Annotated in this window: 48 protein-coding genes (1 of these 48 running past the window's edge); 22 read left to right on the top strand and 26 right to left on the bottom strand. The window is 65.9% G+C overall.

The features are described 5' to 3' along the window. Positions 1–382 precede the first annotated feature (382 nt). The 9 genes from KHN96_RS19390 (at position 383) to KHN96_RS19350 (ending at position 12,216) form a co-directional block, all read left to right on the top strand. A complete protein-coding gene (locus tag KHN96_RS19390; RefSeq protein ID WP_045787024.1) occupies positions 383–1,060 on the top strand; it encodes a response regulator in 678 nt (225 codons plus the stop codon). Between the two features lie 157 nt (positions 1,061–1,217). Then, a complete protein-coding gene (locus KHN96_RS19385; RefSeq protein ID WP_062738466.1) occupies positions 1,218–4,673 on the top strand; it encodes a YadA-like family protein in 3,456 nt (1,151 codons plus the stop codon). Between the two features lie 62 nt (positions 4,674–4,735). After that, entirely contained in the window at positions 4,736–5,479 is a 744-nt protein-coding gene (locus KHN96_RS19380) for a response regulator (RefSeq protein ID WP_233902578.1), read from the top strand. Positions 5,480–5,616: 137 nt separating this feature from the next. After that, the gene (locus KHN96_RS19375; RefSeq protein WP_045787027.1) at positions 5,617–6,135 is read left to right on the top strand and encodes a fimbrial protein; all 519 of its coding nucleotides are present in this window, start codon (positions 5,617–5,619) and stop codon (positions 6,133–6,135) included. 94 nt (positions 6,136–6,229) lie between these two features. Next, complete coding sequence (locus tag KHN96_RS19370; RefSeq protein WP_062738464.1) at positions 6,230–8,713, top strand: fimbria/pilus outer membrane usher protein; 2,484 nt, start codon at positions 6,230–6,232, stop codon at positions 8,711–8,713. A 50-nt stretch (positions 8,714–8,763) separates the two neighbouring features. Beyond that, on the top strand, positions 8,764–9,447 hold the full coding sequence (locus KHN96_RS19365; protein WP_238587563.1) for a fimbrial biogenesis chaperone: 684 nt from the start codon (positions 8,764–8,766) through the stop codon (positions 9,445–9,447). Beyond that, entirely contained in the window at positions 9,444–10,460 is a 1,017-nt protein-coding gene (locus KHN96_RS19360) for a fimbrial protein (RefSeq protein ID WP_062738462.1), read from the top strand. The genes KHN96_RS19365 and KHN96_RS19360 overlap by 4 nt, the downstream gene beginning before the upstream one ends. 144 nt (positions 10,461–10,604) lie before the next feature. Next, entirely contained in the window at positions 10,605–11,390 is a 786-nt protein-coding gene (locus KHN96_RS19355) for a winged helix-turn-helix domain-containing protein (protein ID WP_052698608.1), read from the top strand. An 88-nt stretch (positions 11,391–11,478) separates the two neighbouring features. Further along, entirely contained in the window at positions 11,479–12,216 is a 738-nt protein-coding gene (locus KHN96_RS19350; protein WP_062738461.1) for a response regulator transcription factor, read from the top strand. 598 nt (positions 12,217–12,814) lie between these two features. On the opposite strand, the gene KHN96_RS19345 is transcribed toward KHN96_RS19350, so the two are convergent. From KHN96_RS19345 to KHN96_RS19325, 5 genes are all read right to left on the bottom strand, one after another. Beyond that, positions 12,815–13,540 carry an OmpW/AlkL family protein gene (locus KHN96_RS19345; RefSeq protein ID WP_062738460.1) on the bottom strand — a complete coding sequence of 242 codons (726 nt, stop codon included), beginning with the start codon at positions 13,538–13,540 and terminating at the stop codon, positions 12,815–12,817. Between the two features lie 160 nt (positions 13,541–13,700). Beyond that, a complete protein-coding gene (locus tag KHN96_RS19340) occupies positions 13,701–15,641 on the bottom strand; it encodes an acyl-CoA synthetase (protein ID WP_062738459.1) in 1,941 nt (646 codons plus the stop codon). Between the two features lie 5 nt (positions 15,642–15,646). After that, positions 15,647–16,600 (bottom strand): fumarylacetoacetate hydrolase family protein, encoded by a 954-nt coding sequence (locus tag KHN96_RS19335; protein WP_062738458.1) that lies wholly within the window; start codon positions 16,598–16,600, stop codon positions 15,647–15,649. 48 nt (positions 16,601–16,648) lie between these two features. Continuing rightward, on the bottom strand, positions 16,649–17,719 hold the full coding sequence (locus tag KHN96_RS19330; RefSeq protein ID WP_045787035.1) for a VOC family protein: 1,071 nt from the start codon (positions 17,717–17,719) through the stop codon (positions 16,649–16,651). A gap of 10 nt (positions 17,720–17,729) precedes the next feature. Continuing rightward, positions 17,730–19,361, bottom strand: a complete 1,632-nt coding sequence (locus KHN96_RS19325; protein WP_062738457.1) for a bifunctional 3-(3-hydroxy-phenyl)propionate/3-hydroxycinnamic acid hydroxylase — start codon at positions 19,359–19,361, stop codon at positions 17,730–17,732. Between the two features lie 218 nt (positions 19,362–19,579). Here KHN96_RS19325 and KHN96_RS19320 point away from each other — a divergent pair, with 218 nt between their 5' ends. Next, a complete protein-coding gene (locus KHN96_RS19320) occupies positions 19,580–20,335 on the top strand; it encodes a TetR/AcrR family transcriptional regulator (protein WP_045787037.1) in 756 nt (251 codons plus the stop codon). Between the two features lie 42 nt (positions 20,336–20,377). On the opposite strand, the gene KHN96_RS19315 is transcribed toward KHN96_RS19320, so the two are convergent. The 6 genes from KHN96_RS19315 to KHN96_RS19290 all read right to left on the bottom strand — a co-directional run bounded on the left by KHN96_RS19315 (position 20,378) and on the right by KHN96_RS19290 (position 29,919). Beyond that, entirely contained in the window at positions 20,378–21,049 is a 672-nt protein-coding gene (locus KHN96_RS19315; RefSeq protein WP_062738456.1) for a PqiC family protein, read from the bottom strand. Next, a complete protein-coding gene (locus tag KHN96_RS19310; protein ID WP_062738455.1) occupies positions 21,049–22,644 on the bottom strand; it encodes a PqiB family protein in 1,596 nt (531 codons plus the stop codon). Before KHN96_RS19310 ends, KHN96_RS19315 begins: the two co-directional genes overlap by 1 nt. A gap of 47 nt (positions 22,645–22,691) precedes the next feature. Beyond that, positions 22,692–24,023 carry a paraquat-inducible protein A gene (locus tag KHN96_RS19305; protein WP_062738454.1) on the bottom strand — a complete coding sequence of 444 codons (1,332 nt, stop codon included), beginning with the start codon at positions 24,021–24,023 and terminating at the stop codon, positions 22,692–22,694. A 99-nt stretch (positions 24,024–24,122) separates the two neighbouring features. Further along, positions 24,123–25,586, bottom strand: coding sequence for an efflux transporter outer membrane subunit (locus KHN96_RS19300; RefSeq protein WP_045787041.1), 1,464 nt, complete (start codon positions 25,584–25,586; stop codon positions 24,123–24,125). A gap of 2 nt (positions 25,587–25,588) precedes the next feature. Then, the gene (locus tag KHN96_RS19295; protein ID WP_062738453.1) at positions 25,589–28,756 is read right to left on the bottom strand and encodes an efflux RND transporter permease subunit; all 3,168 of its coding nucleotides are present in this window, start codon (positions 28,754–28,756) and stop codon (positions 25,589–25,591) included. Beyond that, a complete protein-coding gene (locus KHN96_RS19290; RefSeq protein WP_062738452.1) occupies positions 28,753–29,919 on the bottom strand; it encodes an efflux RND transporter periplasmic adaptor subunit in 1,167 nt (388 codons plus the stop codon). Before KHN96_RS19290 ends, KHN96_RS19295 begins: the two co-directional genes overlap by 4 nt. Before the next feature lie 362 nt (positions 29,920–30,281). Between KHN96_RS19290 and KHN96_RS19285 the strand changes: the two genes are divergently transcribed. Continuing rightward, positions 30,282–30,998, top strand: coding sequence for a TetR/AcrR family transcriptional regulator (locus KHN96_RS19285; protein ID WP_045787044.1), 717 nt, complete (start codon positions 30,282–30,284; stop codon positions 30,996–30,998). Positions 30,999–31,260: 262 nt separating this feature from the next. Here KHN96_RS19285 and KHN96_RS19280 read toward each other — a convergent pair whose 3' ends face one another. The 9 genes from KHN96_RS19280 to KHN96_RS19240 all read right to left on the bottom strand — a co-directional run bounded on the left by KHN96_RS19280 (position 31,261) and on the right by KHN96_RS19240 (position 42,814). Next, positions 31,261–32,730, bottom strand: coding sequence for an NAD-dependent succinate-semialdehyde dehydrogenase (locus KHN96_RS19280; protein WP_045787045.1), 1,470 nt, complete (start codon positions 32,728–32,730; stop codon positions 31,261–31,263). Positions 32,731–32,757: 27 nt separating this feature from the next. Then, positions 32,758–33,846, bottom strand: coding sequence for a tartrate dehydrogenase (locus tag KHN96_RS19275; protein WP_062738451.1), 1,089 nt, complete (start codon positions 33,844–33,846; stop codon positions 32,758–32,760). A gap of 17 nt (positions 33,847–33,863) precedes the next feature. After that, positions 33,864–35,501, bottom strand: coding sequence for an ABC transporter ATP-binding protein (locus tag KHN96_RS19270; protein WP_062738450.1), 1,638 nt, complete (start codon positions 35,499–35,501; stop codon positions 33,864–33,866). A 2-nt stretch (positions 35,502–35,503) separates the two neighbouring features. Next, complete coding sequence (locus KHN96_RS19265) at positions 35,504–36,409, bottom strand: ABC transporter permease (RefSeq protein WP_062738531.1); 906 nt, start codon at positions 36,407–36,409, stop codon at positions 35,504–35,506. A gap of 46 nt (positions 36,410–36,455) precedes the next feature. Next, positions 36,456–37,412, bottom strand: a complete 957-nt coding sequence (locus KHN96_RS19260; protein ID WP_062738449.1) for an ABC transporter permease — start codon at positions 37,410–37,412, stop codon at positions 36,456–36,458. 41 nt (positions 37,413–37,453) lie between these two features. Further along, positions 37,454–39,073: an ABC transporter substrate-binding protein gene (locus KHN96_RS19255; RefSeq protein ID WP_062738448.1), complete on the bottom strand. Its 1,620-nt coding sequence runs from the start codon at positions 39,071–39,073 to the stop codon at positions 37,454–37,456. A gap of 78 nt (positions 39,074–39,151) precedes the next feature. Continuing rightward, positions 39,152–40,441, bottom strand: coding sequence for an NAD(P)/FAD-dependent oxidoreductase (locus KHN96_RS19250; protein ID WP_045787050.1), 1,290 nt, complete (start codon positions 40,439–40,441; stop codon positions 39,152–39,154). A 31-nt stretch (positions 40,442–40,472) separates the two neighbouring features. After that, complete coding sequence (locus tag KHN96_RS19245; RefSeq protein WP_045787051.1) at positions 40,473–41,138, bottom strand: haloacid dehalogenase type II; 666 nt, start codon at positions 41,136–41,138, stop codon at positions 40,473–40,475. Positions 41,139–41,323: 185 nt separating this feature from the next. Next, positions 41,324–42,814 carry an aldehyde dehydrogenase family protein gene (locus tag KHN96_RS19240; RefSeq protein WP_045787052.1) on the bottom strand — a complete coding sequence of 497 codons (1,491 nt, stop codon included), beginning with the start codon at positions 42,812–42,814 and terminating at the stop codon, positions 41,324–41,326. A 236-nt stretch (positions 42,815–43,050) separates the two neighbouring features. On the opposite strand from KHN96_RS19240, the gene KHN96_RS19235 reads away from it, so the two are divergent. The 6 genes from KHN96_RS19235 (at position 43,051) to KHN96_RS19210 (ending at position 49,391) form a co-directional block, all read left to right on the top strand. Further along, positions 43,051–43,938 carry a GNAT family N-acetyltransferase gene (locus KHN96_RS19235; RefSeq protein WP_062738447.1) on the top strand — a complete coding sequence of 296 codons (888 nt, stop codon included), beginning with the start codon at positions 43,051–43,053 and terminating at the stop codon, positions 43,936–43,938. A gap of 26 nt (positions 43,939–43,964) precedes the next feature. Beyond that, entirely contained in the window at positions 43,965–44,897 is a 933-nt protein-coding gene (locus KHN96_RS19230) for a 2-hydroxyacid dehydrogenase (protein ID WP_062738446.1), read from the top strand. 155 nt (positions 44,898–45,052) lie between these two features. After that, on the top strand, positions 45,053–46,453 hold the full coding sequence (locus KHN96_RS19225) for an aspartate aminotransferase family protein (protein WP_062738445.1): 1,401 nt from the start codon (positions 45,053–45,055) through the stop codon (positions 46,451–46,453). A 70-nt stretch (positions 46,454–46,523) separates the two neighbouring features. Continuing rightward, positions 46,524–47,018 (top strand): Lrp/AsnC family transcriptional regulator, encoded by a 495-nt coding sequence (locus tag KHN96_RS19220; RefSeq protein WP_045787056.1) that lies wholly within the window; start codon positions 46,524–46,526, stop codon positions 47,016–47,018. Positions 47,019–47,325: 307 nt separating this feature from the next. Beyond that, positions 47,326–48,045: a cupin domain-containing protein gene (locus tag KHN96_RS19215; protein WP_062738444.1), complete on the top strand. Its 720-nt coding sequence runs from the start codon at positions 47,326–47,328 to the stop codon at positions 48,043–48,045. 20 nt (positions 48,046–48,065) lie between these two features. Next, positions 48,066–49,391 carry an NAD(P)/FAD-dependent oxidoreductase gene (locus KHN96_RS19210; protein ID WP_062738443.1) on the top strand — a complete coding sequence of 442 codons (1,326 nt, stop codon included), beginning with the start codon at positions 48,066–48,068 and terminating at the stop codon, positions 49,389–49,391. 38 nt (positions 49,392–49,429) lie between these two features. Here the strand turns inward: KHN96_RS19210 and KHN96_RS19205 are convergent, their stop codons facing one another. Then, positions 49,430–50,623 (bottom strand): amidohydrolase, encoded by a 1,194-nt coding sequence (locus KHN96_RS19205; protein ID WP_062738442.1) that lies wholly within the window; start codon positions 50,621–50,623, stop codon positions 49,430–49,432. After that, a complete protein-coding gene (locus KHN96_RS19200; protein ID WP_045787060.1) occupies positions 50,620–51,318 on the bottom strand; it encodes an HAD-IA family hydrolase in 699 nt (232 codons plus the stop codon). Before KHN96_RS19200 ends, KHN96_RS19205 begins: the two co-directional genes overlap by 4 nt. A 311-nt stretch (positions 51,319–51,629) precedes the next feature. On the opposite strand from KHN96_RS19200, the gene KHN96_RS19195 reads away from it, so the two are divergent. Next, the gene (locus KHN96_RS19195; RefSeq protein WP_062738441.1) at positions 51,630–52,046 is read left to right on the top strand and encodes a hypothetical protein; all 417 of its coding nucleotides are present in this window, start codon (positions 51,630–51,632) and stop codon (positions 52,044–52,046) included. Positions 52,047–52,050: 4 nt separating this feature from the next. Here the strand turns inward: KHN96_RS19195 and KHN96_RS19190 are convergent, their stop codons facing one another. Beyond that, positions 52,051–52,884, bottom strand: coding sequence for an aldo/keto reductase (locus KHN96_RS19190; RefSeq protein WP_062738440.1), 834 nt, complete (start codon positions 52,882–52,884; stop codon positions 52,051–52,053). Between the two features lie 109 nt (positions 52,885–52,993). Next, entirely contained in the window at positions 52,994–53,431 is a 438-nt protein-coding gene (locus KHN96_RS19185; RefSeq protein ID WP_045787063.1) for a CBS domain-containing protein, read from the bottom strand. 340 nt (positions 53,432–53,771) lie between these two features. Here KHN96_RS19185 and KHN96_RS19180 point away from each other — a divergent pair, with 340 nt between their 5' ends. Beyond that, positions 53,772–54,005, top strand: a complete 234-nt coding sequence (locus KHN96_RS19180; RefSeq protein WP_045787064.1) for a hypothetical protein — start codon at positions 53,772–53,774, stop codon at positions 54,003–54,005. Positions 54,006–54,056: 51 nt separating this feature from the next. Here the strand turns inward: KHN96_RS19180 and KHN96_RS19175 are convergent, their stop codons facing one another. Further along, positions 54,057–54,707: a LysE/ArgO family amino acid transporter gene (locus KHN96_RS19175; protein WP_062738439.1), complete on the bottom strand. Its 651-nt coding sequence runs from the start codon at positions 54,705–54,707 to the stop codon at positions 54,057–54,059. Between the two features lie 74 nt (positions 54,708–54,781). On the opposite strand from KHN96_RS19175, the gene KHN96_RS19170 reads away from it, so the two are divergent. Further along, on the top strand, positions 54,782–55,678 hold the full coding sequence (locus tag KHN96_RS19170; RefSeq protein WP_062738438.1) for a LysR family transcriptional regulator ArgP: 897 nt from the start codon (positions 54,782–54,784) through the stop codon (positions 55,676–55,678). Between the two features lie 3 nt (positions 55,679–55,681). Here the strand turns inward: KHN96_RS19170 and KHN96_RS19165 are convergent, their stop codons facing one another. Next, on the bottom strand, positions 55,682–56,542 hold the full coding sequence (locus tag KHN96_RS19165; protein WP_045787067.1) for an MBL fold metallo-hydrolase: 861 nt from the start codon (positions 56,540–56,542) through the stop codon (positions 55,682–55,684). Positions 56,543–56,633: 91 nt separating this feature from the next. On the opposite strand from KHN96_RS19165, the gene KHN96_RS19160 reads away from it, so the two are divergent. Both KHN96_RS19160 and KHN96_RS19155 read left to right on the top strand, forming a co-directional pair. Next, the gene (locus KHN96_RS19160; RefSeq protein ID WP_045787068.1) at positions 56,634–56,996 is read left to right on the top strand and encodes an ArsR/SmtB family transcription factor; all 363 of its coding nucleotides are present in this window, start codon (positions 56,634–56,636) and stop codon (positions 56,994–56,996) included. Between the two features lie 183 nt (positions 56,997–57,179). Then, a protein-coding gene (locus KHN96_RS19155) for a sulfite exporter TauE/SafE family protein (protein WP_045787069.1) crosses the window boundary here: on the top strand, positions 57,180–57,671 show its 5' portion. 330 nt of this gene lie beyond the right edge of the window; the window shows 492 of its 822 coding nt (coding positions 1–492); it begins with the start codon at positions 57,180–57,182; the stop codon falls past the right edge of the window.

Here is a 57,671-nt window from a genome sequence, read left to right as displayed (position 1 = left end):
CGTGCGCGCTGTGCGCATCCAAGCCCGAAAGTTCGTACTTGTCCTACGTGCCGAAGCGATTTCGACTATGTCCTATTAGCGGAGCGCAACAAGGCGCGGAGAATGAACGTTCCCGCAACGTTGGACCGCTCATCATGGATGCCAAACTGGCTGCGCCGACACAGTCTCTCGCACCCATCTCATCGCAATCCGCACAAGCACTGCTGGCGTTTGCGCAGTTGCCCTGCGAACAGCGACGGCGTTTTATACTGCATCTCAACGCCTTCCTGTATGCCTCTCCGCATGGAAGGCGCGCGCTCATCGCGCAATGGGATGCAAAGGCCGTAGAGCCGACTTAGGTGCCATATCCCAACGCAAAACCAACGCACCACCGGGGATTTCCATGAACGAGCGTATTCGGCTGCTGCTTGCTGACGATCATCCTGCGATCATTCTCGGGGTGAAAGTCGCCGTCGAAAACGCGCATGGCATCGAGATTGTCGGCACCTCGCGGAGCTCTACCGAGATGGTCGCCTTTCTCGATACGCACGCGTGCGATGTGCTCGTAACGGATTACTCCATGCCGGGCGGGGCATACGGCGACGGCATCCCCCTGCTCTCGTTCGTCATGCGCCGGTATCCGGCCATGAAAGTGATCGTGCTGACCATGATGGACAACCCCGCCATTCTGTCGGCCATTGCCGCGGCCGGCGTGCATGGCGTTCTGAGCAAGTCGGACGATCTCTCGCACATCATTCCTGCCGTCCATGCGGCGATGCAGGGCCAGCCGTATTTCTCGCCCACCACACGTGCAGCCCTGGACGCTGCGAAACGCGTACAAGGCGACGGCGACCAAGCGCTCACCCGCAGGGAAAGCGAAGTCCTTCGCTTGTATGTCTCCGGTCTGTCCGTGAACGAGATCGCACAGCGCCTGCACCGCAGCAAACAGACCGTCAGCACGCAGAAGTCGACGGCCATGCGCAAGCTCGGCATCGAGCGCGATGTCGACCTGTTCCGGTACGCAATCGAGACCGGCCTGGTATCGGCAGCGACGCCGCAATCCCCTGAAGAGCAGGCCTGAGCGGCACCCTCACCCCTCAGAGCCGCGGCAACTCGTACAAGTACGAAAAGCCTCGTCCCCGTTCAGGATGCGGGGCGTTTTAGTACTCGTCAGATAGTGTGCACTGCGTCAAAAAAATACAGTGAACCCGTCGGAACAACACACCTACGGAGTCACCATGAACAAGACGCATCGCACCATCTTCAACATCGCCACCGGCACGTGGGTGGCAGCATCCGAAACCGCAAAGAGCCGCACGAAGGCCGGCGGCCAACGCGCACTGGTCCGTCACGCAATCGCTCTCGCAGCCGTCACGCTGGGGCTGGGCGCGACGCAGGCATTCGCCTACGTTGCTGGCAACGGCGCGCAGCAAGGCAATGCCAACAACACGGTCATTGGCGATAACGCCGACGGCAGCGCCGCCGGTTGTAACAGCAGCTATCTGCCGGGCTCCGCATGCAGCACGATCATCGGCAACAGCGCATCCTCGACCGCTGGCGCGACAACGGCGATCGGTGACCATGCCAGTACGACTGGCGCAAACAGTGTCGCCATCGGTGCATATGCGACGGCAAGTAGCTGGTCGCAAGCCATCGGTGCCGGCGCCAAAGCAACCGGCGGCTGGGCAACTGCCATTGGCCAGAGCGCAGTAGCAAGCGCCACCAATGCGCTCTCGCTTGGCACCAACTCGTCTGCAACCGGCGACGCCAGCGTAGCGGTGGGCAGCGGCGCTAAGGCAACCGGTACCAATTCCTTCGCACTCGGTTACAGCGCCAACGCACAAGGCGTTGATTCGATGGCATTCGGCCGCAGCGTCACCGTTGCCGGTGACAAATCGGTTGCCCTGGGCTCGGCAGCCAAGACCACTGGTGACAACGCCATGGCGCTGGGTGCCAACACGTCGGCCGTTGCGGGCAGCGTGGCACTGGGCCAGGCGAGCATCGCCGATCGTGCCAACACGGTGTCCGTCGGCTCCAGCACGGCTCAGCGCCAGATCACCAACGTTGCCGCGGGTACGGCTGACACCGATGCCGTGAACGTGGCGCAGTTGAACGCCGTCAACGCAACGGTGACGCAGCACACGACGGCAATCCAAAACCTGACGGACCGCAGCCGCTTCATCTCCGCCTTCGAGAACACGGGCGCAGCCGCCGCCACGCCGGCAGGGCCGAACTCGCTCGCAGTGGGGCAAGCTGCTTACGCCAGCGGCAACTCCGCCAACGCGTTCGGTTCGAATGCCCGCGCGGCTGCCAACGGCGCCACGGCGGTCGGCAGTGGTTCAACGGCCGGCGGCAACAATGCGACCGCGATCGGCTACGCGTCCAACGCATCAGGTGGCAACTCGTTCGCCATGGGCGCGAACTCCAGCGCAGCCGCGCAGGGTGCAATTGCCATTGGCGGAGCCGCTAATGTCAATGCCAGCGCCGCAAACTCGAGCGCCATTGGCTACCGTGCCACTGTCGCCGCCAACGTAACCGACGCAGTCGCGCTGGGCTCGAACAGCACGAACACGCGCAGCAACACCATCTCGGTGGGCTCCGACACCAATCAGCGCCAGATCACGAATCTTGCTGCTGGCACGGCCGACACCGATGCAGTCAACGTCCGCCAACTGAACGACACTGCCACGCAGCTTGGCAACCAGATTACGAACGTCAGCAACAACGTGACGCAGCTGGGCGACCAGATCTCTTCCGGGCAGATCGGCCTCGTGCAACAAGCCACAGCCGGCGCAGACCTGACGGTGGGTGCCGCCACCGACGGCGTGCGCGTCAACTTTGCCGACAAGAACGGCAATACCCGCACGCTGGCCAACATCAGCAGCGGCGTGGCCGATACCGACGCGGTAAACGTGCAGCAACTGCGGACGGAAATTGCCAAGTCGAGCGCGACGGATACGGCCTATTTCCAGGCAGACGGCTGGAGCAACAAGGGCGACAAAGCCCAGGTCGCCGCCGGTTCCTATGGCGTGGCGATTGGCTCGAACGCGAGCGCCACCGGCGAAAACTCGGTAGCCCTGGGGGCCAACTCGGTGGCCGACCGCGACAACGTGGTCTCCGTCGGCTGGGGCATGGGCGGCAATGGCACGCGCCAGATCGTCAACGTGGCCAACGGTAACCAAGCGACCGACGCGGTCAACGTTCAACAGCTCACGCCCGTCATCGCGAGCCTGGGTGGCGGTGCAAAGATTGACGCCAACACCGGTGTGGTGTCGGGCCCGACCTACAACGTGCAGGGCGGAACGCAGCACGATGTCGGCACGGCACTCGACGCCATCGACGGCGGCCTGAAGACGGCACAGAGCAACATCGTGAACCTGGACGGTCGCGTCACCAACAACGAAACCAACATCCTCAACCTGCAGCAGCAGCTTGGGCAGGGTTCAATCGGCCTGGTGCAGCAGGATGCGGCCACGCGCAACATCACCGTGGCTGGCGGCACCGACGGCACCGTGGTCGACTTCACGGGCACCGCAGGCGCACGCCGTCTGACCGGCGTGGCCGAAGGCAGCGCGGATACCGATGCAGTGAACGTGAGCCAGCTCAAGAAGACGGGCCTGATCGACAACAACGGCAATACGCTTGCAGCGGTGACCTACGACGTGCATGCCGACGGTACGGCCAACTACAACAGCGTGACGCTCGGCGGCACGCAGGCAAGCGGCCCCGTGCAGTTGCACAACGTGGCCGACGGTGCGGCCGACACCGACGCCGTGAACCTGCGTCAGCTCAAGCAAGCCGGCCTGATCGACCAGAACGGCACCGCGTTGGACGCCGTCACGTACGACGCCGGCTCGAACCGCACCTCTGTGACGTTCGGCTCTGCCGGTACGCCAGTGCTGCTGTCCAATGTGCGCGCCGGCATGGCCGACACGGACGCTGCGAACGTGGGGCAACTGCGCGGCCTGGCAGGCTCGCTGGGCGGCGGTGCGGGCTTCGCACCGGACGGCTCGTTCGTCGCACCGACCTACACGCTCAACAACACGACGTACAACACCGTCGGCGACGCACTGAATGGGCTGGCGGTATCGATCGGCCAGACCGGCGATCGTGTGACGACCATCGAGAAGGTGATTTCCACCGGCGCGTCCAACGCGCACGTGGCGACGACGGGCGACCAAGCCAACACGGCAAGCGCCAGCGGCAACACCGCGGTCGCCATCGGCGCGGGCGCGGCTGCCAAGCACGACAACAGCGTGGCACTTGGCGCGGGTTCGACCACCGACCGCGACAACACGGTGTCGGTCGGCTCGGTCGGCAGCGAGCGTGTCGTGGCGAATGTGGCAGATGCCGTCATGAGTACCGATGCCGTGAACAAGCGCAGCATGGACGCGGCCGTGTCGGGCGCCAACAGCTACACCGACCAGAAGGTCGGCATGGTGCAGCAGGCGCTGGGCGATGTGTCGCGCAAGGCTTACTCCGGCATTGCAGGGGCCACGGCGCTCACGATGATTCCGGACGTGGACGCTGGCAAGACGGTTGCCGTGGGCGTGGGGGTGGCGACGTACGAGGGCTATACCGCATCGGCCATCGGCGTGAGCACCCGCCTGAGCGATCGCATCAAGGCCAAGTTCGGCGCCAGCATCAGCGGCTCGGGCAGCACCTACGGCGCTGGCGTCTCGTACCAGTGGTAAGCCAGGCTGCCGCGCTGCTCAGGCCAGCCTGAACAGCGATCTGTCTGCGCCACGAGGCGGCGGTGTTCTACCGCCGCCTTTTTTCCGCATTCCGCCGCAACATCCCCATTCCAATGAACGCACGAATCCGAGTTGTGCTCGCGGACGACCATCCTGTCGTTGTCGCGGGCGTCACCGCCATCATTGAAGAATCCGGCGACATGGAGATCGTCGGCACAGCGTGCAACTCCAGCGAAATGGTTGCGCTGCTGGACCGCTATCCGTGCGACGTCCTCCTGACCGACTACGCCATGCCGGGCGGCGACTACGGCGACGGCATTCCGTTGATGGGCTTTCTGCTGGGCCGCTATCCGCTGCTCCGCATCGTTGTGCTGACCATGCTCGACAACGGCGCCATCCTCCCGCGACTCGCGGCAACAGGCATCCACGGCCTCGTCAGCAAGGCCGACGAGCTGTCGCATATCCCGCTGGCCATACGCAGCGTCGAGCGCGGGCGGACCTACCTGTCACCGCTCATGCAGGCAACGCTTGATGGATCACGCGGTGTCGGCGGAAAGGCACGCCCAGCCCTCACTGTGCGTGAAGAACAGGTCATCCGTCTGTTCGTGTCGGGCCTATCCGTCGGCCAGATTGCGCAACGCCTGGAACGCGGCAAGCAGACCATCAGCGCACAGAAGGTCTCTGCCATGCGCAAGCTGGGTATCGACCGTGAGGCGGACCTTTATCGCTACGCCCTCGAACTCGGTTGGGAGACGACTGCGGAGTACCGCGTTGCCAATCGTCCAGTCATGCCAACAGACCACTGACCTGCCGGGTTGCTACGACGAGACATCGCGACGCATTTCGTACTGGACTGATGTTCCTGCCCGACTGCATTTCCAATAATCAACCTGCGTGCACATCCCGTGCAGGCCCTGACAAACATCAACAAGTCTCCACTCCTATGAAACAAGCATTTGCAGCCGCCGTTATCGCAGCACTCTCCGCCTCCGCATTTGCTGCTGGCAACGGCAACCCGGGCACCATCACCTTCAACGGCGAAATCGTCGCCGGCGCCTGCGGCATCAGCGGTGACACGCTCGACCAAACCGTCTCGCTGGGTCAAGTGCCGGCCAACCTGTTCAGCAAGCTCGGCGACCGCTCGCAGGCGACGCCCTTCAACATCCAGTTGACGGACTGCGACACCAGCACGGCCAAGAACGCGTACTTCACGTTCACGGGCACGGCCGACACCGTCACCCCGGGCCTGTTCGCAACCACGGGCAGCGCTGCCAACGTCGGCGTACGCCTGCAGACCGCCTCGGGTGAATACCTGGACAACGGCGCCGAGCAAAAGGCACCGGTCGTTCTGTCCAACGGCAACAACACGGTGCAGTTCGCGGCGATGTACGAGTCGACCGCAGCCACCGTCACCCCCGGCCTGGCCAACTCGGTCGCCAACTTCACGGTGCGCTACCAGTAAAGCGATCTTTTCAGCCTGAGCGGCAGAGGGGGCGCAAGCCCCCTTTTTCTTGCCCACTCCTTGCTCGCCGGAGAAACCGCCGGCCCATTCAGACGTGAACTTCAAGCAACGGATCCTCTGCGCCAGCATTGCGGCCATCTGGTTGGCTGCAGACGCCGGCGCCACTGAATTCAATACCTCGTTCCTCAGCATCGACGGCGCGAGCGATGTGGATCTGACGCAATTCGCGCGCGCCGATTACACGCCGCCCGGCGCCTATCTGCTCGACGTTGTCTTCAATGGGCAGTTGCTTTCCCGAGAGCAGATTGAATTCGTGGCGGCACCGGGCGACAACACGCGGGCATGCCTGCCATCAGGCCTGGTCGCCCAGTTCGACCTGAAGCCCGGGGTATCAAAGTCGCTGAACATCACCCAGGATGGCAAGTGTGTTGACCTCACCAGCATCGACGGCGCCGTCGTCCGGCATGACAAGGCATCGGGCCGCTTGCTGATTTCAGTCCCCCAGGCCGCACTCGAATATGCGGATGCGAATTACGTCCCGCCGCAACGCTGGAGCGATGGCATCCCCGGAGCGATGCTCGACTACCGGCTCATCGGCACCACCCAGCAGAGTCAGTCCGGACACACGACCACGCTACAAGGCTACGGCACGGTTGGCGCAAACGCCGGTGCATGGCGCGTTCGAGGCGACTACCAGGCTCAGCTGGCTTCCGGCGCGGCGTCCGATTTTGGTGGATCGTCCAATACATTCCAGTTCAATCGGCTGTATGCATATCGGGCGCTCCCCACGATCCGCTCGACGGTATCGCTCGGGCAGACCTACCTGAACTCCGACATCTTCGACACCTTTGCACTGACCGGCGCAGCCGTGCAGAGCGACGACCGCATGCTGCCGCCGGGCATGCGGGGCTACGCAGCACCCATTACCGGCGTTGCGCGCACCTATGCCACGGTAACGGTCTCGCAGCAGGGCCGCGTGCTGTATGCGACGCGGGTACCGCCCGGCGCGTTTTCGCTGCAGGATTTTTCGGCAAATGTGCAAGGCACGCTGGATGTGACCGTGCAGGAAGAAGATGGCACGGAGCAGCGCTTTACCGTCACCACCGCCGCAGTGCCCTTCCTCGCGCGCGAGGGTGAGCTGCGCTACAAATTCGCAACGGGCACGCCGCGGCTCTTTGGCGGCAACGGCATCACGCCGGTCTTCGGATTTGCCGAAGTGGCGTACGGGCTGCCGCATGAAGTGACCCTGTACGGCGGCGGCATCGGCGCGTCCGGATACGGCTCCATTGCTTTGGGCGCCGGCAAGAATCTCGGCAAACTGGGCGCCGTCTCTGCCGACGTAACCTACGCGCGCGCGCACCTGTGGTGGAGCGGCGAGACGCAGACCGGACGCTCCTATCGATTCAACTACGCCAAGCACTTCGACACCCTGGATTCGGATCTGCGCTTCTTCGGCTATCGATTCTCGGACCGTACCTACACGAGCTTTCCCCAGTTCTTCGGAGATCCGACGGTGGCCGGGTTGGCCGGCAGCCGTCAACGCGTTTCGGTTTCATCGGCCAAGCGCCTCGGCATGCTTTCGACCTTCCTGACATACGACCGGACCAGCTATTGGGATCGGACGCCGGACGACCGCATCGGATTGACGCTTGCCAGAACGGTCTCGCTGGGCAATCTCCACAACGTATCGCTGAATTTTTCTGCGTACCACACACGCGGTTTTGCGGGCGGGAGCAACCAGGTGTTCCTCGCGATGACGATCCCGCTTGGAAACCGGCAGGTGGCGTCGTCCAGCGTCACGACGTCCGGCGCCGGCGGCCTGAACTTCAGTACGGGCTACTCGGGCAGCGACGACCAGGGGCTCAGCTATGCCGCATACACCGGCACCACGAACGGGCGCGCATCGCTGGCCGCAAACCTGCGCAAGCAGACCAGCACCATGCAGGTCAACGCGCAGGCATCCGCCACGGGCGATACCTATCGCGCGGCATCGCTCGAACTCGATGGCTCGCTGGTCGCCACCCGGTATGGCGTCGCCGCGCATGCCATGGGGATGAACGGCGACACCCGTCTGCTCGTCTCCGCAGACGGCGTACCCGGCGTGGCCTTTGCCGGCACGCAGGCGCGGACAGACTCGCGCGGCTATGCCGTGATCGGCTCCGTCGCGCCATTCAACATCTACGACGCGCGCATCAACACGAAGCGCACGTCGCTGGAGACCACGGTGAACAATCCAGTCCAGCGCGTCGTCCTGACGGATGGCGCCATCGGCTTCCTGCGCTTCGACACCACGCACGGAAGCAACGTACTTGTCGCGCTCATCGACGCGGCGGGCAAGGCCGTTCCTTTCGGCGCTTCTGTCGTGGACGTGGGAACCGGCAAGGAGCTGGGCATCGTTGGCGAACATGGTGTCGTTTATCTGGCCGGCGTGCGCCCCGGCACCGTGCTGTCTGTCAGGCAGTCGGACAAGCGCCTGTGCGATGTGGCCAACGTGCCTGCCGCACTCACGCTCACCCCTGAACCCATTGCCCTGCCCTGCACGGCGGGCGCCGATATTTCTGAGAGGAAACCTTCATGATCCGATCCGCTTTCGCCCCCATCCCGTACTTCGCAGGCCTGAGCATCCTGATGCAGCTTTGCTCACCGGTGCACGCGGCGGTCGTTCCGGACCGCACACGCATCATCTACAACGCCGAGTCGCAATCGGAAAGCCTGACCGTCGCCAACAAGAGCGAGAAGTATCCCTACGTGGTCCAGTCGTGGATCGAGGACGCTGCAGGCAAGCGCATCACCTCGCCTTTCATGGTGCTGCCTCCGCTGCAGCGCATTGAACCGAACGAGCGCAACATCCTCCGCATCGTGAAGCTGCCCGGCGATATGCTGCCGACGGACCGGGAATCGGTCTTCTATCTGAACGTGAGGGAGATTCCGCCCAAGACGGACGCGCAGAATGCGATCCAGATCGCACTGCACTCGAAGATCAAACTGTTCTACCGGCCCAAGGGCGTGCAACCCAAGCCCGAAGACGATCCGTCTCTGCCGATGACGCTGCGGCTCGACGCATCACGCCATAAGTTGGTGCTCGACAACCCGACGCCTCTTCACATCACGGTGGTGGAGCTTGCTGCGGGTGAAGAGAAAAAGACGCTGAAGTTCGATGCGGTCATGGTCGCGCCCAAGGCCACCGCTGAAGCTGATTTCTCCGGCGCGCTGCCGGCCACGCTGTACGTCTCTCATATGAACGACTGGGGTGGACAGAACGCCGTCAAGTACACCTGCGACGGCGCAACGTGCCGGAGCGCGCAGCCATGACGACGTCTGCTCAACGGTTCGTGGCGAAGCTCGCTTTCCAAGCCATGCTTGCACTGGCTTGTGTGCTCGGATCGCAATCGGCGATGGCCATGCGCTGCGTCGCTTCCGGTGGTGCCGACAAGTTTGTCGAGCCGATCGGCTCCGTGCAAACGTATCCTGTCAACGCGCCAGACGGCTACATCATCTGGATATCGCCCACGCGCACGACGACCGGCTACTGCTACAAGGATCTGCGTGCCGGCGTGTCGTGGGAGGACCCCGTCTTCTTCTACGCCAATCCCGCCAACATGGACCCCGCTGCCTGGGGTCTGGAGATCGGTATCCGCTACAAGGGCGTCGACCACTTCGGAGCCAGCAACCAAGTGGGCACCGGCGTGCCGACGGGCGACATCGTGCCCGTGTGTACGACCGCGGATTTCGATGCAGGCCTGTGCCCCAAAGTGCCGGTCAGCATCACGTATCAAGTCGTCGTCAGGAAGCGCGGCACGTGGACGGGCGTGCCGCAGGACACCTATCCCGTGTTCCAGTTCGACGGCGCACGCGGTTTGAACTGCTGTAATACGAGCTTCCAATACATCCTGAGCGGGCTGGAGAACCTGAAGCCGACGCCGTGCATTGTCGATGTCACGGTCACACCGGAGCCCGGCATCGTCGACTTCGGACAGGTTCAAGCCACACCGACAGGCTTTTCGCCCACGGCCCCGACCCGGCCGTTCAGCCTCGCGCTGACCAAGCAGCAGTGCACAACCTCGGTCAAGATCAATGGCTATTTCCAGACGTCGAACCCGCTGCAAGATGGGCTCGTGCTGCCATCGGCTGACAGCCGCTTCGGCATCAGCATCCAGGACCGGACCGGCAAGATGCTTCCGATCGGCGAGCCGTTTTCGCTGGCCACGTTTTCGCCATCGGACACCTACATCGATGTGCCGATGACGGCAACGCTCAAGCCGCTGGGCGCCCCGAAGATCGGGCCGTTCACGGCCGTGGTCACCGTTCAGATTCTGTACGACTAGCGCGAGTCGACAAGCAGTGAAAACAACGCACCCCCACGTAGAACGCAGCCCGGCGGGCTACGCACGGGATCGTATCCGTCCAATTGCGATGCACAGAATGGCGCCGTCTTTCTGGTCGCGTCAGATCGTCATTCGAGGTCAAAGATGAATCAGGCATGGGCTGTTCGGACGCTCGTCGTCGGGACTGATCGCTGGTGGCTCGATCGCGTGATAGCGGCGCTGCGCGAAGGCGGCTACAGCACAACGCACGTCAATGACCCGACAGGCGCACACGCGGCCGTCATCACTGCGAAGGCCGACGTTGTCCTTTTGTCGCTCGGCGCAATCGATGAAGAAGCACTTCGCGACCTGCGTTCTCTGCGTTCCAATGCGCACACCGCCCGGCTGCCGGTGATCGCCGCAGTGCGCGACGCCACACCCGCAGCACGTATCTCAGCCTTCGATGCGGGTGCCGATGAGGTCTGGAGCGGACAGTGTCACGCGGGAGAGCTGCACGCCCGCATCCGTGCGCTTCTACGGCGCAGCGGCTGGGTTGCAACGGAGCTGGAAAGCCGAATGCACAGTCTCCAACTGCACGCGATGTCGCATTCCGTGACTGCACAAACCGAACTCGGCCCCCGAAGGATTGTGCTCAGCCCCATTGCCTTCCGGCTGCTGCGCTTTCTCGTAGCCAACCCGCGGCGCGTGCACTCACGAGAAGAACTGTTGGCGCAGGTCTGGGGCAACTGCCTCTGCATCGGAAAACGTACGGTGGATGTGCACATACGCAAGCTGCGCATGGCGCTCGAAGGCACCCACTCCGAGGGATGGGTGCAGACCGTGCGATCCGGCGGATATCGATTCTCTCCGGCTGAGGACCTCGAACCCACCGATGGCGCGACATTCGAATACACCGGCAGAGAAGGCGAGGCGCTGACTCTGGGTCGGTAACTCGGCATGCCGACATCGACACCGTCGACATCATCGCCAACGGCTAGCGGCTTCCGGATAGCACGCCCGATTCACATCAGGAATTTCTATGCACATCGCGCTCGTCCATTCCGCATCGAACGACGGAGATTGGGTGGAAAGCACCTTGAGGCACCTCGGCCACGAGGTTGTTCGCTTGACAACGCTGGAAGCGCTTGTCAGCACCCTTCATCAGGCTTCGTACGATCTTGTTGTCTTGCATGACAACGCAGATCATGCGGACATTCTTGAAGCGCTGACGTTCCTGCGCTCACGCGCTCTCCAGACTGTCCCGGCTCTGATCTACGGCAGCAAACCAGACCAGCTTGCCATCGCCCGCCTGCTTGACGGTGGGGCAGACGACTATGTGGAAATGCCAACCGGAGCACTGGCGTTCTCAGCCCGCGTCACGGCGCTATTGCGACGCGTGTATCCCGCCCGCATGCACCAGGCCAGCTTTACCGTGGGCGCGTTCGACGTCATGCCCTTGCGACGCATGGTTCGGGTGCACGGTATTCCTGCCGACCTGACCGACATAGAGACGCGCCTTGCGCTGCTGCTGTTTACCAACATCGATCGCACCCTGTCACGCAGCCAGATCTTTGCGTTGGCCTGGGGGCGCACTGCTCCACTGATGACGCGGACCATCGACACCCATGTATCGCGGCTGCGGACCAAACTCGGGCTGTATGAAGACAATGGCGTAGTCCTGCGCGGGGTCTACAACGTCGGCTATCGGCTTGAGCGCTATTTGGTCCAGAGCGGCGAGGAATTTGTACCGGCACTGCCTTACGCCCTCCGTGCGTAGCGTTTCTGGCGCTCCGGTGCGATTGCTTTGAAGCCTGTGTTGCGAAGCCGGGTCTAACCCCGCACACGAGCCTCTGACGCCGGAACATGGCCCTCCAACATCCGGCATCGACCTTCAGCCGGTGGAAGACGCACCTCAAACATTCGCCTTCCGCTCTTCAAGCTCGACATGTTCGACCTCCGACAGCCGCCTTCGAGCCCCAGACGGTGGCGCTTCAGCCTCAACAGGTCAACGTCAAGTCTTTGACGGCGAAGCTCGGCCCTCGAAGCTCCGATGGGTCGGATGTTTTTGGGCCGCGTTCGGGCCTCTGAGGGCCGCGCGCCACTGTTCGACGGTTGCGCGCCGATGTTGGACGGTCAACATCGGACGTTTGACATCGGCATACGCAATCAACACCGTGACACTCGGCGCTCTGCGAGAGGACGACGTGGGGCGACGGGGCCGGGTTGGCCGCTGCCGGTCCGGCGCATTCCCGCGTCGAGCCGGAATGCCAACCCGCAAGGTGGGCACCCGACGCATGCCTGCAATCCCGCTACCTCGGGTCAGCCGTGAAGGCGTATGGCTCCCGTGCCGCATGCCTTTTGCGCCTCCCCCCGTTTTAGAACCGATACCCCACCGACAGAAAGCTCGCCAACGGGTTGATCCTCACCTTCGTCGTCGTTGTCACGGTGCCCACCGGCGCTTGCGTCGTCAGCGTGGTCTTGGTGGACAGCCACATATACGACAGCGATGCGCCGATCGACCAATGTGCGTCGAGGTTGTACGTCAACCCGGCATTGACGAGGGGCGCGAACGACTTGCTCAGCGATGCCGTGGTCGGGCCGACCAGCATGGAGCCCGTGGTGGGCGAGGCGAGAATCCGCCCCGTTGCCAGCGGCCGGCTCAACTCGATATCCCGATACCACACATAGGCCAGCCCCGCGCCAAGATACGGCCTCAGGCGCGCATCCGGGTCACCAAAGTGGTATTGCAGTTGCACGGCCGGGCTCCACGCCCGTGCGGTGCCCATTTCGCCGACCGCCGCCAGCGATCCGGTGCCGCGCAGGTGCAGCTTGGGCGGAATGCCGAACACCGTTTCCAACGCTACATGGTCAGTGACGAAATACCGCGTGGTGAGCGCAAAGGTATTGGCGTTGGCCAGCGTGGACCCGCTGCCCGGCACCACGGCCGATTGCCCGAGCGCATTCACCGTCAGCGGTTGGCTGGAATCCTGAGGGGCGAGATGCACCCAGCCCGTGTTGACGACCCACTGCCCTGCCGACTGCGCATGGGCGAGCGAGGTCGCCGCGAGCGACAAGAGCATTGCCGCGCGTGTGGTCTTCATGTTGTCTCCGTTTTTTTTAATGTAGGGACTGCAACTGCTGGAATGCGCCGTGATGCGGCGCGGGGCACTTCACCCGCTCATGCGACATTGGATGCGACGGTGGGCGGGCGAGGAATTCCTCCTTCGTTTCGATGCGCCACAACGCTGGCGCATCCGCACTTCAATTGATGGAAAAGGGAAATGGGAAACGTCCAAGCACTTCACGTGCGGTGGCAATCGATGCGCAGGCGTCGAGCTTGACCGACGCAACGAGACCTCTGGACTTGTCTTCCGCCACCTCCAGCGCCTCAAATGCGATACCCGCATCCTTGAGGGCAGCAGACAGCGCTTCGCGCGTTTCGCGGTGCTTGAGTGCGGGCTTGAAGATCTTGCCCACGGCGGTCAGGGGCATGGCTTCAATGATGTTGACCTGCCGGGGCAGCGCCGCACGTTCGGCAATTTCGGCCTTCAGGAAGGCGAGCAGATCGGCTTCGGTGGCGGACGCACCGGCGCGCAGCTGCACGTAGGCAACCGGCAGCTCGCCCGCATGCACATCCGGGCGCCCGACGGCGGCGGCAATCTGCACGGCGGGGTGACGATGCAGCGGCGCTTCAATGGTCTGCGGATCGATGTTGTGACCGCCGCGGATGATCAGCTCCTTCTTGCGGCCCGTGAGCCAGAAGTAGCCCTGTTCATCCTGCCGAGCCAGGTCGCCGGTATTGAGCCACCGCCGGCCATCGCCCGTATCGATCCAGAGTCCCTCGTTCTGCGCGGCCTGGCGGTAGCCCGAAAAGACGTTGGGGCCCGACACCAGCACCACGCCCACCTCGTCTACCGCGCAATCCCGCATGTACGTGCCGCCCTCGTCCAGCACGACGGTCTTCATCGGCTGCATGGGCACGCGCAGGCCGATGGAGCCAAGACGGCGCTCGCCCATGGGCGGGTTGACGCTGCTCACGCAGGTCGCCTCTGTCAGCCCATACCCTTCGAGAATCTTGATGCCGGTCTGCTCCTGGAAGCGGCGAAAGACTTCGACCGGCATGGGCGCGGCGCCGCAGAGGCCGTATTCGAGCGATCGAACATCGCGCTCTCCAACGGGCACCTGCAACAGCGAAGCGTAGAGCGTCGGCACGCCGCTGAAGAAGTTCACGCGGTGGTGCTCCACGATCTCCCAGAAGCGCTGGATCACGCCCTCGCCGCGATAGCCTTGTGGCGTGCCGAGCACGACATGCGCGCCCCTGGAAAACGGCAGCAGCCCGGTCACCAGAACGCCGTTCACATGGAACAACGGCAAGCCGCAAAACACCACCTTGCCGGGGCCGATGCCTTCGCCCAACACCTGCGCCGTGCTCCACGCGTTGGCAACTTCATTGCCATGCGTGCGCATCGCGATCTTCGGCAAGCCCGTGGTGCCGCCGGTGCAGAAGTACGAAGACGCATCGTGCGCAGCAATGTGCCGTCGGCTGTTCAGGCCGTCTGCACGCTGCGCCTGGATCGCGCTGTTGAAATCGTGGACGCGCACTGACATCGGGACTGCACCATGCACGCCCTGCGGGCCCAGCAAGCGCAGCACTTCGTTCTTCTGGATCTGCGCGGCACATTGCGCTGCGCCATGCACGCGGTCGGCCAGGTTGACCAGCACCAGGTGCCGCAGGCTCTTGATGGCGGGCAAGTGCGGCTGCAACTTGACCCACGTATCGGTGCCGGGAAACGGTGCCAACGTGACCAGCACCGACGCACCGGCGGCATTGAGCAGCTCGGCCAGCGCGGGCCCTTCGAGCAGCGGATTGAACGCTGCGACGATGCCGGCCGCCTGGCCGCCCCAGATCACGAAATGTGTTTCCGGCAGGTTGGGCAGCACAAACGCGATCACGCTGTCTTTCTTGACGCCGATGCTGTCGAAGAAATTGGCCGTCTGCGTGATGCGTTCAAGAAGCGCCGCGTAGCTCCACGTCTGCGGGGTGCGGTGGTCATTGACGCTCAGAAAGAAGCTCAATGCCGGCGCCTGCGGATTCAGGCTGGCGCCGCGACGGATCATTTCGTAGGTGCTCGACGGAAGATCGGGCGGAAGACCCTGCCCTTCCGCGGCTTCCACGTCCTGCAGGCTGGAAAAACCGGACATGGCGCTTACTCCTCGGCAACGATGCGATTGCGCTGCATGCCCAGATCGATCCGCCCATCCGCCGAATGGATCCGCGCTTCCACCACGTCGCCAGGCTTCAGGTACTGAGGGCGCGCGGCCTGCACTTTCAGGAACATCTCCCACTTCGCCTTCTCGGGCAGCATCGCGGCCATCTTCTGCTTGGTCGGCGAGGGAATCGACAACGCGCAGCCCGCCGGCGTGCCCGTGGCCAGCAGATCGCCTGCTTCGAGGTCATGCACGCGGGACAGCTCGGTCAGCGTCTCGGCCGGGCCGTAGACGAGGTTGGCCGTCGTGTCGTTCTGCCGCAGCTTGTCGTTGACGGTCAGCTTGAGCTGCAGACTCCGGAGCGCCGGGATCTCGCGCGGTTCCAGCAGCGTGAGCCACGGGCCCACCGGCCCGAACGTGCGGAACGACTTGCCCTTGTAGAACTGCATCTGCGGGATCTGCACGTCGCGCGCGGAATAGTCGTTCACGATCACGGCGCCCGCCACATATTCGTGCAGGTTGTCTTCGGTCACGTCGACTGGCCCATGCATCGCCTTGCGCATCACCAGGCCAAGCTCGATCTCGTAGTCGAGAAACTGCACGCGCTTCGGTTTGATCACGTCGCTGTCGGCCGCGACGATGCAGCTCGATGCCTTGGTGAAGATCATGTTGTACGTCTTCACGTCCGGGTCCATGCCGGACTCGATCATGTGCTGGCGGTAGTTCGCGCCCTGGCAGATGAACTGCTGGTTGCGCGTGACCGGAGACAGCAGCTTCACCGCCGACACGGGCAGTGTTTCTCCACTCAGCGCAGCAAGCTCAGCAAACGTGGTGTTGCGAACCAAGTCACCCGTCGTGGCATAAGTGCCGGGCACGGGCGTGATGCGGGTATCGCGGATCACGCCCCATTGGGTCTGATCCTGGTATTCAAAGCGAACGATATTGATGGACATGGCGAACGATGCGTTGGATGGATGACGGCCGACGTCGCTTGTGCGGCCTCAGGCAAAGAGCCGGGCGAGCGTGACGAGCTTGCGCAGCGTCAGGTCGGGGCTGCGCCGCAGGTTGCGGATCAGGGCCGCAATGGCCGCCGGTGTCAGCTTCGGCTTGGTGAAGCTGGCCGGCATGGCCTGGCCCCACTGCGACATGGCCTCGCGGCTGACGGGGTGAATGCCGGTGGGCAGATCGGCGGTGAACAGGTCACCGTCGCAGTAGTGCTCGTGCTTGTCGCCCCACGGGTCTTGCCAGTAATCGAAAATCTGGCTGCCGAGGATGTGCCGGCCCAGCCCCCAGGCGTGCTTCCACCCCTGCTCGCGCAGCATGCGGTGGCCCATGCCGACGGCATCGGCGTCGATCAGTTCGAAGGCGCTGTGGCTGTACTTCGACACAAAGCCCTGCGCCAGCGCGAGCGTGTGGTGGTCGGCCGGCGTATCGCCCAGATCCAGCCGCATGAATGCAACCGCAGGCGAGCCGTCGGGCAACACCTGCACGTCGCTCGGGATGAAACCGAAGTGCTGCGTGTACCAGGCGCAAGTGGCCTGAAAGTCGGCCAGCTCCAGGACGACATGCCCGAGGCGAATCACCTCCGGCGTGCCCACGGGTGGCCGCTGCGTTGCGTTGATGCGCACGGCGGCGTCTGCCGAGTTGAGCGGCAACGGTGAACGGTGCGGCAATTCGGTTGTCTGCGCCTGACCCGCAATCGCATCGACGCGGAACCCGGACGGATCGACGAGTCGCACGCGATCGCCACCACCCGGCCAATCCGACGGCTCCACGGTCGAGGCTCCGGGTAGTTTCGCCAGGGCATCCAAGGCGGCGCGTCCGGCCACCTGCAAGCCGAAGCCGGCAAAGGCGGCCTTTGGCGCCTTGCGCACGACATAGCAGAACGGCGCGGGGCCGGTGCCGCGCAAGAGCAATGTCGCCTCGTCGCGCTGAACCGTCACGAGACCAAAGTCATTGAGGAACCGCTCGGCGCGCTCGAGGTCGGGCCGATCGAACATCAGGTAGGCCAGCGCCAACGCCTTGGTCGTCGGCTGCGGATGGCGTGCAGGCTGTGCTGTGGTGAGTTTCATGGCAAGGCACTCAGGCGGATTGAACGGCAGCAACGGCAGCGGCGGTGTCCGCTGCGGGCATGGGCGCAGGTTGGTTGCCGAGCAGCGCCAGGCTTTCGCAAACGAGGCGGTCTGCCTGGGCGGCTGGCCCGTCATGGGCGACCGTGCGGTCCGGACGCGCGACGGCCGCCCAACCCACCGGCACCGCGTCGGGAAGGAACGTGCCGTTGAGGTCTTCCCAAACGCCGGGCACCTCGCGGTGCAGAGGCTGCCCGCGATGCGCGATCCGAACGAACGTGCCGCCCAGGCGTTCGAATGCCGCTGCCGTTGCGGGCTCCAGCGCCGCGCGGGCGTCGCAGCCGAAACCGACGAGCGTGTAGCCGTGGCCGAGCACGTCGTCGCTCAGGCACGTGTGCCCCTCGGCATTCCTGACCCAGCCCTGCGGGATCACGCCACCGCGCATCAGCTTGGTTGACGAACATCCTTTGACGAACAGCCCGGTCTTGAACGCGTTCTTCGGCTTGATGCGCAGTTCTTCAAACTGCGAGCGCAGGCTGGGCACCAGCCGCGTCAAGCGCATCAAGCCGTGCGTCAGCAGCGCGATGGGCGCACTGCGCGGCATCACCAGCTTGCCCATGAACCGCGCGAGATTGATCATGGCTTTCGCGTGCGGGCGGCGCTCCTCGTCGTAGGTGTCGAGAATCCGCGCATCGGCCCGTCCTTGCAGCACCCAGGCCAGTTTCCAGCTCAGGTTGGCGGCGTCCCGCAGCCCGGCGACCAGCCCTTGGCCGACAAACGGCGGGGTGATGTGCGCCGCATCGCCAACGAGGAACACCCGGCCCACGCTGAACCGGTCGACGGTTCTGGCGTGAAAGCGATAGACCGCCTTGCGTTCGATCGTGATGTTGTCAACGTCGGTCCATGGCGCCAGCAGCTCGCGAATGCGGCCGTCCGACTCCATCTCTTCACGTCGCTCGCCCGGCTGGAGCATGAACTCCCAGCGCTCGCGCGCGCCTGGGGCGACCATGTGCGGCGTGGGGCGCCGGTGGTCGCAGAGGAATTCCACATGGTCAATCGGCCGTGGAACGTGACGCGCATCGACGATGAGCCAATCCTCCGCATACGTGGTGCCGCGAAATTCCTGCCCGATCAGGTGGCGCACGAGCGAACTCGCCCCGTCTGCGCCCACCAGGTAGCGGGCGCGGACCCGGTGCACCTGCCCGCGGCCGATGTCCAGCGAAGCCAGTACGCCATCCGGCAGATTCGTGAGGCTGAGCAGCGTGGTGCCGAGCGCGACATGCACATCCTCGTGCGCGGCCAGGCGTGCGCGCAGGCAGCGCTCCAGATCGGGCTGATAGAACGTGACGAGCTTCGGATGGCCATCCAGGCTGCCCAGCGTGTTCACCCGCCCGAATTCGCCCAGCCAGGGTGAATGCATGCGGACGTGGGGAATGGCTACCGTTTCGAAATCCCCTTGCCCGATGCCGGCCTGTTGCAGGATCCGCAGGGCCTCGTTATCCAGCGCAATGGCACGCGGGGCCATGTAGATGTCGGGAGCCTTGTCGATCGCCATCACGCTCACGCCGTGGCGCGCAAGCAGATGCGCCAGCATGGCCCCGACGGGGCCGAGCCCGACGACAAGGACGTCCACCTCAGATGGCATCGCGCCAGCCGCCCGGGGGCGTGCGCCAGCCGTGGCGCGTGAACTGGCACGCGCATGTGCATTTGTCTCCACCGCTACTCCGTTTCTTTGTCTACGTCTTGGTCAGGTTTTTCACCTTTTCTGACATTAGAGTCATCGCTGATGATTTTGTCAATGTCGACATTCAAATCTATAATTGCAGCCACGACAAGGACCACAGGACGGACCCCAAGACCATCATGGCCACCACCGAGACTCGCCGAACCCCGAAGCGCTCCGTCGCAAAGACGCCTACCCCTGCGGCGCCTGCCACCGACGAGCGCGAGCCCCGTGGCGCACGCCGCAAACGGGAAACACGCGCGCGGCTGCTCGACGCCGCGCTCCGGCTCATGGCGGATCGGGGCATGGAGGGCGTGGCCATCAACGAAATCACCGAGGCCGCGGATGTGGGTTTCGGGTCGTTCTACAACCACTTCGAATCGAAAGAAGCCATCTACGCCGCACTGGTGAGCGCGGTGTTCGAGGAGTTCGCCGATTCGCTCGACAAGCTGACGGAAGGGTTATCCGACCCGGCCGAGATCATCTCGGTGTCGGTGCGGCATACGTTGGTTCGGGCGCGGCGCGAGCCTGTGTGGGGACGCTTCCTCATTCGCGAGGGCTTCTCGGCGCGCGTGCTGACGCACGGCCTCGGTCAGCGCCTGCTGCGCGATATCGAGCGCGGCATCGCGGCAAAGCGGTTTGTCGTGGTGGATCCGTTCATCGGATTCCTGTCGGTCGGCGGCACCGTGCTGACCGCCATCTCGGCCGAACTCAACTTTCTGGCGCCCGGTGCGCCAGCCGCGGATGTCGTCAAGGAGCTGGGATTTTCTGGGGACCATTTCCCCGAGCGCACGGCGGCGGCGCTGCTGCAGACGCTGGGGCTCAAGCGCGCTGAAGCCGAAAAAGTGGCCGCCCGGCCGCTGCCCGTTGTGGAAACAGCCGACAGCGCAAGCTGACCTGAGCGCCCGCGTGGCAACGCGGGCGTCTACGCAAATCACCTACCTGGCGACGGTACTGGCCGCCGAATCCAGGCAATCTCGCTTCGATCGCGCGACCTCTGACGGTTCGGCAGCGTCAGCCACCACCGCTTCGGCCATCTGCGAAGCCAGCGCCTTCAGCGCGCGCCGATGGCCTTCTACCACGCCGTCAATACCAGCGGAGACGTCCTCCTGGACGACGCTGCGGCACGTCAGCAGTTGACGGTCATCCGCAGTACGAATCGTCCAGACGGCATCGATCAGGACGTGCGAGCCGCGCCACGCATCAAACCGCTGTACATCGACGGCCACGCGGTAGATCGGCCTTTTCCCATCGTAGGGAAGGCCGTGCAGGTCCATCGTGCCGGTCTGCAACGCCAGCCCGGACGACAGCGCCGCACGGATCTCATCGCCCACGGGCGACGCCCAGCGGTCCATTTCCAGGACGTCGACCTGCCCTGAACCGGCCTGGACGACCAGCCGCCTGCCCGCCACCGACGGCGGAACGCGCACCGACACCACATCAACGAAAAAGGCGCGTGCGGGTGCCTGCGCCCGTGCGGCCACCGCAACGCTATCGGCATCACCACCTAGCAAGCTGTGAAAGCGCGCCGGCGGCGAGCTGCATGCCGCGAGCACTGCGCAGACAACCACGCCGGCACCGACGCGGCAAATTGGGAGCCACGACACCATCACCGTGCATCTCCTTTTTTGCCGAACAGCAGCGATTCAGGGTGACGCTCCAGATAGTCCGTCAGCGCATTGACCGATTGAAGCGTGCGCGTCAGTTCCTGCATCGCGTCATGCACGTCCGACTGGAGCGGTGAGTCCTGCCGCAACGTCGCCTGCGCTGCATTGAAGGTCTGCTGTGCGGAGGCCAGCGTGTCCCGCGCCTGCGGCACCACGTCTGCGTCGAGATGACCGAACAGGCGGTTCGCATTTTCGAGCGTGCCATTCAGGTTGTTGCCGATCTTGTCGAACGGCACCTGGTTCAGCTTCTTCGCGATGTCGGCAAGCTGCACCTGCAGTTCATCCAGCGAATTCGGCACGGTCGGCAACTCGACCGGGGACCGGTGGACATCGACCGTCGCACGTGGTGCCTTGGGGAACATGTCGAGCGCCACGTACAACTGGCCCGTCAGGAGGTTGCCCATGCGCAACTGCCCGCGCAGCCCTTGCATGACCAAGTGCTGCAGCAGTTCATGGCCGCCTGGCGTGTCCGGCGCAGGAAGCGAGGTGTTGGTGCGCCGGCTCAGCCGCGACGGATACAGCGCCATCGTGACGCGCATGCTGAACGTTTTGCCAGCCTCGTCGTATTCAATGCCGATGTCGGTGACGTTGCCCAGCGCAATGCCGCGCAGGTCCACGGGCGCGCCAACAGACAGGCCACGCAGCGACTGGTTGAACCGCATGACCACAGTCAGCGGCGCACCGTCGGGCTCGCGCATCGCATCGGCTTCATCGGACGCCAGGTGGAACACGGTGCTATCCGGTGGCGGGGGCCCATCCGCCTGGCCCGGCGGCGACTGAAACGCCAGCCCACCGACGATGACGGTCGCCAGCGACTGCGTATTCAGCTTCAAGCCGCTGGAATCGAGCCGCAGGTCGACCCCGCTGGCATGCCACCAGCGCGTGTTGGTGCCCACGTATTTGTCGTAGGGGGCGTTGACGAACACCTTCACCTGCACGCCCCCACCTTGCTTGTCCAATGCAAAACCCACCACCTGCCCCACTTGCAGATGGCGATAGAAAACCGGCGCACCAATATCGACCGAACCGAGCGAATCGCCGTGCAGCGAAAACTGGCGCCCTTGCTGATCGGTGGTGACGGATGGCGGACTCTCCAGCCCGACAAACTGGGTCCGGCTCTCTTTGGAATGCCCAATATCCACGCCGATATACGCGCCGGAAAGCAACGTGCCCAGCCCGGAGATGCCGCTCGCGCCCACGCGCGGGCGGACCACCCAGAACCGGGTGTCCTTGGCCGCAAAGCGCTCAGCTTCACGCGCCAGTTGAATCGTCACCATCACGCGCTTCAGATCCGGCGTGAGCGAGATGGCCTGAATCGTGCCGATCTCGACATCCTTGTATTTGACCTTCGTCTTGCCAGCTTCGAGGCCTTCCGCATTGGCAAAGGTGACGGTGACGACCGGGCCTTTCTCGGAGATGGTCTTGGCGACGAGCGCGAGCCCGATCAGCGCGGCGATCAACGGCACGAGCCAGACCAAGGACGGAAGCCAGCGCCGCGGCGGCGTGATGTCGGGAAGGGGGAGATCGATAGGACGCATTGCTTGGAAAGAAGAGGTGGCGAACGAGGGGTGTGCGCGGGATGCGTTCAGGAGTCGCTTTGCGCGGCGTCGGCATCGGCGTCGGGGATCGGGTCCCAGATAAGCCGGGGGTCGAATTGCATGGAGGCGACCATGGTCAGGATCACCACCGCGCCAAAGGCCAGTGCGCCCGGGCCCGCGGTGATGACGGCGAAGGAGCCGAAGTGCACCAACGCAACCGTGAGCGCCACGACGAACACATCGAGCATCGACCACCGGCCGATGCGTTCGACCAAGCGATAGAGCCGTGTCCTTTCGTGCGGACGCCATGTGGAGCGCCGATGTGCCGCAAATACCAGCACCGCAAGAATGGCGAGCTTGAGCATCGGCACCACCACGCTGGCAATGAAGACGACGGCGGCCAGACCCCAATCGCCGGACGTCCAGAAGTACGCCACGCCGCTCAGGATGGTGTCGTCTTCCGAACGGCCGAGCGAAGTGCTGTGCATCACCGGCAACAGGTTGGCGGGGATGTAAAGCAGCGCAGCGGCAAGCAGCAAGGCGGTTGTCCGCGAAACGCTGGCCGGGCGGCGTTCGTGCAGGATCGAATGACAACGATGGCACCGCTGGTGTGCCTCGCCCCGCTGAAACGGTTGGACGCTGCCGCATGTGTGGCACGCCACGAGCCCCGCCTGCTTCGCGCAGACGCCCTTGACCGGGTCGGCCACGACGGCTTCGTTCTGCGGCGAGTCAGCTCGCAGTTCAGCAGACGGCGTTGCGCCATCCCCTGCCCTGATTTCGTCGCAGGCATGCCAGAGCCTGTGTGGATCGAACCGCGACACAAGCGCCAGCAGCACCGTCAACGCGGCGAATGCAAACAGGCCGGCACCGGGAATCACCCGCGCGAGGCTGATCATCTTCACCGTCGTGACGAGCACGCCCAGCATGAACACTTCGATCATTCCCCAAGGCCGCAGCCATTGCAGGAAGCGGATGACGTGGCGAAAGCCAGGCGTCACAGTGCCCGCGCGCAAGGGAAGCAACACGTACAGCAAGGCGACCAGTTCCATCGACGGAAACAGCGTGGTCGTGAACCACACGGCCGCAGCCACCCAGCGCATGTGCCCCGCCCATAGCGAAGACACCGCGTCAAACAACGTGGCTTGCGACGCCATGCCCTGCGCCCTGAGGGTAATGATCGGGAAGCATTGGGCGATCAGCAGCGTAATGAGCGCCGCAACCGCCATTGCCGATACGGCGTCCAATGTCGGGCGGGCGCTGTGGACACTGGTCAGGTCGCTCGCACAACGCGAGCACCGGACGTTCAAACCGTCCAACATTGGCGGCCGCCGAAACATGCGGTCGCACTCATGACAGGCAATCAGGTGGGCGGATTCCATGGGCGTGGACTAAGCCAATCGACTAGCCAAGCGACATTGCAGGCGAAGCACGGCACTCCACGCTTGTGGCGTGGAGGCCGAGCCCGACCCAGGGCAATGTCAGTCTTTGGCGATCGTCTGAGCGGTGGTTTCGGGCAGTTCGCCCATGGCCTGCAGCAGCGCCGCCGTGTCGCTCATCCGGCGGCTGGTCGCACGCACGGTGTCGAGTTGCGCAGTCAGGTACTGCTGCTCGCTCGACTGCTCCGCGGATGCCGGCAGCGCACCGAGGCGGCGGCGCGATGCGGTCTCGTTGAACGCTGTACGCGCTGCGGACGACGCCACTTCGGCTGAAGCGAGCGTCTGCGCGTCGTTCTCGAGCGCGGCGAGCGCATCGGCAACGTTTTCAAATGCCGACAACACAGCCGACTTGTATTGCAGGACCGCGGCGTCATACAGCTCCAGCGTGGCCCGGCGGTGCGCCATCAATGCGCCGCCGTGGAAGATCGGCTGCGACAGCCCGGCGCCCACCGCCCATAAGCCGCCTGCACCTGAGAGCAACGCCGGCCAGCTCAACCCACCGCGACCGAGCGAGGCTGTGAGCGACAGGCTTGGGAACAGCTGCGCGGTGGCCTCGCCCGCGTCTGCGGACGCTGCCCTGACTGCAGCGGCGGCAGCGCGGATATCCGGCCGTGCCCGCAGCAGATCCGATGGCACCGCCACAGGCACCTGGTTCGGGAGCGAAAGGCTGCTGAATTCCGGCACCGCGGGCGCTGCGTCCGGCGTGCGGCCCAGCAACACGGCCAATGCATGGATGGACACCGCACGCTGTTGACGCAGCTGAGGCAGCGTCGCCGCCAGCGACGCGGCGCTCTGCGTGGATGCCAGCGCCTGCGCATGTGAGAGCGCCCCCAGCTCGTACCGCCGTTGGGCATCCCGCGCCGTGGCGTCTGCCACCACAACGAGACGCTCCGTCAAGGCGATCTGCTGATCCAGCGCGGCCGCATTGATGACCGTGCCGACAATATTCGCTGCGAGCGCACGCCGTGCTGCCTCCAGTTGGCAGCCACGCACATCCACCCGCGCCGCGCTCGCTGCGTTGGCATAGCGCGTCGCACCGAAGAGATCGAAGGTGTAATGCGCCTGCAACTGCCCAACAAACACGTTGTAGCGCAGTGCCTCGGGCCCCACGCCAGCGAGGTTTGGCGTACGCTGGCGCGCAACCTGCGCCCCGGCGTCGAGGGACGGCAATGTTGATGCCCCTACCTGCGCACGCAATTCCTCCTGCGCGGCGGACAAGGTCTTCTGCGTTGCGGCCAGCGTGGGGTTGTTGCGCAAGCCCTCTTCCACCAGCGCGTTCAATGCATCGGAGCGATAGAGCTTCCACCACTGCGGCACAGGTGCGGCGCCCACATCAAACTGCTGGGCAACGCCTGCAGCTTCCACCGTCTTTGCAGGCGGCGTGGTCACGCCATAGTGCTCCGGCGAAGGCACGGCTGGCGGCGTGCTGGTCGGTGCCAAGGAGCACGCCGTGAGCGCGAGCACCGATGTCGCTGCAAGCGCGCACGTCATACGAGAGAGTTTCATGATCAATTCTCCAGGGCTGCGGTGCCGGTCGGAGGCACTTGCCGTTCGTCCGGCCGCACCTTGAAACACGCGGCATACAGCGCCGGCAGGAAGAAGATGGTCAGTACCGTGGCGATGGTGATACCGCCCATCAGCGCGGTGGCCATCGGCCCGAAGAAGCCGGAGCGCAGCAGCGGAATCAGCGCCAGCACGGCGGCGGCCGCCGTCAGCATGATGGGCCGGAAGCGCCGCACCGTTGCGCCGATGATGGCGTCGAAGCGTCTCTGGCCGGCCGCGATGTCCTGGTCGATCTGGTCCACCAGGATCACGGAGTTGCGCATGATGATCCCGAACATGGCAATCACGCCGAGCAGCGCCACGAACCCGAACGGCTTGCCGAACAGCAGCAGCGCAGTCACCACGCCAATCAGGCCCAACGGTGCCGTCAGCACGACGATGAACGTGCGCGAAAAGCTCTTGAGCTGGATCATCAGCAGCGTCAGTACGGCAATGATCATCAGCGGCATCTCGGCATTAATGGACGTCTGTCCCTTCACGCTCTCTTCCACCGCGCCGCCAATCTGGATGCGATAGCCCACCGGCAGCTTGGCGCGTTCGTCGGCCAGGGCCTGGTCGATGTCACGCGTCACGCCAATGCCCTGCGCGTTGCCGCGTACGTCGGCCTGCACCGTGATGGTCGGCTGGCGATCGCGTTCCCAGATCACGCCGTACTCGAGCTTGTTCTGCATATGCCCAAGCGCGCCGAGCGGAACCGGGCCGTTGGGCGTCGGCATGGCCAGGCCGGCCAGCCTGGCGGGGTCGACGCGTTCCGTCTTCGGCGCGCGCAGGTCGACGTTGATGAGCTTGTCGCGTTCGCGATACTGCGTGACCGTATAGCCGGACAGCGTCATGGCGAGGAAGTTGGAGACATCCTCCGACGTCACGCCAAGCTGACGCGCCTTGATCTGGTCGATCTCGAACGACATCGAACGTTCTGCCGGTTCATCCCAGTCGAACTGCACGTTCTGGGTGCGCGCGTCGGCACGGACCTTCTCGGCCACCTTCTCGGCGATGCTGCGCACGGTGGCGATGTCGTCGCCGCTCACGCGGAACTTGATCGGGAAGCCCACGGGCGGGCCGTTCTCGAGCTGGGCCACACGGGTGCGCACGCCGGAGAAATCCTTCTCGAGCGTGGCGTTGAGCCAGCGCGAGAGCGCGTCGCGTTCTTCAACGTTCTTGGCCGTGATCACGAACTGCGCGAAGTTCGGCTGCTGAAGCTGCTGATCCAGCGGCAGATAGAAACGCGGAGCGCCGGTGCCGACGTAGTCGACAAAGTGTTCGATCTCCTTTCGACCGTCGAGCGCTTTCTCCAGGCGCTTGGCCTCGCGCAGCGTGGCGTCAAACGACGCCCCTTCGGGCAAGCGCAGATCCACCAGCAATTCGGGGCGTTCCGAATTCGGGAAGAACTGCTGGGGCACGCGCGTGAACGCCGCCATGGCCAGCGCGAACAGCACCGCCGTCACACCCAGGATCACCCATCGGCGCTGGATGCAGAACGCGATCCACCCCGACAGGCGCTGATAAAAGCCGGTGTTGTAGATGTCGTGGTCATGGCCATGTTCAGAGGCGCCGTTCTTGTGCTCGGGCAGCATGTGATAACCCAGCAGCGGCACCAGCACCACGGCAGCAAACCACGACACGATCAGCGAGATGGCGGACACCTCGAAAATCGAGCGCGTGTACTCGCCCGTGCTCGACTTGGCGAGCGCGATCGGAAGGAAGCCGGACACCGTCACCAGCGTGCCGGTCAGCATCGGGAATGCCGTGCTCGAGTAGGCAAAGGCGGCGGCGCGCAGGCGGCTCCACCCTTGTTCCAGCTTCACGGCCATCATCTCGACGGCAATGATGGCGTCGTCCACGAGCAGCCCCAGCGCCAGCACCAGGGTGCCGAGCGAAACCTTGTCGAGCCCGATGCCGAAGATGTGCATGCACAGTGCGGTCACCGCCAGCACGATGGGGATGGAAATCACCACCACCATGCCCGTGCGCAAGCCCAGCGATACAAGGCTCACGATCAGCACAATCGCCACGGCTTCACCGACCGACCGCACGAATTCGTCCACCGAGTGCTTGACGGCATGCGGCATGCTCGAAATCGGAGACAGCTTCAGCCCTGCCGGCAGCGTCGCCTGCAGTTCACCCGCCGTTGCTTCGAGGGCTTTGCCGAGGTCGATCACATCGCCGCCCTTTTGCATCGTGACGCCGATGCCCAGCACGGCATGGCCGTTGGCGCGCATCTGCGTCACGGGCGGGTCGTCATAGCCGCGTGTGATCTTGGCGATGTCGCCCAGCCGGAAGGTGCGCTTGTTGACGGTGATGAGCATGTCGGCCAGCGCCTGCACATCCTTGAACGCGCCGGTCGGCCGCACGAAGACGCGGTCATCGGCGGTCGTGATCGTGCCGACCGGTGCCACGGTGTTCTGTGCGTCGATGGCCTGTGCGATCTGCTGCGGCGTGATGGCGAGGCGGGTCAGCTGCGTGTTCGAGATTTCGATGAAGACGTGCTGGGCCGGATCGCCGAAGTAGTCCACCTTGGCGACGCCGGGCACGCGCAGCAGAACGGTCCGCAGCTTGTCTGCATAGTCGTGCAGCTGCGCCGGCGAGAAGCCATCGCCTTCCAGCGCATAGATATTGGTGTAGACATCGCCGAACTCATCGTTGAAGAACGGTCCGACCGTGCCCTTGGGCAATGTCGCGCGGATGTCGCCCACTTTCTTTCTCACCTGATACCAGGTCTCGGGCACGTCCTTCACCGGCGCCGAGTCCTTCATGGCGAAGAAGATCATCGACTCGCCGGGGCGCGAATAGCTCTTGATGTTGTCGACATACGGCGCCGCCTGGAGCTGGCGCCCGATGCGGTCGGTGATCTGCTCCTGGACTTCGCGCGCGGTGGCGCCGGGCCAGTACGTCTGGATCACCATCGTCCGAAACGTGAACGGCGGATCTTCCGACTGCGCGAGATGCGTGTAGCCAATCACGCCAAAAAGCGTCGCCAGCCCAATCAGGAAGATCACCAGCTGCTGGTGGCGCAGAGCCCATGCCGACAGGTTGAAGCCGCCTTCGTCCGCCTGAGATGCAGACGCCGCGGCCGGCGCCGTGCCTTGCACGGTTTCGCGATCGTCGGCGCTCATGATGCGAAGTCCTCAGGGTGCAGCGGGGCAACCACCTGCACGTGTTGGCCGGCGTTCACGGCGTGCACGCCCTGCATCACAACGCGATCGCCGTCGTGCAGGCCGGAAGCAACCAGCACGCTGCGCTCGTCGTAACGCGCGATGGTGACCGGGCGCAGCTCCAAGGTATCTGTGTTGGCGCGCACCACCCAGACTGCGGGCTCCTCGCCACGGTGAAAGAGCGCCGTGACCGGGAGCTTGAACGGACGCGCGGCTCCCGCCTCGCCCTTGGCATCGAAGGCGATCGTGGCGGTCATGCCCATGCGCACCGCCGCGTTCGGCGCCACGAGAGACAACTTGACCCGCCACGTCCGGCTTTGCGAATCGGCCGTCGGCGATACCTCGCGCACGCGCGCCTCGAACGTTTGCGAGGGCGCGGCGGGAAGGCTCACGCGAGCCTTGCTGCCGATGGTCAGCGAGGACAGTGCGCTCTCCGGTGCATCGCAAACGATGTCGACGTCGCCCGTCCAATCGAGGTGATAGACCGATTGACCTGCCTGGACGTTCTGACCGGTGTCGGCGTCCTCCGACGTGATGACGCCATCGTGGTCTGCCACCAGCGTCGCGTAGCGCAGGCGATCGCCAACGAGTGCGGCCTGCGCGCGCGCCGAATCGCGTTGCGCAAGCGCGGATGCGTAGGCGTCCTGCGTCTGCTCCATCTGCGCCGGCGCGATCAGGTTCGCCTGCAATTGGGCGCGGTCGCGGTCAAGCTGTTGCTTGGCATAGACGAGACGATGTTCAGCAGCTTCCAGCTGCGCCCGAGCGTTGGCAAGGTCGTTGCGCAAATCAGCCTGATCGAGCATCGCCAGCACCTGGCCTTGCTTGACGCTATCGCCGATGCGCACGCGGCGCTCGACCACTTTGCCGGCAACACGGAACGACAGCGGCGTGGAGTACCGCGCCTGCACCTGCCCCGGCAGTGTGTTGGCAACGGCGTTGCCGTCCGGGTGCAGCGTCAGCGCAACGACCGGTTTGGGCGCGCTGACCAGGGTTTCGCTGTGGTGACAGCCCGCCAGCAGTACAGCGCAGCAGGCAGCAATGACAAGGGGCGCACGTTTGGAACGCCCGACAACGGACAGGTGGGGGCGCGCTGTCGTTTGCGCATGACGACCGGGATGTTTCACGATGTTTCCAAGCAAGTGATGGCCTAACGAACAATGGGTAACGCACACCCAGGAGCCGCGCCTCTTCTGTGCGATCGGCTCTCCGGTTACGCGTAACGGAACTCGGATGTCGGGTACGCGAGTCGCCTGTCTCCACGGCGTTCAGGAACCACTTCTCGGCGAATGGCTGCACTCAGCCGGCAAGCAACGGCGGACGGCTCTCTGGCCTTTTCGCCTGGGTGCTTGCCCCATCACCGCGTCCTAACTCAGGGCGCATCACCCTGATCGACCCTACATTCCGACATTAAACTCATAACTGATAATCTTGTCAACTATGACGTAAGACACTATCATCGCGGATGAGAACACCATTCCAGACCCCTATGCGGAACCTCACGAATCGCGTGGCAGAAGGCTGCCGCGAGCGGCGCGGCACACGGCGCAAACAAGAAACACGGGCACGTCTGCTTCAAGCGGCGCTGTTGCTGTTGTCTGAAAGGAACATCGAGCGCGTCGCCATCAACGAGATCACCGAAGCCGCTGATGTGGGCTTCGGCTCGTTCTATAACCACTTCGGATCGAAGGAGGGGCTCGTTACCGCCCTGATCGACTGGGCGTTCGAGGACTTTGCCGACAGGCTGGATGGCATTGCGCATGGCCTGAGCGATCCGGCAGAGGTCATCGCCATCTCCGTCCGCCATACCTTGCTGCGGGCGCAGCGCGAACCGGTCTGGGGCCGGCTGCTGATGCGCGAAGGCTTGTCGACACGCGCCCTGACGCGCGGCCTGGGCTTGCGCCTGCTACGCGACAGCAGGCGCGGGCTGGCAGCCAAGCGGTTCGTGGTGTCGGATCCGCTGACAAGCGTGCTGTCGGTGATTGGCACCGTGCTCGCGGGTGTGGCGGCCGAGCTGCACTTTGCGGCAGCCCCCGCCACCGCGCAGCGCAGTCAGCGGGCCGCTGCGGTTCGCATCGAACACTTGGCCGAACGTGCGGCCGTCTTCGTACTCCAGGCACTGGGAGTCAAGCGCGCGGAAGCAGAGAGAATCGCGCAGCTGCCGCTGCCGGCGGTCAGGGAAGGCGACGCGGCGGCAGCGGTGTGAGCCCTCGCGCCACCCGGCCGGGGCGCGCATCGCCGAGGCGTCTCGACGGCGCTCGGCGCCAGGTAGCAAAAGCACAGTGCGACCGCAACAGCGGCGTTGGCATGCAACGCCAGCAGCACACCAGACATCCTGAAAGCCTACGCGACATAAGCCCCGCTCGCCGGCTCGCGTCGGCACTGTCTTGGCGAAATGTCCTCAAGGACAAACGCACAGGAGGAGACGCATCTCCCCCTCCGGATGCCTACCGCTCTACCGCATCGCCCTAATCAAGCTGTCCCTGGCAGACATACTTGATGTGCAGGTAGTCGTCCAGTCCGTGCACCGAGCCTTCGCGGCCATAGCCGGATTCCTTGACGCCGCCGAACGGTGCGGCCTCCGCGGCCAGCGCACCTTCGTTGATGCCCACGATGCCGGTTTCCAGCGCTTCGGCCACGCGCCAGATGCGGCGTACATCCTGGCTGTAGAAATAGGCGGCCAGGCCGAACGGCGTGTCGTTGGCGGCGGCAACGACCTCCGCCTCGTTGGAGAACCGCGTGAGCGGTGCGACGGGGCCGAACGTTTCTTCGCACGCGCAGGCCATGGTGGCATCGGCGCCGGTCAGCACCGTGGGGGCGTAGTAGTTCGGGCCGAGCTGCGTGAGGCGCTCGCCGCCTGCCATCAGCCTGGCGCCCTTGCCGATGGCGTCCCGCACATGCCGATCGATCTTCTCGACGGCGCGGGCGTTGATCATCGGGCCGATCTGGGAGGCGGGGTCGCTGGCGGGGCCCACCTTGAGCGCTGCCACGCGGGCAGCCAGTTTGGCGGCAAACGCATCGTGCACGGCGTCGTGCACGAACACGCGGTTCGGCGATACGCAGGTCTGCCCGCCGTTGCGGAACTTGGCGGCCATGAAGCCGTCGACGGCCGCGTCGATATCGGCGTCATCAAATACGATGAACGGCGCATTGCCGCCCAGCTCGAGCGACAGCTTCTTGAGCGTGTCGGCGCTGCGGCGCGCCAGGTGCTTGCCCACGGGGGTGGAGCCGGTAAACGTGATCTTGCGCACGCGCGCATCGTCCAGCCACACATCGACGACTTCCGGCGTGCGCTCGCGCGAGGCCGTCACGATGTTCAGCACGCCGGGCGGCACGCCCGCCTCCTGCGTCAGCCGCACGAGCGCGAGGGAAGTCAGCGGCGTGTCCTCGGCCGGCTTGCAGACCACCGTGCAGCCCGCCGCCAGCGCGGGGGCGATCTTGCGCGCGATCATCGCCGCGGGAAAGTTCCACGGCGTGATGGCCGCCACCACGCCCACCGGCTCGCGCAACGCAAACATGCGGCGGCCTGGCACGGGCGCGGGAATGGTCTCGCCGTTCATGCGCGTGGCCTCTTCGCCAAACCATTCGATGTAGCTTGCGGCATAGGCGACCTCCCCCTTGCCTTCGGCCAGCGGCTTGCCCTGCTCCAGCGAGATGAGCGCGCCCAGGTCATCCTGATGCGCGAGCACGAGATCGTTCCAGCGCTTGATGATCTGGGCGCGCTGCTTGGCCGGCACCTTGCGCCAGGCCGGAAATGCAGCATGCGCGGCATCGAGCGCGGCACGGGCCTGCGCCGCGCCCGAATCCGGCACGCGCGCGATCAGGTTGCCGGTGGCCGGGTCGGTCACGTCGAGCTGTGCGCCGGCAGCGGCCTGCCATTCGCCGGCAATGTAGTTGGCGTTGCGGATCAGATCCGCACGTTGGATCGAGAGAGACATGGTGTGGAGTCGGCAGCAAATGAACGATCAGGCGGAGGCAACGTGCGCGGCAATCGCCTCGCCCACCTGCGTGGTGTTGGCGGTGCCGCCCAGGTCGGGCGTGCGCGGGCCGTCCTTGAGCACCGCCTCGATGGCGGCAACGATTGCGTCGTGGGCGGCGCGTCCCGCCCCCTGGCCTTGCGTGAGGAAATCCAGCATCAACGCGCCGGACCAGATCATCGCGATCGGGTTGGCGATGTTCTTGCCGTAGATGTCGGGCGCCGAGCCGTGCACCGGCTCGAACAGCGACGGGAACGTGCGATCGGGGTTCAGGTTGGCCGATGGCGCCAGGCCGATCGTGCCGGTGGTGGCGGGCCCAAGGTCCGAGAGGATGTCGCCGAACAGGTTGGTGGCGGCCACCACATCGAAGCGGCCCGGCTGCAGCACGAAGCGCGCGGTCAGGATGTCGATGTGCTGCTTGTCGAGCGTGACATCGGGATATTGCCGCGCGACTTCATCCGCGCGCTTGTCCCACCACGGCATGCTGATGGCGATGCCGTTGCTCTTGGTGGCGAGCGTCACGTGCTTGCGTGCGCGGCTCTTCGCGAGGTCGAAGGCGAACTTCAGCAGCCGCTCTGCACCCTTGCGCGAGTAAACCGATTCCTGGATCACGACTTCGCGGTCGGTGCCTTCGTACATGATGCCGCCGAGCGACGTGTATTCGCCTTCGGTGTTCTCGCGCACGACGTAGTAGTCGATGTCGCCGGGCTTGCGGTGGGCGAGCGGGCACGGCACGCCTTCGAACAGGCGCACCGGACGCAAGTTGATGTACTGGTCGAATTCGCGGCGGAACTTGAGCAGCGAACCCCACAGCGAAACGTGGTCCGGCACGGTGGCCGGCCAGCCGACGGCACCGAAGAAGATTGCATCGATGCCCTTGAGCTGGGTCTTCCAGTCGTCGGGCATCATCTGGCCGTGCTGCTCGTAGTAATCGCAGCTGGCCCATTCGATGTGATGGCACTCCAGCTCGAAACCGAAGCGCCCGGCCGCCGCCTGGATGACGCGCAGGCCCTCGGGCATGACCTCCTTGCCGATGCCGTCTCCGGGAATGATTGCGATGCGGAATGCTGGGTTCATGGTGTTCCTTTGTCTTGTCAGGCGGAGAGCGGCACCGGATGCGGCATCGCGTGGTCCCGTTCGTCGAGCCAGCCCTGCCGCAGCTCCGGCACCGAGTTGGCGAGCTGTTCGTAGTACGGATGGTGCGGGCCGCGGTCAAAATCGGCGCGCGCCACCTGCGCGAGCTTGCGGCCGTGCTGCATCACGACGATCTCGTCGCAGACGGCGCGCACGGTGTGCAGGTCGTGGCTGATGAACAGATACGACACACCCAGGTCGCGCCGCAGATCGGCCATGAGGTTGAGCACGGCGGCGCCCACCACGGTGTCCAGCGCAGAGGTCACCTCGTCGCAGAGGATCAGGTCCGGCTCTGCGGCCAGTGCGCGCGCCAGGTTCACGCGCTGTTTCTGCCCGCCGGACAACCCGCCGGGCAGGCGCCGCGCGACGCTATGCGGCAGCCGCACGAGATCGAGCAGCTCGCGAATGCGACGCTGCAGTGCCTCGCCCTTTAACCCCTTGTAGAACTGCAGCGGCCGCGCCAGGATGCGCTCGATGGTGTGCGACGGATTGAGCGCCGTATCGGCCATCTGGAACACGATCTGGATGCGGCGCAGCTCATCGTGCGTGCGGTTGGCGAGCAGCGGCTGGAGCGGCCTGCCCCGGAACGTCATGCCCCCGTGGCAGGGCGCGATCAGGCCCGCGATGGCGCGTGCAAGCGTCGTCTTGCCCGAACCCGATTCGCCGATCACGCCGATGGCCTGTCCGCGATAGAGCTTGAAATCGATGTCGTCGAGGATGCGCGTGGCCGGCTGGCCGCTGGCGTCGACGGGGCCGTAACCGGCGCTGAGTCCGTGCACGTCGAGCAGCAGTTCGCCCTCGCCCAGGCAATGCTCGAGCGGCCGCGGTGCGGGCCGTGCGGCGGCCAGGAGGCTCTTGGTGTAGTCGTGATCGGGCGTGGCAAGAATGTGCCCCGTCGGGTTCAGCTCCTGCATCTGGCCGCCGCGCAATACGAGGATGTGGTCCGCCATCTGCGCCACCACCGCCAGGTCGTGGCTCACGTAGACGGCCGTGGCGCGGCGCTCGCGCACGACGCGGCGGAACGCGCGCAGCACTTCGATCTGCGTGGTCACGTCCAGCGCGGTGGTGGGCTCGTCGAGAATCACCAGATCCGGATCGGTGATGAGCGCCATCGCAGCCATGAGCCGCTGCAGTTGGCCGCCCGACACCTGGTGCGGGTAGCGCTGGCCGATGGTCTCGGGCTCGGGCAGCGCCAGCTCGCGAAACAGCTGCACGGCCTTGGCTTGCGCCTCTGCGCGCGTCATCGTGCCGTGGATGCGGGCGGGCTCCACCACCTGGTCCATGATCGTGCGCGACGGGTTGAAGGACGCGGCGGCGCTCTGCGCGATGTAGGCAACGGTGCGGCCACGCAAGGCGCGTTGCTGTGCGGCCGGCAAATGCAGGACATCGATATCGCCGATGCGCACGCTGCCCGATGCGATTGCGCAGCCATGGCGCGCAAAGCCCATCAGTGCCAGCGCGGTGGTGGTCTTGCCCGAGCCGGATTCGCCAATCAGGGCCAGCACTTCGCCGGGCTCGATGGCAAAGCTGAGGTTGTCCACCAGGGTCTGTTCGCCTGCGGTGATGTGCAGGCCTTCCACAACGACGGATGCGCCCATGGTCAACGCCCTCCGCGTTCGCGGGCCGCGCGGCCCGGCAGGTTGTCAATGACGAGGTTGACCGAGATGGTCAGGCTGGCGATCGCCAGGGCCGGCAAGATGACGGACGCGCCGGCATCGGGCAGCGCGCTGATGTTCTCGCGCACGAGCGAGCCCCAGTCCGCCGACGGCGGCTGGATGCCGAGGCCCAGAAAACTCAGGCTGGCGAGCAGCAGCACCACGTAGACAAAGCGCAGGCCCAGGTCGGCCAGCATCGGCCCGACGATGTTCGGAAAGATCTCGCGCAGCATGATGTAGAGCGTGCCTTCGCCGCGCGTGCGGGCCACGGTCACGTAATCGAGCGCGTTGATATTGACCGCCAGCGAGCGGGCGATGCGATACGCGCCGGGCACATAGATGATGGCGGCGGTCACCACGAGCATCGTCACCGAAGACCCGAAGCCGGCAACCATCAGCAGCGCGAACATCTTGCTCGGGATGGCGGTGAGCGTGTCGAGCAGGCGGCTCAGTGCGGTATCGACCCAGCCGCCCATCGCGGCGGCGAAGAGCGCCAGCACCGTGCCCGTGCCGCTGGCCAGCAGCGTGGCCACCAGCGCCACGCCCACGGTGTAGCGCGCGCCTTCCATCACGCGCACGAACATGTCGCGGCCGAGGTAGTCGGTACCGAACCAGTGCGCGGCGCTCATGGGGCCGAAGACCGCGCCATTGCCGTCGCCGCTGGTGATCAGGTGGGCCGGCAACAGCGCGGGGCCAGCCAGCGCCGCCAGCAGCCAGAACACCAGCACGGCCAGGCCGATGAGGCCGCTTGTGCCGAGCCTGCCGAAGCCGCCCAGCAGACGCCGCACCGGATGGCGCGGTGCTGGCGGCGTGGCGGCCGGCAAGGTCGGAGAGGTGGGCGTGGTTTCCATCGTGAGGCTCTTGTTCATAAGGTCAGCATCCGCATTTGGCGCGATGTCAGCGATGGCGCAAACGTGGGTTCGCAACGATGCCCAGCACATCGGCCGTGGTCACCAGCAGCAGGTAGCCCGTGCAGAAGATCATGGCGCAGGCCTGCACGAGCGGCATGTCGCGTTGCGACACGCCGTCCACCATCAGCTTGGCGATCCCGGGGTAGTTGAAGATCGTCTCGATGATGATCACGCCGCCGAGCAGGTACGACAGCGACAGCGCCACGGCATTGGCGATCGGCCCCACGGCGTTGGGCAGCGCATGCGCCAGCACCACGCGCATGGGCGATGCCCCCTTGAGCCGGACCATCTCGATGTACGGCGCTTCGAGCTGGTCGATGACGGCGGCGCGGCTCATGCGCATCATCTGCGCGACGATCACGCAGCACAGGCTCAGCACCGGCATGGCAAAGGCCTGCAGCATCTGCCCGAGCGATTCGATATCGTTGACGTACGACAGCGCCGGCAGCCAGCGCAGCTTGACGGCAAACACCAGCACCGCCAGCGTCGCCACCAGGAACTCCGGCACCGACACCACCGCCACCGACGCGGTCGACGCCAGCCGGTCGAACCACGAGCCGCGCCACACGGCAGACGCTATCCCGAGGCCGAGCGCAATCGGCACGGAGAACAGCGCCGTCACCGCGGCCAGCAGCAGCGAATTCGGCAGGCGGCTCGCCACCAGCTCCGCCACCGGCATCTGCGTGGTGGTCGATTGCCCGAGATCGCCCCGGGCAATGCCGCCGAGCCAATGCAGGTAGCGCTGCGGCGCAGGCACGTCGAGGCCCATCTGCGCCCGCAGCGCGGCCAGCGCCTCGGGTGTCGCGTCCTGCCCGAGTTGCTCCTGCGCCGCGTCGCCCGGCAGCACGGCTGTGATCGAGAACACGATCACCGATACGGCCAGCAGCGACAGCAGCGCCATCGCCACGCGCCGCGCCAGCAGCTTGAGGATCACTCCATTCATGGCAGCCCCTTACGCAAAAACACGCCGCACCGCACCGTCCGTCAGGCGTCCAGCCAGACGTTCTCGGCAAATGCGTAGCCCATCAGGCCGCCCAGCGGAATCGGCGCCAGCCCCTTGAGCTTGGTCGAATGGCCGTCGATGCTCGCCAGGAACATCGGAATGCCGATGCCCGCCTCGTCGTGGATCATGGTCTGCATGTCGGCGTACATCTGCTTGCGCTTTGCGAGGTCCGTCTCGGCGCGTGCGCTGGTCAGCAGCTGGTCGAACTTCGGGCTCTTCCAGCGCGACTCGTTCCACGCCGCGTCGGACTTGAAGAACTGCGTGAGGATGGTGTCCGCACTCGGGCGCGGGTTGACGTTGCCGAAGCCGACCGGGCTGTTGAGCCAGTGGTTGGACCAGTAACCATCGGCCGGCATGCGCTTGATGTCGAGGTCCAGCCCGATGCGCTGGGCCGTCTGCTGCAGCACGAGCGCAATCTCGACCGAATACATGGCCGCGGGCGACGTCACCACCGGGACCTTGCCCGTCACGCCCGACTTCTGCAGATGGAACTTCGCCTTGTCGATGTCGAACGCGCGCTGCGGCAGCTCCTTGAAGTAGAACCGGTTGGTCGGGTCGATCGGCTGGTCGTTGGCCAGCACGGCGTGGTCCAGCGCGATGGTCTTCTTCATCTGCTCGCGGTCGAACAGGTACTTCATCGCCATCACGAAGTCGGCGTTCGTGCCCGGGCCCGTATCCTTGCGCATGATCAGGTCGGAGTACTGGCCCGATTGCGTGGTGAAGATCGCATACCCCGGCGTGCCCTTCACGCGGGCCACGGCGCGCGGGTTGACGGAGGCCACCAGGTCCATCCCGCCGGAAAGCAGCGCATTCACCCGCGCGCTGTCGTCGCCAATGCCGACGAACTCGATTTCATCCAGGTACGGCTTGCCAGGCTTCCAGTAGCCCTCGTTGCGCACCACGAGCGTACGCACGCCCGGCTTGAATTCCTTGATCTTGTACGGGCCGGTGCCGATGCCGGCGTTGAAGTCCGTCGTGCCGTCCTTGACGATGTGAAAGTGGAACGTGCCCAGGATCACGGGGAGGTCGGCGTTCGGTGCCGTCAGCACCACCGTGACCTCGTTCGGCCCCGTGGCCTTCACGCTGTCGATCTGGTCGGCCAATACCTTGGCCTTGGATGCCGTGGCCGGGTTCTTGTGGCGCATGATCGAATACACCACATCGGCCGGGGACAGCGCCTTGCCGTCATGGAAGGTCACGCCCTTGCGAAGCGTCATCACCCACGTCTTGGCATCCGCCGTCTGGTACGACTCGGCCAGCGCCGGGCGCGGCGTGAGGCTGCCGTCGAGCGCGAACAGGCCGTTGTAGACCATGTTGCAGCGCACGTAGTCGTTCTGGTTCGACTGCTTGGCCGGGTCCAGCGTGTCGGTCGCGGCGGCGGTGGCGGCGGCCACGCGGATGCGCCCACCGCGGCGCGGCGTCTGCGCGTACACATTGACGGCCGTGCCCGCGAGGCTGCCGGCCAGCGTGGCCTGCATGCCGCCCGCCATCAGCATCTTCAGGACGTCGCGGCGCGAGGCACCGCGCTTGAGCGACTCCATCACGCGCAGGCTTTCGCTGGGGCCAACTAGGTTCTCGAACTCATTACGGCGGTCGCTCATGGTGGGGCTCCTGATGGATCTGATGTGGGAACAGCGAACACTGCGTTGTTTGTAATCGGAATACAGGCGGGTGCGCGGCTAGGCGAACCGGTCCTTGAGCTGGTAGTACATGCCCACGGCGGGCAGAAACCACGGCGGCCCGAAGTGGCCGGGAATGGCGCTCCAGCCGCGATCGCGCCACGGGTTGGCGGAGGCATCGCCGGCCATCACCGCGGCCATGCGCTCGCCCATGTGCACGGACATCTGTGTGCCGTGGCCGCTGTAGCCCATCGAATAGAACAGGCCGTCGCGCTCGCCAGCATGCGGCAGGCGGTCCTGCGTCATGTCGACGAGGCCGCCCCAGCAGTAATCGAGGCGCACGTCGCGCAGTTGCGGAAACGTCTCGGCCAGGCCGCTGCGCAGGATCTCGCCGCTCATGGCGTCCTGCTGCGGGCTGGAGACCGCAAAGCGCGCGCGGCCGCCAAACACCAGGCGGTGGTCGGGCGTCAGGCGGAAGTAATGGTGGATGTTCGCCACCGTCACATAGGTGCGGCGCGCCGCGAGCAAGGCGTGCGCGCGCTCCGCGCCCAGCGGCTCCGTGGTGACGATGAAGCTGCCGATCGGCACGATGCGCCGACGCAGCCAGCCGAACGTGCCGTAGCCGCCGTGGCGCGAAGCCCCCGTGGCGAGCAGCACCTGGCTGGCCAGCACCGTGCCGCGCGAGGTATGCACGCGATGCACCTGCCCCTGCACGCGCTCAAGGCGCTGCACGCACGTGCGCGTGTGGATCTGCGCGCCCTGCCGCTGCGCTGCCAGGGCCAGGCCTTGCGCGAAGCGGCCCATGTGCATCTGGCCGCTGCGCTTGTACAGCAAACCGCCGTGGAAGCGTTCGCTCTGCACCTCGGCGCGCACGCGGGCGGCATCGAGAATCTCCACGTCCAGGTCCACGCCGTCGCCAATGAGCCGGTCCGCGCTGCGCTGCAGCGCATCCATGTGATACGGCCGGGTGGCGAGCTTGAGCTTGCCATTGCGCTGGAAGTCGCAGGCGATGCCTTCTTCGCGGACGATGCGCTCCACCGTGTCCACGGCCGCGTCGTAGGCGTGATACCAGGCCCGCGCCCGGTCCACGCCGACCTTGCCGGCCAGCTCGGCGTAATCGACTGCCAGGCCGTTGTTGACATGGCCGCCGTTGCGCCCCGAGGCTTCGACGGCCACGGTGCTGCCGGCCTCCAGCACGACCACGCTGGCACCGCGCCGCGCCAGCGCCAGGGCCGCCGACAGCCCCGTGAAGCCGCCGCCCACGATCGCCACATCCACCTGCGCCGGCAGATCGTGCGGATCGAGCGCCAGCGCGGGCACCGAGTCGTTCCAGTAGGAGTCGAGTTTCATGGAGGTCATGGCGCGGTCAGGCACGTCGTGCTTACAGACCCACGACGCCGGCAAGGCCGCCGATGTCCTGGATCTCGGTGTAGCGGTACGCCGGGTTGCCGGGGCCGTGGCCGCGATTGACGAACACCTTGTTGACGATGCCCAGATCGTCGGCCGACATCAGGTCATAGCGCAGGCTGGACGACACGTGCAGCACGTCTTCCGGGTTGCAGCCGAGCGAATCGAACATGTATTCGAAGGCCTTCAGGCGCGGCTTGTAGGCCTGGGCCTGCTGCGCGGTATAGACACGATAGAACGGCGCGCCCAGCATTGCCACGTTCTTCTGGATCTGCGCGTCGTCGGCGTTCGACAGGATCACCAGCGGGATTTCCCTGGCGACCTTCGCCAGGCCGGCCGGCACGTCGGGGTGCGGGTCCCACGTGGGCACCGCGTCGTAGTAGGCCTGCCCGTCCGTATCGAAATACTGGATCTTCCATTTCTTGCACAGGCGGCGCACGGCGTTCTTCAGCACGACCTCGTACGGCTTCCAGTCGCCCAGCACCTCGTCGAAGCGGTAAGCGGTGAAGTCAGCAATGAACTGCTCCATGTGCTCGGCCGGAATGCGGTCGGCAAACAGCTCGCGCGTCATCTCGCCCATGCGGAAACGGGTGAGCGTGCCGTAGCAATCGAACGTGATGTACTTGGGTCGGAAGGTCATGGCGGTGATCCTCAGGGTCGGTGCACTGATGCGGTCTGTGCGACAGGGTTATGACGAAATCATTGAAGCATGCAGGCCCGCACGCGTTGTAGGGAATTGCGGTGCCTCACGTGAGAAAGCTGCTGTTTGCGATGGCGCTCGCGGCATGCCATGCGGTCTGCACCGCCGGTGTGCCGGACGCACTGCTAATGCGCTGCAGCAAAGTCGATCAGCACGCTTTTGAAGCGCAGGTTGGCCTCCACGGCTTGCCGGCCGAGATCCTTGCCGATGCCCGACTGGTGATAGCCGCCGGTGGGGATGACGAAATCGGCGCTGCGCCCGTAACGGTTGATCCAGACCGTGCCGGCCGCAATGCCGCGCATGGCGCGCAGCGCGCGTCCGATGTCGGCCGTGTGCACACCGGCGGCCAGGCCGTAGTGTTCGTGCGCGGCCAGGGCCAGGCCCTCCTCTTCGTCGTCGAAGGTCTGCACGGTCAGCACCGGGCCGAAGATCTCTTCCTGCACGGCGGGGTTGTCTGCGCGCACGCCTTCGATGAGCGTTGGCTGGTAATACGCCCCGCCGGGGCCGCCGTCGAACAGGCCGCCGCCGCAGCGCACGTCCGCGCCGGCGCCCTTGGCGCGATCGACGATGTCCTGGATGCGTGCCGCCTGCACGGCAGAGATGATGGGCGGCAGCGTGGCCGTGTCGTCCCACGTGGCACCCGGCCGCAGCGCCGCAAAGCGCGCCGCAATGCGGTCGATCAATGCCTGGGCAACGCCGCGCTGCACGATCAGGCGCGACCCCGCCACACAGACCTGCCCCGCATTGCCCGTGATGGCGCCGGCAATGATGCCGGCCAGCCGGTCGATGTGCGGCGCGTCATCAAACACCAGCTGCGGACTCTTTCCGCCCAGCTCCAGCGTGACGGGCTTGGGGCCGTGCGACGCGCATGTCGCCATGATCGCGGCACCGGTGCGTGTCGAACCGGTAAACGTCATCTTGGCAATGCGCGGATGCCGCGTGAGCGCATCGCCCGTGGTGCGGCCATCGCCCTGCACCACGTTGAAGAGCCCGGCCGGCACACCGGCCTGCACGGCCAGTTCGGCGAGCCGGATGGCCGAGTACGGCGTCAGCTCGGATGGTTTGAGCACGACGGCATTGCCGGCCGCCAGCGCCGCACCGACCTTCCACGACACCATGACCAGCGGAAAATTCCACGGCGTGATCGCGCCCACCACGCCGTAAGGCTCGGCCACGACCATGCCCAGATGATCGTGGCGCGTGGCCGCCACGTCGCCGCCGAGCTTGTCGGCGTATTCGGCAAAGAAGCGCAGGCCTTCGGCGGTGAACGGCACATCCCAGGCGACGGCATCGCGCACGGGGCGTGTGGAACACACGGCTTCCAGCGGCGCCAGATGCGCCACGTCCGCGTCGATCAGATCAGCCCAGCGGCGCAGCACGCGGGCCCGCTCGCGCGGCGCGCGGCGTGCCCAGTCGGTGGTGCCCCACGCTTGCCAGGCGTTCTGCACGGCCATGTCCACCATGTCGGCATCGGCCATCGGCAAATCGGCATGCACCGCGTTATCGGACGGCCGCCGCACGGCAAGCGCCCCGGTGTGGCGGGCGTCGCTGACATGCTCGCCGCCAATGAAATGGCCCGAAGGCACGCGGATGGTTTCAGGGTTGAAGATCGGCACAGGATGAGGAGGTGCCGCAGCCGGGCACCCATATCGGATGGAGGTTATTGATGCTAGGCAGGATGGCCCGGCATTTGTGTTCGTAACGCCGGCCGCCACCGCATCGAATTGCGAAACCCGCACCCTCGGCAGACGATGCTTGCAAATTGCGGGCAAACCCCAATTCGATCTGGCCCAGCGGCGCGATGTCGTCCAAGATGAGAGCGTGTTATGCCCACCTTCAGAAGGCGTCCTCCATGCTCAGCTCCCCTGCGTCCACCCAGACCACCGCCGCCGACGACGGCGTGGTGCTGCGTCCCATGACCGCCGACGATCTCACCGCGGCGCACGCGCTGTCCGAAGAACAGCGCTGGCCGCATCGCCCTGCCGACTGGGCCCAGATGTTTGCGCACGCCGAAGGCTTCGTGGCCGAGCGCGACGGACAGATCATCGCCACGGCCCAGCGCTGGCGCTGGGGCCCGCGCCACGCGACGATCGGGCTGGTGATCGTCACGCCCGCCTGTCAGGGCCGGCGCGTCGGCCATCGCCTGATGAGCGCATTGCTCGATGGCCTGGAGGACCACACCGTGCTGCTGCACGCCACGGCCGAAGGGCGTGGCCTGTATGAGCGGCTCGGTTTCGTGCGTACCGGTGAAATCCGCCAGCACCAGGGCATTGCGCAACCCACGCCGCTGATCGCGCTGCCCGCGGGCTGGCGGCTGCGGCCGGCTGGCACCAATGAAGCCGAAACGCTGCGCCGGCTCGACGCGCAGGCGCGCGGCATGCCCCGCGACGCGCTGATCGACGACCTGCTCGCCATCGCCGACGCCTGCGTCGTGCTGGACGACGACGGCGAGCCGCGCGGCTTCGCCATGCTGCGCCGCTTCGGGCGCGGCCATGCGATCGGCCCCGTCGTGGCGCCCGACGCCGAGAGTGCCAAGGCGCTGATTGCGCATCTGGCCGGCATCAACGCGGGGCATTTCACGCGCATCGACATCGACTTCGACAGCGGGCTGGCCGAATGGCTCGAGAGCATCGGCCTGCTGCGCGTGGATACGTCGACCACCATGGTGCGCGGCGCGCCGCTGTCAACGCCGCCCGGGGCGGCCGCGCTGGTTGCCATCGTCGCCCAGGCGGTGGGCTGATCTCCACATTGCACAGACGCTTCTCCGTGACCACGACCTTCCTCTACAAGTCCGACCCCGTGCGCGGCCAGCAATGGGCCGAGGTTTTTCGCCAGCACGCGCCCGACATCGACTTCCGCATCTGGCCCGACATCGGCGATCCGCACAAGGTGCGCTTTCTTGCCGCGTGGGAGCCACCGGCCGATATCGCCGCGCAGTTCCCGAACCTCGAAGTGTTGTTTTCATCGGGCGCCGGGGTCGACCAGTTCAACTTCGCCGCGCTGCCGCCAACGCTGCCGGTCGTGCGCATGGTCGAGCCCGGCATCGTGCGCGGCATGGTGGAGTACGTCACGCATGCCGTCCTTGCGCTGCACCGCGACATTCCCGCGTATCGGCGCCAGCAGTCGGCCGGACAATGGCGGCCGCTGCCGGTGCGTCAGGCGGGCGAGCGCCGCGTCGGCGTGCTGGGCCTGGGTTCGCTCGGGCAGGCGGTGCTCGAACAACTGAGCGGCTTTGGCTTTGACTGCGCGGGCTGGAGCCGCTCCCGCCATGCGATCGACGGCGTGCAGTGCTTTGCCGGGCAGGCAGAGTTGCCGGCGTTCCTGGCGCGCACCGACATCCTCGTGTGCCTGCTGCCCCTGACGGACGCCACGCGCGGCATGCTGAACGCCGCGCTGTTCGCCCAGCTGCCGCAAGGCGCCATGCTGGTGCACGTGGGCCGCGGCCCGCAGCTGGTGAGCGATGACCTGCTCGCCGCGCTCGACAGCGGCAGGCTCAGCGAAGCCATGCTCGACGTGACCGACCCCGAACCGCTGCCGTCCGGACATGCGCTCTGGCGGCACCCGCGCATCCAGATCACGCCGCACATCGCGAGCATGACGCAGCCGCTTTCTGCGGCAGCCGTAGTCATCGACAACCTGCGCCGCCTGGCCGCCGGGGAGCCCCTGCTCGGGCTGGTGGACCGCACGCGCGGCTATTGAAACGAGGCGGGAAACGACGCTCGGCACGATGTGCTGCCGCTGCCCGAACAACAGCAGCACAGTGCGTTTCCTGCCCGCAAAGCAGCACCAAGCCGTGGGCACCACGGCCTACTCTTGAGTCCATCGATTGCTCTCCCGCACGCACGGACTCCGCCATGACCCAGCTAACCGATCTGCCCCAGCTTGCCTCGCTCGATGCCATTGACCGTGCCCATCTGATCCACCCCGTGGCGTCGTGGCGCACGCACGAGCAACGCGGGCCGACCGTGCTTTCGTCCGGCAAGGGCGCATGGCTGACCGACGCGCACGGCCATGAACTGCTCGATGCGTTTGCCGGCCTGTGGTGCGTCAACGTCGGCTACGGCCAGGAAAGCGTGGTGCAGGCTGCCGCCGGGCAGATGCGCCGCCTGCCCTACGCCACCGGCTACTTCCACTTCAGCAGCGAGCCCGCCATCCAGTTGGCCGAGAAGCTCGTGCAGATCGCGCCCCGCTCGCTGAACCATGTGTACCTGACGCTGGGCGGCTCCGAAGCCGTGGATGCTGCCGTGCGCTTCATCGTGCAGTACTTCAACGCGATCGGGAAACCCACGAAGAAGCACTTCATTGCGCTGGAACGCGGGTATCACGGCTCGTCGTCGACGGGCGCGGGGCTGACGGCGCTGCCCGCGTTTCATCGCGGCTTTGACCTGCCGCTGGCCACGCAGCACTACATCCCGTCGCCGAACCCGTACCGGGCGGCCGACCCAGCGGATGCGCAAGGCATCATCGCCGGCTCCGTGGCTGCCTTGCGTGCGAAGGTGGCCGAGCTGGGCGCCGACAACGTCGCGGCGTTCTTCTGCGAACCGATCCAGGGGTCGGGCGGCGTGATCGTGCCGCCCAAGGGCTGGCTCAAGGCCATGCGCGATGCCGCGCGCGAGCTGGGCATCCTGTTTGTCGTCGATGAAGTCATCACCGGCTTTGGCCGCACCGGCCCCATGTTTGCGTGCGATGCCGAGGGTGTGGAGCCCGACGTCATGACGATGGCCAAGGGCCTCACCGCCGGCTACGTGCCCATGGGCGCCACGATGATCTCCGACGAGATCTATGCCGGCATTGCCGACGGCGCACCCGCCGGCGCACCCATCGGCCACGGCGCCACGTATTCCGCCCACCCGGTAAGCGCGGCGGTCGCGCTGGAAGTGCTGCGGCTGTACGAGGAAGGCGGCATCCTCGCCAACGGCCAGCGCGGTGCGGCCAGCTTTGCGGCGGGGCTCGATGCGCTGCTGGCGCATCCGCTGGTGGGCGATTCACGCCACCGTGGCCTGCTCGGCGCGCTCGAACTGGTGAGCGACAAGGCCACCAAACGCGGCTTTGACGCGAGCCTCGGCCTGCCGGATCTGATTGCCTCGGCTGCCTATCGCAACGGCATCGTGTTCCGGGCGTTCGGCGACAACATCCTCGGCTTTGCCCCCGCGCTGACGTATACCGAAGACGAGTTCGCGCAACTGTTCACCCGGCTGAAGACGACGCTCGACGACGTGCTGGCCGTGCCGGCCGTACGCGCGGCGCTCGTTTGACGCAACAACCTGACACAAGAGACGCTGGCTGCCGCAGAATCGATCCATCTTCCACGCACGCGCCACCGCCATGACCGAAGCTCTCAAGATCGACCGCCTGGACTTGCGCATCCTCGCGCAGCTGCAGAAGAACGGCCGCATGACCAACGTGGATCTGGCGGACGCCGTGGGCCTCTCGCCCAGCCCCTGCCTCATCCGCGTCAAGCGCCTTGAGCAGGCCGGCTATATCTCGGGCTACGGCGCGCACATCCGCATGGAGAAGCTGGGCGACACGCTCACCGTCTTCACTGAAGTCACGTTGTCGGACCACCACCGCGAAACCTTCGCGCGCTTCGAAGCCGCCATCCGAGACGTGGACGAGGTGCTCGAATGCCACCTGCTCAGCGGCGGCTACGACTACCTGCTGCGCTTCATCACGCGGGGCGTCAACCACTACCAGGAAGTCATCGAGGGCCTACTGGAGCGCAATATCGGCATCGCCAAGTACTTCAGCTACATCGTCATCAAGTCGCCGTTCGTGAAGACGTACTGCCCGATCGAGCGGCTGTTTCCCAACCAGCGCTGATGCCACGTACCTGACGCTGGCGGGCGCACGAGGGTGCCGCTTGCCGTTCGCCGCGATCGCCGTGGCCGGCGTTACACCGGCCCTTTCCGTACGGCGTTCGCCACCCGGGAACGGGCGCTCATGCAGGCCTTTCGCACGCTCAGCACGCCATGCTGGCAACCCGTTTCAAAACAGCAGCTTCCTCATGATCGATGCGGCATTTCGTGACAAGCGCCTCGCAACTCTATGTTGCAATGACTCCAGTCAAAGGCCTTGAGGCGTACCGCGAAAGCCAGGCCATTCTTCGATACGGTGAGGAAGAATCCGCATGAGCACTGCCCTGATGCTGCACCGCGCCGATGGCGCGCCCCTGTCGACCGCATTCCGGCAAGCGGCACTGAGCGCCGAAGACCCGTTCGCGCAAGGCCGCGAGATTGCCTGGGAGGGCCCGAATGCAATGAGCGCCGGCCGCGCCAGCTTTGTTGGCCAACGCGACGTCGCGAGCTATCCCCATACGGAGACACTCGCCGTCGTGGAGGGCGAACTCACACTCAGCGCACCGGGCTCGGCGCGGCACGTCATCGGCGCGGGCGCCGGCGCGGTGATCGCCGCCGGCACGGCCGTGCGCATCGAGGCTGCTGCCGGCGTCCGGTTTGTGTTCTGCGCCGCCGCGGGTAACGCGCCCACGTCGCCGGCTCTCATCCCGCTGCGCGCAGATGCAGACTTCAAGCCGTCCGGCGGCCCGGCCCCGGAGGTGCTGCTCGGGCCCTCCCCGCAATGCCGCAGCGACAACGTCTTCACCGACGAGCCCACGCAATACCGCGCTGGCACCTGGGACTCGACGCCCTACCACCGCATCGTCCGCCCGCATCCGGTGAATGAATTCATGTACGTGCTCGATGGCGTTGTGCAATTTGCCGGCCCCGACGGCAACGCAGTCACCGTGAGCACCGGCGACGCCATCTTCGTGCCGCAGGGCGCGCCCATCGGGTGGGAGAGCACGCAGCGCGTGGCGAAGTTCTACGTGGTGCAAAACGCGCAAGCCTGAAAGAGCGAGGAGAGCCATCCATGTCCCAGCCGCTGCGTCTCATCGAGAGCGCCTCTTCCCTGCCAGCGCAAGCCGACGTCGTCGTGATCGGCGGCGGCATCATCGGCGTGTTTGCCGCCTACTACCTGGCCCGGCGCGGCGTGTCGGTGGCCGTCGTCGAAAAGGGCCGCATCGGCGCCGAACAGTCGAGCCGCAACTGGGGCTGGTGCCGGCAGCAAAACCGCGATGCGCGCGAGCTGCCGATGGCCACCAAGAGCCTTGAACTGTGGGAGCAATTTGCCGCAGACACCGGCGAAGACACGGGTTTCCGCCGCTGCGGCCTGCTCTATCTCAGCAACGACGAAGACGAACTCGCGCGCTGGACGAAGTGGCGCGATTTCGCCAGGACGGCCGGCGTGACCACGCACATGCTGAGCAGCCGCGAGGCCTCCGAGCGGGGCCGTCTGACGGGCCGCACGTGGAAGGGCGGCGTGTTTTCACCGAGCGACGGCACGGCCGACCCGGCGAAGGCGGCACCGTCGGTCGCAGCGGCGCTCATGAAACTCGGCGGCACGGTGCACCAGAACTGCGCCGCGCGGGGCATTGAGGTGGAGGGCGGCCGCGTGAGCGGCGTCGTCACCGAAGCGGGCACCATCAAGACGCGCACCGTGGTATTTGCAGGCGGGGCATGGGCCTCGTCGTTCTGCCGCCAGTTGGGCATCCGCTTTCCGCAGGCAACGGTTCGCCAGTCCATCGTGCGGGTGACCGGCGTGACCGAACCGGTGCCCGACGCCCTGCATACGGCGCGCGTGTCCATCACCCGCCGCAGCGATGGCAGCTACAACCTCGCCATCAGCGGGCGCGGACGCGTCGACCCGACGGCGCAGCTGCTGCGCTTTGCGCCGCAGTTCCTGCCGATGTTCGCGAAGCGCTGGCGCAATGTGTTCCCCGGCGGGTTGGAAGGCATTCGCGCGGGCCACGAGACCCTCGCGCGGTGGCGGCTCGATGCGCCCACACCGATGGAGCGCATGCGGATCCTCGACCCCCGGCCCGATCCGGTCGCGGTCAGGCAAACCTACGACCGCGCCGTCGAACTGCTGCCGGTGTTCGGCCAGGCTGGTATCGCCAATGCCTGGGCCGGTTTCGTCGACAACACGCCCGACGGCGTGCCCGGCATCGGCGAAGTCCCGGAGGTCCCCGGATTCATCCTGGCCGCGGGCTTCTCGGGCCACGGGTTCGGTATCGGTCCCGGCGCCGGCCATCTGATTGCCGATCTGGTGACGGGTGAAAAGCCGATCTTCGACCCTGCCCCCTACGACCCGGCGCGCTTCAGGCACTCGGCCTGGGGCAAGGTCGCTGACTTCTAGGGCGGCAATACCGGGGGGCCATCCCACATGGCCACAGTTCAGGAACCGGATGGGACGGCGGCCAGCGCGCGGCGGGCGACTTCGCAAAACCAGCGCACGCCAAGCGGCAGCGCATCGTCGTTGAAGTCGTAGCACGGATGATGGAGCGGGTATTCGCCATCTGGGCCTGGCTCCGCGCGCCCCTGGCCGAGCCACAGATACGCACCCGGCTTTTGCTGCAGCATGAAGGCGAAGTCTTCCGAGGTGAACGCCGCGCGCGGCGCCATGTCGGCCTGCAGGCCGATCGCCTTCGCCGCATCCAGCGCGAGCTTGGCTTCGGCTGCCGTGTTGATCGTGGCCGGGTAGTAGCGCCGATACTCGACGTCGATCTGCGTGCCGCTGGCCAGCGCAACGCCGTGGGCCGTGTCGCGCAGCGCAGCTTCGATGCGGTCTTGTGAAGCCGCATCGAAGCTGCGCACCGTACCCGTCACGCGCACTTCGGCGGGCAGCACGTTATGGCTGTGGCCGCCCTCGATGCGCGTGACCGACAGCACCGCCGATTCGCCCGGATCAATACGCCGCGACACGATCGTATGCAGCTGCGCCACCAGCTGGCTGGCGGCGAGGATGGCGTCGGGCGTGTGGTGCGGCTGCGCGGCATGGCCGCCGCGTCCGCGCAGGGTGATGTCGAAGCGATCGGCGGCCGCCATGATCGGGCCGGGGCGCGTCTGTGCGTGGCCCAGCGGCAGGTCGGGCCAGTTGTGCAAGGCATAGACGCTGTCGCACGGGAAGCGCTCGAACAGGCCGTCTTCGATCATGCGGCGCGCGCCCGCCTGACCCTCTTCGGCGGGCTGGAAGATGAAACGGACCGTGCCATCGACGCCCGTGCGGGCAAGCTGGCGCGCGGCGCCGATCAGCATGCTCGTGTGGCCGTCATGCCCGCAGCCATGGTGCCGGCCCCGCACGCGGCTGGCATGCGGCGCGCGGCCAAGTTCCACCATCGGCAGCGCGTCCATGTCGGCACGCAGCCCGACACTGCGGCCGCTCCGGCCGCCGCGCAGCGTGCCGACCACGCCGGTGCCACCGACGCCCTCTTCCACCTCGAGCCCCAGCACCCGCAGCGACTGCGCCACGATGCCCGCGGTGCGGTGTTCCTCGTACGCGAGTTCCGGGTTGGCATGCAGGTCGCGGCGCAGGGCGACGAGTTCGGGCAGCAGGTCCGCCACGGGCTCCACGACGGCGTCGGGCTTCATTGGCCAGCCTCCACCGCATCGGCAAGTTGCGCCAGCGTGTGGAAGTGATAGTCCGGCACGGTGTGTTCGGACTCGATGGTGCCGCCCGAGCCCGGCATGCCATGGCGACGCTCGATCCAGCACGTGGCGATGCCAAGCCGCTTGGAGATGCCGATGTCGTGATACTGGCTCTGCGCCACGTGCAGGTTGTCGGCCTGCCTGTAGCCCCAGGCGCCTTCGTAGCGGCCGCGCGCGTAGGCGAAGTAGCGCGGGTCGGGCTTTTCGCACAGCGCGTCATCGCACGAGAGCAGCAGGTCGAATGGCGAGCCCAGCGTGCGCTGAAAATGCGCCAGCGCCCAGGATTGCGCGTTCGTCATCGTCACGAGCTTGAAGCGCTTGCGCAGGCGCTGCAGGGCCTCCACCGAGTCGGGAAACGCGGGCCACTCGGCCACCGAATCGCGAAAGCCCTTGGCAAGCGCATCGGTATCGGGCAGCCCAAGCTGCTGCGCGACGATGTGCCAGCACGGCACGAGGTCATCGGGGTACCACTCCGTCTGGCCGCGCTTGCGGGCTGCGCGATACGCCGCGAGGAACGCATCGTCCGTCACCGTGCTGTTGGGCACGGCGCGGCGCAGGTAGGCGAGCATGCCGCCCTCGAAATCGATCAACGTCCCGACGACGTCGAAAGTCAGCACCTTGAAATCCCGAAGGGCCATGAAATGCTCCTGAGTGAGTGAACGCCGAAAGCAGACAACGGGCCGACCGGCGCGCCAACCCGCTTGCACGGCATCAAGCTTAGAAGCAGCGGTGCGGGCGATGGTACCGTTCACCGACCACGACGCGGCAGCGAATTGCGTTTTTGTGCGCCGGGCGCCGCGATTGTTCGGCACGAAGATCAGCCCCAGCGAACGCGCCTCACATCCGGCCCAGCCTTCCGCCACGTTTTCGTTTCCAAATGTTACCGGCGTGAGCCAATGCCGACTTCGGCACTACGCAGCGGGCGTGGCCGTGCAGTAAAGTCCATGTCATGAAAGACGCCCGCCTTTACTCGCCTCTGATCGTGTTCGCCTTGCTTGCCGCGTGCGCTTCACGCACGCCCCAGCAACACGCCGACGCCGCCCTCACAGACACCACGAGCGCAGCCGCAGCCGACAACGGCTGGCAGGCGCTGCGTGCCAAATACATGGACTGCGTCCAGCGCCGCGCCGCAGACGGCATCCCCGGCACGGCCCAGGCCAAGTCGGTCGTCTCAGCGGCCCTGAGCGCGTGCGAAGGCGACCTGAGTGCCATGCACGACGCCTTCCGCGACCACCTCAGCACGCAGATGTCGTCGTCGGGCGCGCGCCGGGCCTCCGACCGCGTCACGCAGGACACCCGCGAGAAAGCGCGCGTCTACCTCACCGGCTACGTCGAACACGAACGCTACGTGGCGAACTCGCGCTAAAGCGCTACAGCATCTCCAGCGCGCGCGGCCCCTTCGGCGGCGGGAAGATGTCGTCCAGTGCGGCGAGCTGCTCAGCCGTGAGCGTGTGCGACAACGCGCCGACGTTCTCCTTCAGCCGCCGGCGGTGCCCGGTCTTGGGGATGGCGATGATGTCGTCGCCGGCCAGCAGCCATGCCAGGGCGACCTGCGCCGGCGTCATGCCGCATTCGCGCGCAAAGCCGACGAGCTTCGGGTGCCGGAGCAGCCGCGCCTGCTCGATGGGCGAATAGGCCATCACCGGCACGCGGCGCTGGCGCAGCCACGGCAGCAGGTCCCATTCGATGCCACGGCGGCTCAGGTTGTACAGCAACTGGTTGACCGCGACCGCATCGCCGCCGGGCACCTCCCACAGTTCCTCCATGTCGGACAGATCGAGGTTGCTGACGCCGTAATGGCGGATCTTGCCTTCGCGCTGCAGGGCCTGCAGGCCGTGCACGGTCTCTTCGAGCGGCACGCTGCCGCGCCAGTGCAGCAGGTAGAGATCGAGGCGGTCGGTGCCAAGCCGATGCAGGCTGCGCTCGCACGCGGCGGCAATGCCGCGCCGGGTCGCGTTGTGCGGGTAGACCTTGCTGACGAGGAAGACCTCGTCGCGGCGCCCGGCGATGGCCTCCCCGATCAAGGCTTCGGAGAGGCCCTCGCCGTACATCTCGGCGGTGTCGATAAGGCGCAGGCCCAGGTCGAGGCCCAGGCGCAACGTGGCGATTTCTTCTGCGCGCGCGGCCGGGCGGTCGCCCATGTTCCACGTGCCCATGCCGAGCGCCGGGACGCGTTCTCCATCGGGCAATGTGACTTGTTTCATGTCTCGCTTTCCGGTTGGGGAGCCAGACACGAATCTACAAGAGACCCGGCGCGTCGTTAAGGCGACAGGCGTCCGTTCAGAACTTACCCGCTGCTGAAGCAGTTACGCGTCAGTGCGCGGTCTGCGAGTGGCTGCCACCGGGCGTGGAAATGCCGCTCACGGCCTGGCCCGTCTTCTTCGGATTGCCGCAGCCCGCGATGTCGCCGATGGAGACGATGCCCACCAGGCGCTTGTCGCGGCTCACCACGGGCAGGCGCCGCACCTGGATGTTGCCCATGTTGTGCGTGACGTGGTCGAGGTCTTCGTCGTCGTAGCAGTACATCACTTCCTGCGACATCACATCGCCGATCCGGGTGTCGGGCCCGCGCCCTTCCGCTACCGCGCGTACGGCAATGTCGCGATCCGTCAGCATGCCGACGAGCCGGTCACCCTGCCCGACCGGCAGCGCACCGATGTCGCATTCGGACATCAGCCGCGCGGCGTCCTGAATGGTCTGATCCGGATTGACGAGCTTGACGTCCTGCGTCATCGCTTCTCGAACTCTCATGGAATCTCCTCATGCGCCGACTGGATGACCGGTTGCCCCAAGGGCGCCGGCGCGTTACGCCGATGGAACACTGATCACCCAGCACGGGCCGTACCCATTCGAACGCTTCATGCACGGCCAGCGGGAACGCCAATTGCGTGACCGCACGCGCCCGGGGCACGGTGCCACGCGCCAGGCCGACGTGAAGCGCGTGGCAGGCCGCATAACCGCCGGTTGCGGCACTGTGGCGGCCATGCAGCCGAGGCGTGAAGCCGGTAGCCGTTACGCGCAGGTTGTACAAACGCGTCGCGCATGGTGCGGCCGGCCATCCAATAAAGAGAAAGGAGCACAGGAGACAACCATGTTGAGCCCCCATGAAATTGCGGCGCTGGTCCTGGTGTGCGAGGAGTCCAAACCCCGCGATCTCGACATGGCCGACATCGAGGCGCTGCTCGCACATCAGCTCATTACGCTCGAGCCGATGGACTCGGGGTTGAGCGAGCCGCGCGTCACGGTTCAGGGACATGCGTTGTTGAAGTCGCTCGGCGTCATGCGCACGCCGGCCCGCAGGGGGTGCCTCTCGGCCTTACGGTGACGGCACGGGCGCATCGGTCGGCCGCCTCTTCGGCGGCCAATGGAGGGCCGATCAGAGCCCGGCCACGGCGTGACGCAGCAGCAGCGCTGCCAGCACGAGCATCGTCACGCCGATCAGGCCGTCCAGCACGCGCCACGCCCCTGGCCGCGCAAACCACGGTGCCAGCCATCGCGCACCAAACCCCAGCCCCGTAAACCAGAAGAGGCTGGCCGAGCTTGCGCCCGCCACAAACCACCCGCGCAATCCGGCCGCCTGCTGCGCGCCAATGCTGCCGACCAGCAGGACCGTGTCGAGATAGACGTGCGGATTGAGCAGCGTGAAGGCCGCCGCCTGCGCAAGCGCCGCGACCCGGCTCATACCCTCGCCGCCCGCCGCCGCGCTCAGCTGGTGCGGATGCCGTGCGCGCCGCAGCGCCTGCACGCCGTAGAGCAGCAGGAAGGCGGCGCCCGCCACCGCCAGCCCTCTCGCCAGCGCTGGACGCTCCCCCAGGGCATGCGCCATGCCGAGCACGCCGGCTGAAATCAGCAGCGCATCGGCCATCGCACAGAACAGCACCACGCTGCCGACGTGCTCGCGTCGAAGCCCCTGGCGCAGCACGAAAGCGTTCTGGGCGCCAATGGCGACAATCAGCCCGAGGCTCAGTGCGAGGCCCTGCAGAAACACGGAAAACATCGGCGGAGCCGAGGAAAGTGCGGTCGTCATGCGTGCAGCTTGCCGGCACGTTGCGATGAAGACAAACTATATTTTCTTTACCGGATTCAGTTTTGCTAATTCCCATGCTCGATTACTCCGCCTTGGCCGCGCTGGCCGCCGTCATCCGCGAAGGCAGCTTCGAGCGCGCGGCGCGGGCGCTGCATGTCACGCCTTCGGCCGTGTCGCAGCGCATCCGGCTGCTCGAAGAGCGCGTTGGCTGCGCGCTGGTAGTGCGCGATCAACCTTGCCGCGCCACCGAAACGGGCCGGCGCCTGTGTCAGCACGTCGATCGCGTACGGCTGCTCGAACAGGAGCTGCACGAAGCGCTGCCCACCCTGGCCCCTGAAGGCCAGGCACGTGTGGCGCTGCCCATTGCTGTCAATGCAGACAGCCTCGCCACATGGCTGGCCCCGGCCATTGCCGGTTTTGCGGCAGCGCATCCGGTGCTGATGGATGTGGCGGTCGATGACCAGGACCACACGACCGAATGGCTGCGCAGCGGCGCGGTACTGGCGGCCGTCACGGCGACGGCACGCCCGGCCGCGGGCTGCAACAGCCGTCCGCTCGGCTCCATGCGCTACCTGGCCGCAGCAAGCCCCGCGTTCATGCAACGGCACTTCCCCGACGGCGTGGGCGCCGGCACCCTCGCCAAGGCGCCAAGCCTCGTCTTCAATACCAAGGACGAACTGCAGACGCGCTGGGCACGGCGCCTTTGCCATCGGCATGTCGAGCTGCCGCGCCACACGCTGCCTTCGTCGCAGGCATTTGTGGCGGCCGCGCTGGCTGGCATGGGATGGGGCATGCATCCAGAGGCGCTCATTGCCTCGCATCTTGAAGACGGCGCGCTGGTCGAGCTGGTGCCCGATACCCCGCTGGATGTACCGCTGCACTGGCAATACGCGCGGGCGGCTTCCACATTGCTCGATGGGCTGAGCCGCGAAGTGATGGCCGCGGCGCGCTCGGCGCTCCGGGCGCCGTGAGCGCTACAGCGCGTTGAGCGGGATCTTGAGGTACTGCACGCCGTTCGGTTCGGCAGGCGGCAGCGCGCCCGCGCGGATGTTGACCTGAATGGAGGGCAACATCAGGGTCGGCATGGAAAGCGTGGCATCGCGCTTCGTGCGCATCTGCACGAACTCGGCCTCGGTCACGCCGTCATGCACATGGATATTGGCGCGGCGCTGTTCCGCCACCGTCGTCTGGCACATCGCCTCCCGGCCGGCGGGCGGATAGTCGTGACACATGTAGAGCCGCGTGTCGGGCGGCAGCGCCAGCAGGCGGCGGATGGACTGATACAGCGTGCCCGCATCGCCGCCGGGAAAGTCGCAGCGCGCGGTGCCGACATCCGGCATGAACAGCGTGTCGCCCACGAAGACAGCGTCGCCCACCTGATACGCCATGTCGGCCGGCGTGTGGCCCGGCACGGCCAGCGCCCTGGCTTCAAGCTCACCAATGCGGAAGACCTCATCCGGCGCGAACAGGTGGTCGAACTGCGAGCCATCCAGCCGGAACGAGGGCTCGAGGTTGAAGATCGGCTTGAAGACGCCCTGCACCACGCGGATCGACTCGCCAATGGCAATGCGGCCGCCAAAGCGCGCACGCAGGTACGGCGCAGCCGACAGATGATCGGCATGCGCGTGCGTCTCGAGCAGCCATTGCACGCGCAAGTCTTGCGTCTCGATGAACGCCGCCACACGATCGGCCGAGTGCGTCCGCGTGCGGCCCGATTTGGGGTCGTAATCGAGCACGGAATCGATGATGGCGCATTGCGTGCCCGGCCCTGCGTGGACCACGTAGCTCATGGTGCAGGTATCGGGGTCGAAGAACGGTTCGATCTGGGCGTGCATGGCGGGCTTTCGCAAACAATCTATATTTTTATAGAATATCGTCAGACATTGTGTCTGCCAATAGCGCAGATTTCGCCTGCGCAGCGCCCCGATGACCGATTCGACCACCGCCCCACCCGACGTTGTGCCGCTGCCCGAGGCGGCCATCTCCATGCTGCGCGCGTCTGCCTCGCAGGCGTGTGCGGTACTAAAGGCCATGGCCCACGAAGACCGCCTGCTGTTGCTGTGCCAGCTCACCCAGGGCGAGCGCAACGTGGGCGAACTCGAGGCGCTGGTGGGGCTGCATCAGCCCAGCCTGTCGCAGCAGTTGGGCGTGTTGCGCGATGAAGGCCTCGTGGCTACGCGCCGCGAAGGCAAATACATCTATTACCGGCTGGCGAGCTTCGAGGTCATCCAGATCATGCAGACGCTCTCCGCCCTGTACTGCGGCAAGGTCTTGAAGACGGTCACATAGGCCGCCTGCCGCACCCTTCCATCGATGCACCCGCCGGATTGCCCGGCGGCCTCCACTAGATCGCATGCTGACCGAACTCCCTTCTGTACCGCCCTTGGGCTGCGGCGCCGCGCGCATTGGCGTGGCTGCCGGCCTGCACCCGCGGCGACCGCCGCGCGGCATCACGGTCGCGGGGCGCTGAGCATGTCGCCGTCGGAGATGGGCTGGATCCTCAGCGCGGGGCTCGGTTCCGTGGTGGGCCTCATTCTTGCGCTGACCGGGGCCGGCGGCGCCATTGTGGCGGTGCCGCTGTTGATCTTCGGGTTGCATCTGTCCGTGCAGCAGGCCGCGCCGATCGCATTGCTTGCGGTCGGCCTGTCAGCGGGGCTCGGTGCGGTGCTGGGCCTGCGCGAAGGCAAGGTGCGCTACAAGGCCGCCGCGCTGATGGCGGCATGTGGCATCGTGGCGTCGCCGCTTGGCCTCTGGGTCGCGCACCGGGTGCCGAATACCCCGCTGACCGTCGTGTTTGCTGCCGTCCTCGGCCATGTGGCGATGCGCATGTTCCGTCAGGCGCAGGCCGCCGGCCATACCGAACCGCAGCATCGGCATGCCGCCCCGCCCTGCCACCTCGATCAAACGACTGCCAGGCTCATCTGGACGCTCCCCTGTGCCCGCGCGCTCGCCGCATCCGGAGCG

Source organism: Ralstonia mannitolilytica, assembly GCF_905397375.1.
Classification (GTDB): domain Bacteria; phylum Pseudomonadota; class Gammaproteobacteria; order Burkholderiales; family Burkholderiaceae; genus Ralstonia; species Ralstonia mannitolilytica.
Note: the sequence above shows the minus strand (reverse complement) of the source record. Positions and strands in the feature narration are given on the sequence as shown.

Excerpts from the sequence above, each read along its gene's own strand:
- KHN96_RS19390 (WP_045787024.1), top strand. The coding sequence starts at position 383 with ATGAACGAGCGTATTCGGCTGCTGCTTGCTGACGATCATCCTGCGATC.
- KHN96_RS19385 (WP_062738466.1), top strand. The coding sequence starts at position 1,218 with ATGAACAAGACGCATCGCACCATCTTCAACATCGCCACCGGCACGTGG.
- KHN96_RS19375 (WP_045787027.1), top strand. The coding sequence starts at position 5,617 with ATGAAACAAGCATTTGCAGCCGCCGTTATCGCAGCACTCTCCGCCTCC.
- KHN96_RS19365 (WP_238587563.1), top strand. The coding sequence starts at position 8,764 with ATGCAGCTTTGCTCACCGGTGCACGCGGCGGTCGTTCCGGACCGCACA.
- KHN96_RS19360 (WP_062738462.1), top strand. The coding sequence starts at position 9,444 with ATGACGACGTCTGCTCAACGGTTCGTGGCGAAGCTCGCTTTCCAAGCC.
- KHN96_RS19355 (WP_052698608.1), top strand. The coding sequence starts at position 10,605 with ATGAATCAGGCATGGGCTGTTCGGACGCTCGTCGTCGGGACTGATCGC.
- KHN96_RS19350 (WP_062738461.1), top strand. The coding sequence starts at position 11,479 with ATGCACATCGCGCTCGTCCATTCCGCATCGAACGACGGAGATTGGGTG.
- KHN96_RS19345 (WP_062738460.1), bottom strand. The coding sequence starts at position 13,540 with ATGAAGACCACACGCGCGGCAATGCTCTTGTCGCTCGCGGCGACCTCG.
- KHN96_RS19340 (WP_062738459.1), bottom strand. The coding sequence starts at position 15,641 with ATGTCCGGTTTTTCCAGCCTGCAGGACGTGGAAGCCGCGGAAGGGCAG.
- KHN96_RS19335 (WP_062738458.1), bottom strand. The coding sequence starts at position 16,600 with ATGTCCATCAATATCGTTCGCTTTGAATACCAGGATCAGACCCAATGG.
- KHN96_RS19330 (WP_045787035.1), bottom strand. The coding sequence starts at position 17,719 with ATGAAACTCACCACAGCACAGCCTGCACGCCATCCGCAGCCGACGACC.
- KHN96_RS19325 (WP_062738457.1), bottom strand. The coding sequence starts at position 19,361 with ATGCCATCTGAGGTGGACGTCCTTGTCGTCGGGCTCGGCCCCGTCGGG.
- KHN96_RS19320 (WP_045787037.1), top strand. The coding sequence starts at position 19,580 with ATGGCCACCACCGAGACTCGCCGAACCCCGAAGCGCTCCGTCGCAAAG.
- KHN96_RS19315 (WP_062738456.1), bottom strand. The coding sequence starts at position 21,049 with ATGGTGTCGTGGCTCCCAATTTGCCGCGTCGGTGCCGGCGTGGTTGTC.
- KHN96_RS19310 (WP_062738455.1), bottom strand. The coding sequence starts at position 22,644 with ATGCGTCCTATCGATCTCCCCCTTCCCGACATCACGCCGCCGCGGCGC.
- KHN96_RS19305 (WP_062738454.1), bottom strand. The coding sequence starts at position 24,023 with ATGGAATCCGCCCACCTGATTGCCTGTCATGAGTGCGACCGCATGTTT.
- KHN96_RS19300 (WP_045787041.1), bottom strand. The coding sequence starts at position 25,586 with ATGAAACTCTCTCGTATGACGTGCGCGCTTGCAGCGACATCGGTGCTC.
- KHN96_RS19295 (WP_062738453.1), bottom strand. The coding sequence starts at position 28,756 with ATGAGCGCCGACGATCGCGAAACCGTGCAAGGCACGGCGCCGGCCGCG.
- KHN96_RS19285 (WP_045787044.1), top strand. The coding sequence starts at position 30,282 with ATGCGGAACCTCACGAATCGCGTGGCAGAAGGCTGCCGCGAGCGGCGC.
- KHN96_RS19280 (WP_045787045.1), bottom strand. The coding sequence starts at position 32,730 with ATGTCTCTCTCGATCCAACGTGCGGATCTGATCCGCAACGCCAACTAC.
- KHN96_RS19275 (WP_062738451.1), bottom strand. The coding sequence starts at position 33,846 with ATGAACCCAGCATTCCGCATCGCAATCATTCCCGGAGACGGCATCGGC.
- KHN96_RS19270 (WP_062738450.1), bottom strand. The coding sequence starts at position 35,501 with ATGGGCGCATCCGTCGTTGTGGAAGGCCTGCACATCACCGCAGGCGAA.
- KHN96_RS19265 (WP_062738531.1), bottom strand. The coding sequence starts at position 36,409 with ATGGAAACCACGCCCACCTCTCCGACCTTGCCGGCCGCCACGCCGCCA.
- KHN96_RS19260 (WP_062738449.1), bottom strand. The coding sequence starts at position 37,412 with ATGAATGGAGTGATCCTCAAGCTGCTGGCGCGGCGCGTGGCGATGGCG.
- KHN96_RS19255 (WP_062738448.1), bottom strand. The coding sequence starts at position 39,073 with ATGAGCGACCGCCGTAATGAGTTCGAGAACCTAGTTGGCCCCAGCGAA.
- KHN96_RS19250 (WP_045787050.1), bottom strand. The coding sequence starts at position 40,441 with ATGAAACTCGACTCCTACTGGAACGACTCGGTGCCCGCGCTGGCGCTC.
- KHN96_RS19245 (WP_045787051.1), bottom strand. The coding sequence starts at position 41,138 with ATGACCTTCCGACCCAAGTACATCACGTTCGATTGCTACGGCACGCTC.
- KHN96_RS19235 (WP_062738447.1), top strand. The coding sequence starts at position 43,051 with ATGCTCAGCTCCCCTGCGTCCACCCAGACCACCGCCGCCGACGACGGC.
- KHN96_RS19225 (WP_062738445.1), top strand. The coding sequence starts at position 45,053 with ATGACCCAGCTAACCGATCTGCCCCAGCTTGCCTCGCTCGATGCCATT.
- KHN96_RS19220 (WP_045787056.1), top strand. The coding sequence starts at position 46,524 with ATGACCGAAGCTCTCAAGATCGACCGCCTGGACTTGCGCATCCTCGCG.
- KHN96_RS19215 (WP_062738444.1), top strand. The coding sequence starts at position 47,326 with ATGAGCACTGCCCTGATGCTGCACCGCGCCGATGGCGCGCCCCTGTCG.
- KHN96_RS19210 (WP_062738443.1), top strand. The coding sequence starts at position 48,066 with ATGTCCCAGCCGCTGCGTCTCATCGAGAGCGCCTCTTCCCTGCCAGCG.
- KHN96_RS19205 (WP_062738442.1), bottom strand. The coding sequence starts at position 50,623 with ATGAAGCCCGACGCCGTCGTGGAGCCCGTGGCGGACCTGCTGCCCGAA.
- KHN96_RS19200 (WP_045787060.1), bottom strand. The coding sequence starts at position 51,318 with ATGGCCCTTCGGGATTTCAAGGTGCTGACTTTCGACGTCGTCGGGACG.
- KHN96_RS19195 (WP_062738441.1), top strand. The coding sequence starts at position 51,630 with ATGAAAGACGCCCGCCTTTACTCGCCTCTGATCGTGTTCGCCTTGCTT.
- KHN96_RS19190 (WP_062738440.1), bottom strand. The coding sequence starts at position 52,884 with ATGAAACAAGTCACATTGCCCGATGGAGAACGCGTCCCGGCGCTCGGC.
- KHN96_RS19185 (WP_045787063.1), bottom strand. The coding sequence starts at position 53,431 with ATGAGAGTTCGAGAAGCGATGACGCAGGACGTCAAGCTCGTCAATCCG.
- KHN96_RS19180 (WP_045787064.1), top strand. The coding sequence starts at position 53,772 with ATGTTGAGCCCCCATGAAATTGCGGCGCTGGTCCTGGTGTGCGAGGAG.
- KHN96_RS19175 (WP_062738439.1), bottom strand. The coding sequence starts at position 54,707 with ATGACGACCGCACTTTCCTCGGCTCCGCCGATGTTTTCCGTGTTTCTG.
- KHN96_RS19170 (WP_062738438.1), top strand. The coding sequence starts at position 54,782 with ATGCTCGATTACTCCGCCTTGGCCGCGCTGGCCGCCGTCATCCGCGAA.
- KHN96_RS19165 (WP_045787067.1), bottom strand. The coding sequence starts at position 56,542 with ATGCACGCCCAGATCGAACCGTTCTTCGACCCCGATACCTGCACCATG.
- KHN96_RS19160 (WP_045787068.1), top strand. The coding sequence starts at position 56,634 with ATGACCGATTCGACCACCGCCCCACCCGACGTTGTGCCGCTGCCCGAG.